The organism is Allobosea sp. P4_E12 (assembly GCF_056401655.1).
Genome location: NZ_JBFUIY010000014.1, coordinates 57672 through 114462, shown reverse-complemented (window position 1 = coordinate 114462; position 56791 = coordinate 57672). Strand labels below are relative to the sequence as shown.

Sequence of the window (56791 nt, the reverse complement as noted above, 5' to 3'; positions counted from 1 at the left end):
CGCAAAGCCATATTGGTCATCATCAGGGCGGCACGCTTGCCGTGCTTGCGAAGGGCGGCTGCGGCCTCCTTCACGGCGGTCATATCGACCGATTTCAGCTTGGGCACCGCGACCGGCGCAAGCTTGGCCGGCGCGACGCTGCCCCAGGCGCAATCCGCCGGAAGGATCACGGTGGTTACGCCCGGCAGCGACATGGCGGCGGCATAGGATTCGCCGATCGCCGGGCCGACATCCTCGGGCGTCGTGATCCGACGGACGAAATGGGACATCGGCTGGGCCAGGCTTTCGATATCGCTGGTCAGTGGCGCGTCATGGACGAGATGATAGGTCGCGTGATCGCCGACCACATTGATCATCGGAGTCCAGGCCCGCCTTGCATTGTGCATGTTGGCAAGGGCGTTCGCCATGCCGGGGCCGCAATGAAGCAGCGTCGCCGCCGGCTTGTCGGCCATGCGGGCGTAGCCGTCGGCCGCACCGGTCACCACACCCTCGAACAAGCCGAGTACGCAGCGCATCTCCGGCTTGCGGTCGAGCGCCGCGACGAAATGCATTTCGGAGGTGCCGGGATTGGCAAAGCAGACATCCACGTCATTGACGAGGAGGGTATCGCAAAGGCGGTCGGCGCCGTTCATTCTGGAAGGACCTCTTGGGAGATGCGCGGCGCGCAGGACCCTGCGAAGGGAACGGAACCCTCGTCCGGTGTCAAACAAGAGAAATTTATCACCTTCGTTCAGGAAACTGATCGCCGCCTTGACGGTTTTGCATATGCATTTAACCTGCCTTGGAATGAAGGTTGCATCCCGCTTCGGATGAGGCGATGGGCTTTAAGTCTCACGGGCGCGAACGACATCAACCAGGGGAAGGGTTTCGACATGACAGGTTTGAAGCGTATCGGAGCCGCGGCCGGACTTGGCTTCGCGGCGCTGCTGGCTGCCACGGGCGCACAGGCGCAGACCAAGGTTTCGATCGGCATTTCCGGCTGGACCGGTTTCGCGCCCCTGGTGCTGGCCAAGGAGGCCGGCATCTTCGCCAAGAATGGCCTCGATGTGTCAATCAAGAAGATCCCGCAGAAGGACCGTCACCTTGCCATCGCCTCCGGCGATATCCAGTGCGCCGCCACGACTGTCGAGACCTGGATCGTCTGGGACGCCGCCGGGATCAAGACCAAGCAGCTCTTCCAGCTCGACAAGAGCTATGGCGCCGACGGCATGGCGGTGCGTAGCGCGACCGGCTCGATCAAGGATCTGAAGGGCAAGACGGTTGCTGCCTCTGCGCCCGGCACGTCGCCCTATTTCGCGCTCGCCTGGTTCCTCAAGGAGAACGGCATGTCGGTCAAGGACGTGACCGTGGTCAACATGGAGCCCGGCCCGGCGGCCCAGGCCTTCATCGCCGGCCAGAATGATGCGGCCATGACCTATGAGCCCTATCTCTCTGCCGTGCGCGACAAGCCGGATGCCGGCAAGATCATCGCGACCACGCTCGATTATCCGATGGTGATGGACACCTTCGGCTGCACGCCGGCCTTCATCGCGGGCAACGAGGCTGCCGTGAAGGGGCTGACCAAGAGCTATTTCGAGGCGCTCGAACTGATCAAGGCCGATCAGGCCAAGGCCTATGGCATCATGGGCGCCGACGTGAAGCAGTCCGGTGAGCAGTTCGGCAAATCCGCCGGCTTCCTGCGCTGGTCGGATGCCGAGGGCAACAAGAAGTTCTTCTCCGGGGAATGGCAGGCCTTCACCACCAAGGCGGCCGACCTGCTGCTCGAGATCGGCCTGATCAAGTCGAAGCCCGATATCACCACGCTGGTCGATACGCGCTTCGTTTCGGGCGGTGCGATGTGACGATCCTGCCGGACGTGCTTGCGCCACGTCTGGGAATCGTCTTCTGCGGCACTCAGGCCGGGCGCGCCTCAGCCTTGCGGCGCGCCTATTACGCCGGACCGGGGAACAAGTTCTGGCGGGTGCTTCACACCATCGGCCTTCTTCCCCGGCAATTCAGGCCTGAGGATTTTCCTCACTTGCTCGACTATGGGTTTGGTCTCACCGACGTCGCGAAAGCGACCTCCGGGCCGGATGCCGCGCTCGTTCGTGCTCATTTCGATGTTGAAGGATTCTTGATGAAGATGCGTGCGACGGCTCCGGCCTTCATCGCCTTCAACGGCAAGCGGGCGGCCGAGGCCGTGCTGGGTCAATCCAGTGCTGCCATCGGCTATGGCCGCCAGCTGGTTGATGTCGCGGGTTGCGCGACTTTCGTGCTGCCATCGACCTCCGGCGCGGCCTCGGGCTTCTGGTCGGTCGAACCCTGGCAGGAACTGGCCTCGGCCTGGCGTTCGCGGGCGATTTGACGATGAAGCCGCTTCAGCCCGTTTCCGTCCCGTCCCGCGTCGCGCTGGGGCTCGGCTTCTTCGTACTCTTCGTTGCGCTCTGGTCGGTCGCGACCTTCGGCGGCTATGTCCAGCGCCTCTTCCTGGCCGATCCGCTGACCATGGTCGGCGAGGGCTACAAGCTGCTCGTCGAATACGGCTTCGCGTTCGATATCGGCATGACGATCTGGCGTGTCCTCGGCGGCTTCATCCTCGCGGTCATCGTCGCGCTGCCGCTCGGCATCCTGATGGGCGCCTACAAGCCGATCGAGGCCTTCTTCGAGCCCTTCGTCTCCTTCGCGCGCTACCTGCCGGCCTCGGCCTTCATCCCGCTGCTGATCCTCTGGGCCGGCATCGGCGAGACGCAGAAGCTGCTCGTCATCTTCATCGGCTCGGTCTTCCAGATCATCCTGATGATCGCCGTCGCGGTGGGCTCGATCCGGCGCGATCTCGTCGATGCCGCCTATACGCTGGGCGCCAGCGACCGTTCCGTGGTGATGCGCGTGCTGCTGCCCAATGCTGCGCCCGAGATCGCCGAGATCCTGCGCATGGTGCTGGGCTGGGCCTGGACCTATGTCATCGTCGCCGAGCTGATCGGTTCCTCCTCCGGCATCGGCCACATGATCACCGACAGCCAGGCGCTGCTGAACACCGGGCAGATCATCTTCGGCATCATCGTCATCGGCCTGATCGGGCTGATCTCGGATTTCCTGTTCAAGGCGGTCAATCAGCGCCTGTTCCCCTGGGCCGCGAAATGAGCAATCTCATCATCGACAATGTCGGAAAATCCTTCCCCGCGCGTCACGGTGGGCAGGCGACACGGGCGCTGATGCCGACGTCCCTCAGCGTCTCCGACAACGACTTCATCACCATTCTCGGCCCCTCCGGCTGCGGCAAGTCGACCTTGCTGCGCATGATCGGCGGGCTGGAGACGCCGACGGAAGGGCGCATCCTGCTCGATGGCGAGACGGTGACAGGGCCCGGTGCGGATCGCGGTTTCGTCTTTCAGAGCTATACCCTCTTTCCCTGGCTGACCGTGGCGCAGAACATCGCCTTCGGCCTGCGCGAGAAGGGCGTGCCGGAGGCGGAGCGGCTGCGGATCGCCGTCGACTGGGCCGGACGCATCGGTCTCAAGGGCTTCGAGAACCATTTCCCCAAGCAGCTGTCGGGCGGCATGCAGCAGCGCACCGCGATCGCGCGTGCCCTCGCCAATGATCCAAAGATCCTGTTGCTGGACGAGCCCTTCGGCGCGCTCGACAACCAGACACGCGCCCTGATGCAGGAAATGCTGCTCGGCATCTGGGAGCGTGAGCAGAAGACCGTGCTCTTCGTCACCCATGACGTCGAGGAGGCGATCTTCATGGCCTCGCGCGTCGTGGTGATCAGCGCCCGGCCGGGACGCGTCAAGGCGGACATCCCGGTCGACCTCCCGCATCCGCGGCCCTACACGATCAAGACGAGCCCGGAATTCGTCGCGCTCAAGGAGCGGCTGGTCGAGGAGATCCGGGCAGAGGTGATGGCGAGCGCGGCTTAGCCCGCGATCTTGTGCAGCGGAGCTCCGGCGATCGGTCGCCCTGTCTTGGTCAGGAGCGTGCAGATCCTGCAACTCTGAGTTTCCGGGGATCTCCTTCAGGTAGAATTTCGGGCTGCTTGAAGGTCACGCCGTTCGGCGTCGGGATCGGCGTCTGTGTCACCACATATTGCGGCTGGCCCTTGAAGTTCGGATCTCCGGGTGGAGGCGTCAGGAGCTGGAGCCGCAGCAGCATCCTCATGGGTGGCGTTATGGCAATGGGTCACATAGGCCCCGCCGAACTCCCCGAACCGCACCTGGAATTTCACCTTGCCCGAGGGCCGCAGGCGCCAGACATCCTTGCGTACAAGGCGCTCCGTTGCGGGAATGGCAGCTCCGCCGCGGTCGATGGTGACGCCTTCCTCGAAATGAAGGTGAATCGGGTGGTCCCAGCCGCCCCCGCCATTGACGAGGGTCCAGTGCTCCACCTCGCCCGGCTTGGGGACCAGGAGGGAGATGCGGTTGGCGTTGAGCGAGTGCGCTGCTTGGCCGTTGACTTTGATGGTCCAGGGAAAGGAATCGGCATTGCCGCAATCGGGGATGCATTGCCCGTCAGCAGTATTGCGAGAATCTCCACCCCCTGACCTGCCGAATTCAAGGGTCCGCTCACGCACTGGCGCGACGATCGGGATTTGACTGGTCAGGGTCTTGGCGCCGGACCGCCACTCGGGATCGGTGAAATTGACGCTGCGATCCTTGTCGAGCGGATTGCTGGCATTGTAGATCTTGCCGGGATTGTCGACGCTTTGCAGCGAATTCACGACCCGGAACTCAAGGAAGGGGCCGACACAAGGATCGTCACCGCCAGCCTTGAGTGCCCTGTCGATCGAGACGGCGCCGTCTGGCCGGCGCCCGTCGGTCTGCTGCAACAGGTTCACCAGATAGATGCTGTCGCCTGGCGCAAAGGCGGAAAAATCGACAACGATGTCGTAGCGCTCCGCAACGCCCTGCTCGTCCAGCTCGGTCAGGGCGATCGGACTGACAACCAGATTTCCGTCATTGGCGATGAAGTAGAACGGAACTTTGGTGGCTTGCGAGAAGCGAGCACTCTTGTTGACCCCGAGTGCCAGTTTGATGAAGCGCGCGACGGAGACGTTCAGGAGGCGGAAGCGGTAACGTCGCGGCAGCACCTCGAAATACGGATAATAGGTGCCGTTGACCAACAGGATGTCACCCAGGAAGCCATCGGTGTCGAAGATGTCGAACCGGGGCTGCCCATTGGCGTCGAAGGCCGGGTTCGAGATCGCGAGGTTGATGTCGAAATCGACATTGCCCCATTTGAGCTGCGAGCCGCTCGGCAGCCGCAGGTTGATGCCGTCATCGAGATCTTCGCGGCCTCGATCAGGGCCGCTGTAGATGTTGAAGACAGCGAACATGCCCTTGTAGACGTTCTGCGCCGTGAAGAAGAAGCGATGGTCGTGGAACCAGAGGCTGCCCTGGATCTCCCGGAAATCGCCCGGGACCTGAACCAGGCCGTTGCCATCGTCGGGTCCCGAGGCCTTGCGCGCAAAGTCGCGGTCGCTGGTCGGCCAGACGCTCGGCAAATCGCGCCGCGCCATGGCCATTGCCCAGTGATAGTCATAGAAAGTCCCGGGGAAATTGAACGCGTTGCAGGCACCGTCGCTCTCGGCGCCGTTATGCGAATTGTGAAGGTGAACCGAGCTTTCGTTGCGCCCGAATCCGCCATTGATGGCCCGGTCGACCGGCAGGTCGTTGTAGATTCGCGTGAGGATCGGTTCGCCGTAGCGGGCCTTGATCAGAACGGGCCTCGCCAACCCCGTGCGCAGGCCGGCGGCATTCCCCGTCTGCCCAGGCTGCCGGGGGCCGAAGGACCAGACGGAGTTCGCGTTCTGGTCCGGCAGCCCTTGGCCGAATTTGCTGCCCGGTCGGACCTGTCCGACCGACAGCAGATAGCCCACCTTCGGGTAAAGCTCCTCCCAGCGCTGATGCGCGAAGAACTCGCCGGGCGGCCGCCCCTCGAACGGCCCGACACCGGTCACCGGATTGCGGAAGACCGCACCGCCGGAATTGGTGAAGTCGGTGTGATAGGAAAAGCTCCTGGCGGCCAGTTCCGTACCGCCCCCACCCGTCTGCCAGGCCGCATCGCCATTCGGCAGGCGCAGCAGCGGGACCGGCCTCTGAAGCTCGGCCCGCGGCATCGGCGTCTGGAACTTGACTGCGCCGAAAGTCGGGCTGCGCGGCACGCTGTCGGCATAGGCGCTACCGACGAACCGGCCGAGCCCGTTCCTCGCGATCAGAAGCCCGCCGGTCGCGAAATATCCCCAGCGCAGCAGATCGCGTTTGGTGATCTGCCCCAAGGCGAGGGCTCTGACGATCTCGAGCCGGTTTTCCAGAGCGCGCTCAGCTTCCTTCAACAGGACGCCGGTGGTCTCGCGCGGAAGATACATGTCCGCCTCCCCGCATCTGGCCAATGGGTGCGAGCCGCCTCAACAATTATACCCATGAGGCCGGACTGCGGGGAGAGACCATGGTCGGACAAATCGACAAACCAAAGTCCGCGACCTTGGTCGCACTCAGCCGTACCATCGGCCGCTGGCGTTCTGAAAGACCGAGCTGCTGGTACGGGGCGTAACGGCAGGGGCAGGGCCATCGCTGGAACGGAAGGCGCCTGCCTGCGAAGGCTCATTGACATGCCGGTCGCTACGATGGTTTCTTCTCCAAAATTGGCCTGACCACATGGCCAAATTGACCTCGGTACTGCCGAGGCAGGGGATGGACCGGGGAGTGACACGTGCCGCTCGAAGCCGTCGAGTCGCCGCGCCTTTATCGTCAGATCGCCGATCAGCTGCGTCATCTCATTGACCGGCAGGAGTTTCCCGTTGGCGCACGCCTGCCACCTGAGCGGGAACTCGCGGAAAAGCTCGGCGTCTCTCGTCCTTCAGTGCGCGAGGCCTTGATCGCGCTCGAGGTCGAGGGGCGGGTGCGTATCCGCATGGGCTCCGGCGTCTACGTGATCGATCCGCCACGTCCGGTTCCCAGCGCCATCCTTGTCTCCGATGATGCGCCCGAGGGGCCTTTCGAGGTCCTGAAGGCCCGCGAGCTGGTGGAGAGCGCGATCTGCGCCGAGGCGGGAGGGCAGGCAACGGGCGAGGATCTCGCGCGCCTCGAGGAAATCCTGTGCGGAATGGAGGCTCCCGGATTGCCGAGCGACGAACTCGTCGCGCTCGACCGCGCCTTCCATGTCGCGATCGCCGGAATCCTGGGGAACTCCGTTCTGGCGCGCTTTGTTGGCACCTTGTTCGATCAGCGCATCAATCCGTATTTCCAGCAACTCGCGAGCTACTTCGAGAACGAGACATCCTGGCGCACCGCCGTCGCCGAGCACCGGGTTATCCGTGATGCGCTGGCCGCTGGATCGGGAGAGGCCGCCAGCACCGCGATGCGCCGGCACCTGCGCTGCTCGCAGGAGCGTTTTTCGCAGAGTTTCGGTGAAGGGGTTTCAAGCGGGCAGGAGAGCGTCAACTCCTGCCCGGCCAGCAAGAATTGACGCCAAGCAACGATCTTCGAGTCCATGGGAGGACACCTGATGAAGAGCTATCTGACACTGGCTGCAGCCTTTGCCGCCGGCCTCGTTCTTGCCGGGGCGCCGGCCCAGGCCCAGACCAAGCTGAAATGGGCGCATGTCTACGAGACATCCGAGCCGTTCCACACCGAGTCGGTCTGGGCTGCGGACGAGATCAAGAAGCGCACCAACGGCAAATACGAGATCACGGTCTACCCGGCCTCGCAACTCGGCAAGGAAACCGACATCAACCAGGGCCTGACGCTGGGCACCGTCGACATGATCATCTCGGGCTCGAGCTTCGCGGCCCGCGCCTATCCGCCGATCGGCGTGACCTATTATCCCTTCATCTTCCGCGGCCCGGACCACCTCCTCGCCTACGTGAAGAGCGACGTCTTCAAGGAGATGGCGAAGGGCTATCAGGAGAAGAGCGGGCACCAGATCCTGGCCGTCACCTATTACGGCACGCGCCACACCACCGCGAACAAGCCGATCAAGACCTGCGCGGACATGAAGGGGCTGAAGATCCGCGTGCCGGACGTGCCGGCCTATCTCGCCATGCCACGCGCCTGCGGCGCCAATACGACGCCGATCGCCTTCGCCGAGGTCTATCTCGCGCTCCAGAACGGTACGGTCGAGGCGCAGGAGAATCCGCTCAACACGATCGAGGCGAAGAAGTTCTACGAGGTGCAGAAGCACATCGTCCTGACCGGACATATCGTCGACCACCTCAACACGGTCGTCTCCAAGCAGCTCTGGGACAAGCTCTCGCCAGAAGACCGCAAGATCTTCACCGACGTCGCGCAGGAGGCTGCCGAGCGTGCGACCAAGAAGATCCAGTCCGACGAGGTCAAGCTCGTGCAGGTCTTCAAGGACAAGGGCCTGTCGGTCACCGAGATCGACAAGGCCGACTTCCTCGCTGCCGTACAGAAGAATGTCAGCTTCGAGCAGTTCGGCTACCGCAAGGCCGACTGGGAACGCATCCAGGCGATCAAGTGATCTGATCCGTCGCATCGGGCCGGTCTTTGACCGGCCCTTTTTTGTCCTCACGCCGAGCCGAGGCCGTCGATGTCGAGCGAGACCCCGCAGGAGATCCACATCCCCGTCACCAGCGAGGAAATCGCGCATGTCTTCGACGAGGCGCCACCGCCTGCCGATCTGAGCGGCTATGGCGTCGAGGACTGGGTGACGCTCGCCGCCTTCTGGCTGATGGTCGGTTGCGTCGTGCTGCAGTTCTTCACGCGCTATGTCCTGAACGATTCCTACGCCTGGACGGAAGAGATCGCGATCTACGCGCTGATCGTCGTCGTCTTCCTCGGCGCCTCGATGTGCGTGCGGGCCTCGCGCCACATCCAGGTCGATTTCATCTACCGCTACCTGTCGCCCGGCATGGGGCGGATCCTGTCGACGGGCGTCGATCTCTTGCGGATCGTCTTCTTCGGCTACGCCACCTGGCTCATGTACAAATATGCGTCGCTCATCCCCGATGAGATGATGACGACGATCCAGTTTCCGAAGTCGATCGTCTTCAATGCCGTCGTCATTGCCTTCGCTCTGATGACGCTGCGCTCGATCCAGGTCGCCTGGCAGAATGCACGACGCGGCTATTCCGTGCTGGAACGGCCTTCGGCCTTCGACGGCTCGGAGGCCTGAGGCATGCTCATCCTGCTCGGAACCTTCCTCGGCCTGATGATCCTCGGCGTGCCGGTGGCCATCTCCATGGCCGTCGCCTCTCTCGCCTTCATCGTCATTTCCGGCACTGTGCCCGATGTCATCATGGCGCAGCGGATGATCGCCGGCGTCGAGAGTTTCCCGCTGCTGGCGGTGCCGTTCTTCATCCTTGCCGGCAATCTGATGAACATCGCCGGCGTCACCGGTCGCATCTATGCCTTCGCGGTCGCGCTTGTCGGTTGGATGCGCGGCGGCCTAGCCCAGGTCAACATCATCGGCTCGGTGATCTTCTCGGGCATGTCGGGCACGGCGATCGCGGATGCCGCGGGCATCGGCACGATCGAGATCAAGGCCATGAAGGACCATGGCTATCCCATGGATGTTGCCGTCGGCGTGACGGCGGCCTCGGCGACGCTCGGGCCGATCATTCCGCCTTCACTGCCCTTCGTCATCTACGGCATGATGTCGAACACCTCGATCGGTGCACTTTTCCTTGGCGGTGTCATTCCCGGCGTGGTGATGACGCTGTTCATGATGGGCACGGTCGCCGTCTTCGCCCGCATGCGCGGCTGGGGCTCCGACGCCAAATTCTCGCTGCGCCAGATCGGCTCGGCCGGGATCGAGGTTCTGGTCGTGCTTGGCTTCCCGGTCCTGGCTTATCTGCTCGTCTGGGCAGGCCTGTCGGAGAATGTCGCGATCGGGCTCGCGCTCGTCGCCCTGCTGGCGCTCGACTACTATTTCGACTTCTCGGCGGTGATGGCACTGATGACGCCGGTCATCCTGATCGGCGGCATGACGCTGGGCTGGTTCACGCCGACGGAGGCCGCCGCTGCGGCGGTGATCTGGTCGCTCTTCCTCGGCCTTGTCCGCTATCGCTCGATGACGCTGCGCACACTGACCAAGGCGACCTTCGACACGATCGAGACGACCGCTTCCGTCCTCTTCATCGTCACAGCCGCCTCGATCTTCGCCTGGCTGCTGACGGTCTCGAGCACGGCGCAGATCCTGTCCGACCTGATCCTCGGGCTGACCCAGAACAAATGGGTCTTCCTGATCCTGGTCAATCTGCTGCTGCTCTTCATCGGCTGCTTCCTCGACACCATTGCGGCGATCACCATCGTGGTGCCGATCCTGCTGCCGATCGCCCTCAAGCTCGGCGTCGACCCGATCCATTTCGGGTTGATCATGACGCTGAACCTGATGATCGGCCTGCTGCATCCGCCGCTCGGCATGGTGCTCTTCGTGCTTTCGCGGGTGGCGAAACTCTCGGTCGAGCAGACCACCATGGCGATCCTGCCCTGGCTGGTGCCGCTCTTCCTGGCGCTCTTCGCCATCACCTTCATTCCCGAGTTGACGCTGTGGCTGCCGCGAACGATGGGGATGTTGCGGTAATATTCGGCGGCGGAGCCGAGCCTCCGCCGCCATGCACTGAAGTCAGGCCCCTGTTGCACTCCCAGGTTGAAGGTGTTGCACTGAAGGGGCTCCATTGCCATTTTTTGGCGAAGGGGAGTTCGCTGACGGAGTGACGTCCTTGCGCGCGCTCATTGAATCGATGTTGTCTCGGCTGGTGGGGAAATCCCGGCTCGATGTTGTCTTCGCCGACGGATCCCAGCGCTCCGTCGGCGCCGGGAGAAGTCCTGGGCCGACGATGCGTATTCTCGACCGGCCGACCGAGTTGAAACTGGCGCTGAATCCAGAGCTTGCTCTTGGCGAGGCGGTGATGGACGGGCGTGTCGTCGTCGAGCGTGGCAGTCTCTACGACCTTCTCGACATTCTGATCGCCGGCGCATCGCGACAGGAACTGACCGCGTGGACGCGACCTCTCACGCAATTCCGCACGGCGATCAGGCGCATCACCCAGAACAACAATCTGGCTTGGGCGAGACGCAACGTCGCCCATCACTATGACCTCAGGACCGAGTTCTTCCGGCTCTTCCTCGACGAAGACCTGCAGTATTCCTGCGCCTACTTTCCGAGCCCGGACATTTCGCTCGTGGACGCACAGGCGGCCAAGAAGCACCACATCATCGCCAAGCTGGCGATCGAGCCGGGCCAGCGCGTCCTCGATATCGGGTCGGGCTGGGGCGGTCTGGGCTTGAGCATCGCGCGCGAGACCGGTGCCTCGGTGAAGGGCATCACCCTCTCGCGGGAGCAGCTTTCCGTCGCGCAGGAGCGGGCTGCCGCCGAGGGGCTGCCGGTCGATTTCCAGTTCCAGGATTACCGCATGCTAGCGGAACCCTTCGACCGCATCGTCTCGGTCGGTATGTTCGAGCATGTCGGCGTGGGCTATTACCGTGCCTATTTTCGCAAGATTACGGAGCTGCTCACGGATAACGGTGCTGCGCTCATTCACACGATCGGTCGCACCACGCCCCCAGGTGCGACGAACCCTTTCATCGCCAAATACATCTTCCCCGGCGGCTACATTCCCGCCATGTCGGAAATCACGGCGGCAATCGAACGCGAGGGCCTGATCATCACTGATGTCGAGGTGCTGCGCCTTCACTATGCCGAGACGCTGAAGGCCTGGCGCGAGCGATTCCTCGCTCGGCGCAAGGAGGCGGTGGACATGTATGACGAGCGCTTCGCGCGGATGTGGGAGTTCTATCTGGCGGCTTCGGAAGCGAGTTTCCGCCACGATGGCCTTGTCGTCTTCCAGCTCCAGCTCGCTAAGCGGCTCGACACCTTGCCGATGACGCGCAGTTACATGGAGGCATGATCGGAGCGTCGGCCGCGCGTCAGATCTGCGGAGCGGCCGACAGCACGATCGCGAAGATCTCGCCGGAGTCGTGAGGATTCGTCAGGACGACGCCTTCGACCGATTCCAGCAGGGCACTGTCCCCGGTGGCTAGGATTTCCCGGTGCGGGGGCCGCGCTATCGTCCAGCCATCGGAGCGAGCGACCAGGACCACGAGTTCTCCCGTCTGGTCGAGCTGGAACGGGCCAGTGCCACTGAAGCGCGTTACCTTGTGCAGCCAGCGACCGCGGCGGGTCATCACGTTGAGGTCGTCGATCGGCCCGTCCACCAATTGCCCCTCGACCGGCCTGTCGGCCGCGAACGGATAGGGCTCGGTGGACCGCTCGAGGCGTTTGCTTTCGCCCTCGCCGAAGGCGAGGACGATTCCCCGGCCCGTCAGCACCGACAAGGTCCTGTCGATGCCGGGAAAAACGGAGAAGGGGCCGTCCGACCCGACATGGGCCATGGAGATCCGCCAGTCGAAGCCGTCCAACGAGGCGCCGGGCGGATGCGCTGCGATCTCCGTCGTGGTGCCGCCGCCGTTCTTCCACGGCATGGTGCGGCACGCGCTGGCGCGGATGATGCGCATGATCAGCCGAGAATGCCCGGCAGCTTCAGGCCCTTTGCCTTGGCGCAGTCGATCGCGATCTCGTAGCCGGCATCGGCATGACGCATCACGCCGGTCGCCGGGTCATTCCAAAGGACGCGCTCCAGCCGCTTTGCCGCCTCCGGGGTGCCGTCGGCGACGATGACGACGCCCGAATGCTGCGAATAGCCCATGCCGACGCCGCCACCATGGTGAAGCGAGACCCAGGTCGCGCCGCCGGCAGTGTTGAGCAGCGCGTTCAGCAGTGGCCAATCGGAGACGGCGTCCGAACCGTCCTTCATCGCTTCCGTCTCGCGGTTCGGCGAAGCGACCGAACCCGAATCGAGGTGGTCGCGGCCGATCACCACCGGCGCCTTGAGCTCGCCCTTGGCCACCATCTCGTTGAAGGCCAGGCCGAGCCGGTGCCGGTCGCCGAGGCCGACCCAGCAGATCCGTGCCGGCAGGCCCTGGAACTTGATGCGCTCGCGCGCCATGTCGAGCCAGTTATGCAGATGGTGATCGTCCGGCATCAGCTCCTTCACGCGCTGGTCCGTGCGATAGATGTCCTCCGGATCGCCTGAGAGCGCAGCCCAGCGGAACGGGCCCACGCCGCGGCAGAACAGCGGGCGAATATAGGCCGGAACGAAGCCGGGGAAATCGAAGGCGTTGTCGACACCCATATCCTTCGCCATCTGGCGGATATTATTGCCGTAATCGAGCGTCGGCACGCCCATCTGCTGGAAATCCAGCATGGCGCGGACATGCACGGCCATCGATTTCTTGGCGGCCTCGATCGTACCGGCAGGATCGCGCTCCTTGCGCTCTTCCCACTGCTCGAGCGTCCAGCCGGCCGGCAGATAGCCGTTCAGAGGGTCATGGGCCGAGGTCTGGTCGGTGACGACATCCGGGCGGATGCCGCGCCTGACCATGTCGGGGAAGACTTCCGCCGCATTGCCGAGCACACCGACCGAGACGGCCTTGCCGGCCGCATGGGCGCGCTTGATGATCTCCAGCGCCTCGTCGACACTGTCGGCCTTCTCGTCGAGATAGCCGGTGCGCAGCCGGAACTCGATGCTGGAGGGCTTGCACTCGATGGCGATCATCGAGGCCCCGGCCATCGTCGCGGCGAGCGGCTGGGCCCCACCCATGCCGCCGAGACCGCCGGTCAGGATCCACTTGCCCTTGAGGCTGCCGCCATAATGCTGGCGGCCGACCTCGACGAAGGTTTCGTAAGTGCCCTGAACGATGCCCTGCGTGCCGATATAGATCCAGGACCCCGCGGTCATCTGGCCGTACATCATCAGCCCCGCCTTATCGAGCTCGTGAAAATGCTCCCAGTTCGCGTAGGCCGGCACGAGGTTCGAATTGGCGATCAGCACGCGCGGTGCATCCGCATGGGTGCGGAACACGCCGACGGGCTTGCCGGACTGCACCAGCAGCGTTTCGTCGGCCTCGAGCGAGCGCAGCGCGCCGACGATCCGGTCGAAATCTTCCCAGGTCCGGGCAGCGCGGCCGATGCCGCCATAGACCACGAGCTCGCCCGGCTTCTCGGCGACGTCGGGGTCGAGATTGTTCATCAGCATGCGCAGCGGCGCTTCGGTCAGCCAGCTCTTGGCGGAGAGCTCGCTGCCCCTGGGGCTGCGGATGACGCGGCTATTGTCGATGCGGGTCATGAATGGCTCCGTTCAAACCGTGATCGGGACATGCGGAATGCGTTGTTTCCGCCCGATCAGGGTCAGGGTTTCAGCTTTCTGGCCGCTTCGAGCGCGGCTTCGATGATGGCGGAGAGGGCGGTTTGCAGTTGGGCGGCCCTAGGCRTGTCGAAGCGCCAGGGCGGCGTCTCCTCGGTGAGATAGCCGCTCAGCGAGATTTCCATCTGGATCGCGTGCACATCCCGCGCCGGCTGGCCGTAATGCCGGGTGATCCAGCCGCCCTTGAAGCGGCCATTGCTGACATGGCTGAAGCCCGAGCCGGCAAGCGCTGCATCGGCCGCGTGCTGGACCGAAGGTGCGCAGCTCGCACCGGAATTGGTGCCGAGATTGAGCAGCGGCAGCGTGCCCGGGAACAGGCGTGGAATGACCGACTTGATGGAGTGGCAGTCCCAGAGCAGACAGAAACCATGCGCGGCCTTGGCCCGTTCGATCTCGGCTGCGAGTGCGTCGTGATAGGGCTGGAAATAGGCGGCGCGACGGCGCGCGATCTCGGCCTCGTCGGGCGCCTTTGCCCAGATCGGCTCGCCGTCGAAGGTCGTGGTCGGCACGAGTTCCGTCGTCGCCTGTCCGGGGTAGAGCGATACGCCGGACGGATCGCGGTTGAGGTCGATGACATAGCGCGACAGCCCGGCCTCGACGATCGTCGGTGCGAAGCGCTCGGCAAACGCATAGAGCTGGCGCATATGCCAGTCGGTGTCGGGCACGGAACGACCCGTCTCGTTCAGCGCCACCTTCACCTCCTCCGGCAAGCCAGTGCCGGGATGCGGCATCGACAGGACCAGCGGACCGGCGCCTTGCGTGACGTTGACGATCTCGGAAGGGTTCATGCTCATCACGCCGAGAACTCCGCGAAGCTGTCGAGCCCGGCGGCATCGCTGATCGCGCCGCTGAGCACCAGCTCTGTCGCCGCCGCAAGGTCGGGGGCAAGGTAGCGGTCCGCGTCGAGCGGCGCGATACGCTGCCGGACCAGGGCCAGAACCGGCTCCAGCCGCGGGCTCGTCTTCATCGGGCGATGATGCTCGATCGCTTCCGCCGCGGCCATCAGCTCGACGCCGATGATGCTGGCCGTGTTCCGGGCCATGTCGAGCAGGCGATAGGCGCCATGCGTCGCCATCGAGACATGGTCTTCCTGATTGGCAGAGGTCGGGATCGTGTCGACCGAGGCGGGATAGGCCTTCTGCTTGTTCTCCGATGCCAGCGCGGCTGCCGTGACCTGCGCAATCATGAAGCCGGAGTTCAGCCCGGCATCGCGGGCCAGGAAGGGAGGCAGGCCGCTCATCACGGGGTCAACCAGCAGCGCCATGCGCCGCTCGGACAGGTTGCCGATCTCGCACAGCCCCATGGCGAGGATGTCGGCGGCGAAGGCGACGGGCTCCGCGTGGAAGTTGCCGCCCGAGACGATTTCGCCCGGCCCCAGCACCAGCGGGTTGTCGGTGACCGCGTTGGCCTCGATCGCAAGCGTTGCGGCGGCATTGGCGAGGAGGTCGCGCACGGCCCCCATCACCTGCGGCTGGCAGCGCAGGGAGTAAGGATCCTGGACCTTGGTATCGCCGAAGCGATGGCTGTCGCGGATTTCGCTCTTCGCGATCAGCGCGAGCAATGTTTGCGCGACCCGGATCTGGCCGGGCTGGCCGCGCAGCGCCTGGATGCGAGGGTCGAACGGCGTGTCGGAGCCCTTCAGCGCATCCACGGAGAGTGCGCCAGTGACCAGCGCCGCATCGAAGACGCGGGCGATGTCGCTGAGCGCCGTCAGCGCGATCGCGGTCGAGACCTGCGTGCCGTTGATCAGCGCAAGACCCTCCTTGGCCCCAAGTTCGAGCGGCTTCTGGCCGATCCGGGCCAGGGCATCCCCTGCGGGAAGCGTCTCGCCCTTCAGCCTGATCTCGCCGACGCCCATCAGCGCCGCGGTGAGATGGGCAAGCGGCGCAAGATCGCCGGACGCGCCGACCGAGCCCTTGGCGGGAACGACCGGAAGCGCCTCGGAGGCGAGCGCGCCGACCAGCGCCTCGACCACGACGGGGCGTACGCCGGAGGCCCCGCGCGCCAGGCTCGCGGCCTTCATGGCGAGGATCAGGCGCACGATCCGGTCCGGCAGGGCAGGGCCAGTGCCGACGGCATGGGAGAGGATCAGGTTGCGCTGCAGGGTTGCCAGGTCGGCATCGGCGATGCGCACGCTGGCGAGCTTGCCGAAGCCGGTATTGACGCCATAGGTCACGGTTCCGGCGGCGACGATATCGTCGACGATCGCTTGGGCGGAGGCGATCGCTGCCCCGCTTGCGCCATCCAGCTTGGCTGCGGTGCCGTCAATCACGGCGCGCCATTGCTTCAGGGCGGCCTCGCCCGGCTTCAGGGAGAATGTTGCGGTCATTGGCCGTTCCAGATGCGGGAGTGAAGCGGGTTGAAGCCGATGCGGTAGGCGAGTTCGGCGGGGCGCTCGATCTCCCAGATGGCGAGGTCGCAGCGCTTGCCGGCCTCGAGCGTGCCGATCTCGTCCTGCAGGCCGAGCGCCTTGGCGGCATGGCGCGTCAGCCCGGCCAGCGCCTCTTCGGGTGTCAGCCGGAAGAGCGTGCAGGCCATGTTGAGGACCAGCAGCGGCGAGGTCAGCGGCGAGGATCCGGGATTGGCGTCGGTCGCGAGCGCAATTGCAACGCCATGCTTGCGGAGCAGGTCGATCGGCGGCTTCTGCGTCTCGCGCAGGAAGTAGAAGGCGCCCGGCAGGATGACGGCGACCGTTCCGGACCGGGCCATGGCGATCACGCCCGCCTCGTCGAGATATTCGAGATGGTCGGCCGAGAGTGCGCCATGTTCGGCCGCGAGTGCGGCGCCGCCGAGATTGGAAAGCTGTTCGGCATGGATCTTGACCGGCAGCCCCTTGGCCCTGGCTGCGGTAAATACCCTGGCCGTTTCCTCGGGCGAGAAGGCAATGCCCTCGCAGAACACGTCGACTGCGTCGGCAAGATCCTGCGCGGTCACGGCGTCGAGCATCGGCCCGGTGATCTGGTCGACATAGTCGCCGGAGCGGCCGGTGAACTCCGGCGGAACGGCATGGGCGGCAAGGAAAGTGGTGCGGACGGTGACAGGCCGTTCGCGACCGAGCTGCCGTGCGACCGCAAGCTGCTTCAGCTCGGCCTGCTGTTCGAGCCCGTAGCCCGACTTGATTTCGACGGTCGTGACGCCTTCAGCGATCAAGGCGCCCAGGCGCCGGTCGGCGCTGGCGAAGAGCTCGGCCTCGCTGGCAGCGCGCGTGGCCTTGACGGTGGAGAGGATGCCGCCGCCGGCGCGTGCGATTTCCTCATAGCTCGCGCCCTGCAGCCTGAGCTCGAACTCATGTGCCCGATCTCCGCCATAGACGAGATGGGTATGGCAATCGATCAGGCCCGGTGTGATCCAGCGTCCGCCGCAGTCGACGGTTTCGCGCGCGTCCAGGGTTGGTGCCTCGCTGCGCGGGCCGGCAAAGACGATGCGGCCGTCGCGGGCCGCTACGACCCCGTCTTCGACTGCGCCATAGGGCTGGCCGGCGCCGGGCGCCATGGTCGCGAGGCGGGCATTCACCCAGATCCTGTCGCAGTGGGAAGGTTCCGCGGCCATCCGCATCCTCTCGACTTCGTTTGCGATCCGACTATGCTAGACAATTGCATATGCAATTAGCAAGTGTCATTTGCATATGCAAATCGAGCGAGGAGCCAGCGTGACACAATACCCGACCCTGCATCTCGCCCAGGCACTCTTGCCGGAGGGCTTTGCCGACAACGTGACGCTCACGATCGCGGAGGGGACAATCACCTCCATGAGCGTGGGAGAGGTTGCTCCGGCCGGTGCCCTGCACCTGGCCGGGCTGACGCTGCCTGGCATGCCGAACCTCCACAGCCATCTGTTCCAGCGCGGCATGGCGGGCCTGTCTGAGCGGCGGGGCGCCACGGCGGATTCGTTCTGGACCTGGCGCGAGGTGATGTATCGCTTCCTCGACCGGCTTGATCCCGACGACGTCCAGGCGATCGCGGCGCAGGCAATGGTCGAAATGCTGGAGGGCGGCTTCACCGCGCTCGCCGAGTTCCACTATCTGCACCATGACAAGGACGGCCAGCCGCATGCCGATATCGCGGCGATGGCGCTGGCGGTTGCGGCAGCAGCCGAGGAAACCGGCATCGGCCTGACCCTGCTGCCGGTGCTCTATCGTTTCGGCAATTTCGGCGGCGCGGCCCCGAGCCATGGCCAGCGTCGCTTCATCAATAATCGCGACAGTTTTGCCCGGCTCATGGAGGCGAGCGCTGTCGCGATCGGCGCTCTGCCGGATTCGCGGCTCGGCGTCGCGCCGCATTCGCTGCGCGCCGTCTCGCCTGAGGATCTGCAGTGGCTGCTTGGCCTGGCGCCTGATGGACCGATCCACATCCATGTCGCCGAACAGATGCGCGAGATCGAGGACAGCCTGAAGATCACTGGGCGTCGCCCGGTCGAGTTCCTGACGGACAGCATTGCGTTGGACAGGCGCTGGTGCCTGATCCACGCCACCCATCTGACGGATGCGGAGCGCGACACCATCGCGCGCAGCGGCGCTGTCGCGGGACTGTGCCCGATCACCGAGTCTAGCCTGGGCGATGGCATCTTCGATGGCGTGCGCTACGTGGCCGCTGGCGGGACCTTCGGTGTCGGCAGCGATTCCAACATCCAGATCGATGCCGGCGCCGAGCTGCGCCAACTCGAATACTCCCAGCGCCTGCGCGATCGCGGGCGTGCCTTGCTGGCGGATGCCGACGCCTCCACGGGACATGCACTCTGGGCAAAGGCCTGTGTCGGCGGCGCGCAGGCCTGCGGCCGTGCCATTGGAAGCCTTGCGGTTGGCCAGCGCGCCGATCTCGTCTCGCTCGATCCCGATCATCCTGCCTTGGTCGGAAAGCGTGGCGAGGCGGTGCTCGACAGCGCGATTTTCGCTGCCAACGCCTTACCCTTGCGCGATGTCCTGGTTGGCGGGCGGCAGGTTGTCAGCGAAGGTCGCCATGTCGCACGCGCCGCTGTCGCGAGCCGATTCGCCGCGACGATGCGTCGGCTGCTTGCCTGAGTCCTTGAAGGGTCGTCATGTCGGATAACGGGATCGAGGCTGTAAAGCTGGATGGCACGGGCCCGGTCTATGACCAGATCCGCCGTGCCATCCGGGATCTCGTCCTGAATGGGGCCTGGCCTCCGGGAACGGCGGTGCCGCCGGAGCACGCTCTGATGGAGCGGCTCGGCGCGTCGCGCATGACGGTACATCGCGCCTTGGTGCAGCTGGCGCGCGAAGGGTTGATCACGCGGCGCCGGCGGTCCGGCACCATCGTGGCGAACCCGCCGGCAAGCCATGCCATGCTCGACATCCTGTCGATACCCGACGAGGTAAGGCAGCTCGGGCAGGACTATTCCTTCGAGATTCTGTCGCGGCGGGACGCACGGCCTTCGCCTGAAGTCGCTGCGCGCTTCGAACTGAAGCGCTCGGAACAGGTGGCCCATCTCGTGACCCTGCATCGCAGCGGCGGGCAGCCGCATGTGCTGGAGGAGCGGGTGATTCATCTCGCGACCGTGCCCGCAGCCGCGGCCGAACGATTCGAGACGACGCCTCCCGGCGACTGGTTGCTGCAACACAGTCTCTGGTCGCAGGCCGAGCACGCGATCAGCGCGGTGGCGGCGGGCGAACGGGAGTCGGGGTTGCTGGAGATCGAGCAGGGCGAGCCATGCCTGCTCGTCGAGCGCCGCACCTGGAATCAGAACCAGCCGGTGACGGCCGTTCGCCTGCTCTATCCTGGCGGGCGCCACCGCTTCATTGGTCGCTTCGGCCCATACGGTGCGGTCTGAGCGGCGCATGAAAAAGGCCCGCGAATGCGGGCCTTTCCATCTTCAGCTGCTGAACGGTTCAGCAGGCATAGCGAACGCGGCGACCCCATTCGTCGCGACCGTAGCAGACACGGTCAGGTGTAGTGGCCGAGCCGATGATGGCGCCGCCAGCACCGCCGATTGCAGCGCCCGCGAGCGCGCCACCAGCGCGGCCGGTGGCGAGGCCACCAATCAGTGCACCCGTGCCAGCGCCGATCAGGGCGCCCGTTCCGGTATTCTGCTCGCGCTGCGTGCAGGCACCGAGCGAGGCCGCGACCGCGACGAGGATGAGAAGCTTCTTCATTGTCTTGACTCCCAGGATGCAATCGACAGGCCTAATGCACAGTCCGAACCGCTCCATTCGATATGGAAACGCACCCGAAAGGATCGAGACACGATCCGTAACGGGCGACGCAACCAACATCGCGCGACATAGCAACCATGACAAAGGATTAATGTTCCATTTATGGCTTCGCCATGTGGAGCGGAGATACCCAGGGTTGTCTTCCACAGGGAGTGGAGTGGTTCGGCTTTTGCCCGGAACCTTCCGGATTCCCCGGCGTTGATCCGGCAGACTGCGGTGCGAGCCACCGCGTAGCCGTTCAATGGAGGCTCCAATGACCGCAACTGCCACCACGGGGAACCCGCTCATTGCCGGTGCACGTGTCGCCGGAACCAGCGTCTACAATGCGTCGGGCGATCATCTCGGCGAGATCTATGACGTGATGCTCGACAAGCAGACCGGCAAGGTCGCCTACGCCATCATGTCCTTCGGCGGCTTTCTCGGCTTGGGTGAAAAATACCATCCCATCCCCTGGAGTGTGCTCGACTACGACACCAATCGCGGTGGCTATGTCGTGCCTCTTACCAAGGAGAAGCTCGAGGCGGCGCCGATGTATGACAGCGAAGGCGAGCCCGACTGGGACGACAGAAATTACGGCAAGCGCGTGCATGATTACTACGGCACGATGCCCTACTGGATGATGTAGGCACCGCCGGCTGCAGGTCGCGGCGGTTGCTATCCCCCCAGCCGAACCGTCGTGACGGCGGGATGCGGGCCGAAAGGCCCGCATCTTCCGTTTGGAGGCCCGACTCCTTCCCTTTTTCGGGAACCAATTCGCTGATCGCGCGTCATCCTGACAGCGCCTTTCCGTCATCGCCGGCACGTGTGGGACTGCCCGCCGGCCTGTTGAGACGGCCCAGTTCCTGCCAGGAGCCCCTCATGCAGATCCGTTACGGCTATCGCATCGAACTCGTCTCTCAGCAGGAATTGCCGCTGTTGACGATGCTCGATGTGCATCCTTCCCGTCAGCACGATGTCATCCGCCAAGACGATATGACCGCGGTCTCCCTGGTCGATCCACGTCGCCATGTTCCAGTCGAGCGCTATCGCGACCCGTTCGGCAATATCTGCCGCCGGCTTGTCGCCCCAGCGGGCGGGATCCGGCTGAGTTCAGCGGGACTTCTCCATGATTCCGGCGAGCCCGATCCTTTCAATCCGGCGGCGCGGCAAGCGCAACCGTCCGAGCTGCCCGACGAGGTGCTGATCTATCTGCTCGGCAGCCGGTACTGCGAAACCGACAAGCTCGGGGATCGCGCCTGGCAGCTCTTCGGCCAGATCCCTCCGGGCTGGCAGCGTGTCCAGGCCGTCGTCGATTTCGTCCATAATCACCTGACCTTCGGCTATGCCTATGCGCGCAACACGCGCACTGCGGCGGAGGCCTTCGAGGAACGGATCGGCGTCTGCCGCGACTTCGCCCACCTTGCCGTGACCCTCTGCCGCTGCCTCAATATCCCGGCCCGCTATTGCAACGGCTATCTCGGCGATATCGGCGTGCCGAAGGACCCGGCCCCAATGGATTTCAACGCCTGGTTCGAGGTCTTTCTCAGTGGTCGCTGGTACACCTTCGATGCGCGTCACAATGCCCGCCGCATCGGCCGGATCGTGATCGCCCGGGGGCGTGACGCGACCGACGTCGCGATGCTCAATTCCTTCGGAGCCCATTCGCTTCAGCATTTCGAAGTCACGACCGAAGAGGTCGAAGACGCGGCAACTGCCATGATTGTGACGAAAGACCGTGTTGAGTGGCGCGCGGAGCGGGCCGCTGCATTGTGAAATGCCTTGGCCTGGGCTCCGGCATGGATGGGATGATATCAGGGCGTCATGCGCCATATCGTGATCGTCAATGCGCGGGCGGGAACCGTGCTGGCCGCAGGGCCCGAGGCCTTCGCGGCCAGGATCGAGGCCGCGTTCCATGCTCATGATTGCAAGGCGGAGGTCCGGCTCGTGCCGCCGCGCGAGTTGCATCATGCGCTTTCGACGGCGATCGCCGATGCTGCGGCAACCCCCGTCATTGCCGGTGGCGACGGCACGATCAACGGCGTGCTGCCGGTCCTGCTGCAGGCCGGACGGCCAGTAGGGGTTCTCCCGCTCGGGACGGTGAATATCCTTGGGCGGGATCTCGGCCTCATCGGGACGCTGGAGGGCCAGATCGAGGCGCTCTGCACGGGCGTGCCGGTGACGATGGACATCGGCCGCGTCAACGACCGGCTGTTCCACTCGATCTCGGGAATGGGCTTCTTCAGCCTGATGGCGCGCGAGCGTGAATATGCGCGCAGGCGCTTCCCCTTCAGCCGCGCGGTCGCCTTTGCGGTCGCTGCGACGCGCTCCATCCTGTTCACCCGGGCGATCACCGTGGACATCCGGATCGGCCAGGAGCGCCGCCAGGTCGAGGCCGATGCCGTTCTTGTCACCATCAATAGTTTCGATGGGCCCGAATGGCGTCGCAGCAAGCTCGATGGCGGCGTCTTCGAGGTTCATATCCTCAATGCGGGCGGCCTTCTCTCTCGCACCAAGGCAGCGCTGTCGGTCGCATCCGGGCACTGGCGCTCGTCCCAGAACCTGACCTCCTATACCGGTGACGAAGTCACGCTGACGCGTCGCGACAAGAAGCGCGGTCACATCACCTTTGACGGCGAGGTCGAGCGCAAGGCCGGCGAGCTCCGCTATCGCCTCCTGCCAAAGGCGGTGCGCATCATCGCTTGCCGGGTGCCCCCGGGTCGGGCGCACGGCTAGAGACACGTTCCTCCGGTCGATTGCCATCATTCAGGATTTCGATGCCGCTTCATCCCCGCATTCTTGTCCCTCTGGCGGCCGCCTTCGCCTTTCTCAGCCTGGCGCTGTTCATCATGTCCGGCCGCACCTTCGCCTTCGATACCGGCCTCATCCTGCTGTTCCGGCAAGCTGGGGATCCGGCCACGCCGATCGGGCCGCAATGGTTGCCCGAGATGATGCGGGACATCAGCGGGCTCGGCAGTTTCGTCGGGCTTGGTTTCATGACCCTCGCCGCGACGCTCGCTCTCTGGCTTGCCGGCTATCGACGCCTTGCCGTCGCACTCGTCGTCAATGTCGTGCTGGCAACGCTGGTCAGCACGCTTCTGAAGATCGGGATCGGCCGGGCGCGCCCCGATGTCGTCGAGCCGAGTGCAATCGTCTTCACTGCGAGCTTTCCGAGCGGTCATGCCTTTCTATCGGCGGTTGTTCTGCTCGGCATCGCCGGTTTGATCGGACTGGCGTCCCGGCATCGGGATATCACACGGCTCAGCATCGGGCTGGCCTGGGTCCTGATGCTGCTGATTGGCGTGAGCCGGATCTATCTGGGCGTCCATTGGCCAAGCGACGTGCTGGCCGGCTGGTGCCTCGGCATCGCGTGGTCGAGTCTTTCGCTCGCCCTTGCCGGACAGGGCATGGCAAGGGCGGAGCCCGCCAGTGCTCGCACCCCTTCCGCCGGCTGATCCGCCGGTTCAGCGCATATCGATCGTGGTGTTGACGCCGAGATCCGGCGCCCGCCCGAGGATCTTGGCCGTGGCAAGCTTGAAGGCGATCACGACGGCACTCGATGGACCGTCCCAGATCTCGGCCGAGACCGGCGTCAGGGCCAGCAAGGTCACATCCGGATCGTCGGGGCCGTTCGGGAACCAGGCTCCAACCAACGGGCTCCAGATTCTCCTGAGCAGGTGGTTGTCATCAAGCCGTTCGGCTCGGCATTCGATCGTCGCATAGAAATTGTGGTTCTCGTCGCTCAGGGCGATCGAGGCGGTTTGCGAGGCATCGAGCTCTTCGACCGGCCCGGTATGGCTGTGCGTGACGAACAGGATGCGGTGTTCTTCACGATCGACATGCCCCGACATGGGCCGGGTCCTGATCCGACCGCGGACGATGGTCGACACCATGCAGATCGTGTGATCGGTGAGGGCGGTCCAAATTCGTTGCTGGAGCGGTGTCTCGACCATTGTCGCCTCTCCTTCCATGCACGCCGCCGTCCTCGTCATTGGGGGAACGCGCCTTTGAGGCGTCCGTTCCTCAGTGCCGGGGCTCCGGGAACTCTTCACGCCTTTCAGCCGCAAGGCAATGCCGATCACGGAATGATGAGGTGGAACCGCAGGCGCTCGCGAAACGTTGACCGGCTGCCGCCCCGTCGCTGTGTCTGGACCACAGGATCGCTGATGTTCACCTCCCGCAATACGCTTCTGCTGCTCGTCGCCATTCTGGTCGCTGGCCTCGCCGTGACCGGCTATGCCCTCTACGAGGAGAAGAAGCAGCCGGATGGTGTCCAGATCTCGGTCGGAAAGAACGGGCTGTCGATCAAGGAGAAGTGAGCCCTCCCCCGCCGCGATCGGGCTGCCCGGCCCTCTCGCCCCGGCCCCCTCGCACCGGCCTCGGCGCGTCGATCGTCTCGACAGAAACTCTCTGCATACTGTATGCGGATTGACGCGCCGGTGAGCCATGACCGGGACGAATGGCGTTCGCCTGACAAAGGCGTTAACACCGGCTCCGAGAATTCTTCCGACTGGTCGAGAGGCTGCGATGACTGAGATTTTCAAGAACCTGATCGCCGGTGAACGGGTGGGCGGCTCGAACGCCTCGCGCAACATCAACCCCTCCAACACCAATGACGTTGTCGGCGAATATGCCCAGGGTTCGGTCGAGGACCTGAACAACGCCGTCGCGGCTGCCAAGGCTGCGTTTCCGGCCTGGAGCCGCACGACCCCGCAGGAGCGCTACGAGATCCTGAAGAAGGCGTCCGACGAGATCCTCGCTCGCAAGGAGGAGCTTGGCCGCCTGCTTTCGCGGGAAGAGGGCAAGACGCTGCCGGAAGGCATTGGCGAGGCGACCCGTGCCGGCCAGATCTTCGCTTTCTTCGCCGGCGAATGCCTGCGCCTTGCCGGTGAGGCGATCCCTTCCATTCGCCCGGGCGTCGGCGTCGAGGTCACGCGCGAGCCGGTCGGCATCATCGGCATGATCACGCCCTGGAACTTCCCGATCGCAATCCCGGGCTGGAAGATCGCCCCTGCGCTCGCCTATGGAAACTGCGTCGTGATCAAGCCGGCCGATCTCGTTCCGGGCTCGGCCTGGGCGCTGGTCGACATCATCCAGCGCGCCGGCCTGCCCAAGGGCGTGCTGAACCTCGTCATGGGGCGCGGTTCGGTGGTCGGGCAGGCGCTGCTCGAGCACAAGGATGTGCATGCGATCAGCTTCACCGGCTCGGTCTCGACCGGCCGCAAGGTTGCGGCGGCCTGCATCGCCTCCAACCCGATGAAGAAGGTTCAGCTCGAGATGGGCGGCAAGAACCCGCTCGTGGTGCTGGACGATGCCGATCTCACGCTCGCGGTCGAGACCGCGGTCAACGGCGCCTTCTTCTCGACCGGCCAGCGTTGCACGGCTTCCTCGCGCTTGATCGTCACCGAAGGCATCCATGATCGCTTCGTCGAGGCTGCGATCGAGCGCATGAAGGGCCTCGTCGTCGACGATGCCCTGAAGGCCGGCACCCATATCGGCCCGGTCGTCGATCAGAGCCAGCTCGACCAGGACCTGAAATACGTCGCCATCGCCAAGGACGAGGGTGCCAAGCTCGCCTGGGGCGGCGAAGTGCTTAAGCGCGAGAGCCCCGGCTTCTACATGCAGCCGGCTCTGTTCACCGAGGCGAGCAATGCCATGCGCATCTCCCGTGAAGAGGTTTTTGGTCCGGTTGCGAGCGTGATCCGCGCCAAGAACTATGATGAGGCGCTGGCAATCGCCAATGACACCGAGTTCGGCCTTGCCGCCGGCATCTGCACGACCTCGCTGAAGCACGCGACGCATTTCAAGCGCAACAGTGAGGCCGGCATGGTGATGGTCAACCTGCCGACCGCCGGCGTCGACTATCACGTGCCGTTCGGCGGACGTAAGGGCTCGAGCTACGGCCCGCGCGAGCAGGGCGCCTATGCCCGGGAATTCTACACCACGGTGAAGACGGCCTACACGCTCGCCTGATCGCCCTTGATGTCCGACAGAAGGGCCGCGCCGGCAAGGCGCGGCCCTTCTTCGTTTCAGAAACCACCAAGCACGATCTTGCCCTTGGCGCGATGGCTCTCGATCAGGGTATGCGCCCGCTTCAGATTGGCGGCGTTGATCGTCCCGAAACTCTCGCTCAGCGTGGTCCGGACCTTGCCGGCATCGACAAGCCGCGAGACTTCCGCCAGCAGATCGCCCTGTGCCTGCATGTCCGCCGTCTGGTACAGTGAGCGCGCGAACATCATCTCCCAGTGCAGCGACAGGCTCTTGCTCTTGAGCGGCATGGCATCGAGTGCCTTTGGATCGTCGATCAGTGCGATCCGCCCCTGCGGTGCGATCAGTTCGAGGATCGCCGGCATATGCGTGTCGGTATGGGTCGTCGAGAAGACCAGCCCCGGCGCGCCGATCCCCAGTGCCGTGACCTGCGCGGCGAGCGGTTGTGTATGGTCGACGACGTGATGGGCCCCGAGTTCCAGCGCCCAGGCCTGCGTCTCCGCGCGCGAGGCGGTGGCGATCACCGTCAGATCGGTCAGCTGACGCGCGAGCTGGATCGCAATCGAGCCGACACCGCCGGCTCCGCCGATGATCAGGATCGCCTTGGCCGCGCCGGGCACCGGATCCTTGACCTTGAGCCGGTCGAACAGGGTCTCCCAGGCGGTGATCGCGGTCAGCGGCAGCGCAGCGGCCTCGGCGAAGCCGAGTGTGGTGGGCTTGGGCCCGACGATGCGCTCATCGACGAGATGGAACTCGGCATTGCTGCCGGGGCGATCGATCGCCCCGGCATAGAACACCGCATCGCCCGGTTTGAAGCCCGTCACCTCGGGCCCCACCGCCTTGACGATGCCGGCAGCGTCCCAGCCGAGGACCTTGGTATCGCCAGGCTTCGGCTCACTGCGCATACGCACCTTGGTGTCGACCGGGTTCACCGAGACGGCTTTCACCGCAACGAGAAGGTCTCGTCCGGTTGCCACAGGTTCGGGCAGATCGAGATCGAGCAAGGCCTCGGCCGATGAAATGGCGAGGGATTTACGATAGCCGATGGCGCGCATGGCGGGCTCCTTGATTGCGGGAGCTCTGAGATGAGAGATACACTCGTTCATCGCAAGAACGCACAATTTTCGCATATAGTATCGAAAAGGATACCGTCATGCGCCGGGCGCGCCACAAGACCCTGAACTGCCTGCCGGGCTGTCCGGTCGAGAGTACGCTCGCCCTGATCGACGGCAAGTGGAAGGGCATCATCCTCTATTTCCTGATGGACGGGACGATGCGCTTCAACGCGATCCGCAAGCGCATGCCGCAGGTGACCCAGCGCATGCTCACCAATCAGCTGCGCGAGCTGGAGGCCGATGGCCTGATCATTCGCGTCGTCTATCCCGAAGTGCCGCCTCGGGTGGAATACAGCCTCTCCGCGCGTGGTCGGAGCCTTGAGCCGATCATCCTGGCGCTCAAGGCCTGGGGCGAAGCCAATCTGCGGAATGTGCCGCCGGTCGAAGCAGCCGCCTGAGCTTCAATAGGGCAGGCCGACATAGTTCTCGGCCAGTGCCGCCATGGCGTGGTCCGACGAGACGAGATAATCGAGCTCCGCCCGCTGCATCCGCCGTGCGAAGGCGCCGTTCTCCGGGAAATGGTGCAGCAGCGAGGTCATCCACCAGGAGAATCGTTCGGCTTTCCAGACACGCGCCAGGGCCCTGGCCGAATAGTCGTCGATCCCGGCCGATGAGCGCTCCGTGAAACGCTCGATCAGCGCCTGCGACAGGTAATGCACGTCGCTGGCCGCGAGATTGAGCCCCTTGGCGCCGGTCGGCGGCACGATATGGGCGGCATCGCCGGCCAGGAAGAGGCGCCCGAACCGCATCGGCTCGGCGACGAAGGAGCGCAGCGGCGCGATCGATTTCTCGAACGACGGGCCGGTGACGAGCGCCTCGGCGGTTGCCGGATCAAGGCGCCGGCGCAATTCGTCCCAGAAGCGCTGATCCGACCAGTTCCCGACATCGTCGTCGAGCGAGCACTGCACGTAGTAGCGACTGCGGTGGGGCGAGCGCATCGAGCAGAGCGCGAAGCCGCGCTCATCACCGGCATAGATCAGCTCATGCGAGACGGGTGCTACCTCGGCGAGGATGCCGAGCCAGCCGAAGGGATAGACCCGCTCGAAGCTCTGGAGCGCAGCCTCAGGAATGCTGGCCCGCGAAATGCCGTGATATCCGTCGCAACCGGCAATGAACTCGCAATCGAGGCGATGCGCCTGACTATCCCTGACGAAGGTGACGGAGGGCTTGTCGCGGTCGAAATCATGCAGGGCGACGTTCTCAGCCTCGAAGACGGTCGCGGCACCGGACGCCTCGCGCAGGTCCATCAGGTCGCGCGTGGCTTCGGTCTGGCCATAGATGGTGACGTGCTGGCCGCCGGTCAGTCGGGCGAGGTCGACATGGTGGCGCGCCCCACCGAAGAGCAGGTCGAAGCCATTATGCCTGAGGCCCTCGGCATGCAGCCGGCCCGCGGCGCCGACCTCCTCGAGCAACCGCACCATGCCTTGCTCGAGCACGCCGGCACGAATGCGTGAAAGCACATAGTCGCGGCTCTTGCGCTCGATGATGATGGTGTCGATGCCGGCTTTGTGCAGCAACTGGCCGAGCAGAAGCCCGGCCGGGCCCGAGCCGATGATGGCGACCTGCGTGCGCACGAGCGTTCCCTGCAACCCTCGCACTCAGCCGGCGAGCCGCAATTAAGTTGCCATAGCAACGATCACGGGAAAAGCGCGATCTCCAGTTCCGCGATGCTGCCGAGGCATAGATCGCTGATCGGCTCCAGCGTCGTGCGCGTTCCAGTTCCCGTCAGCACGCCGATACGCAGGCCGGCAGCGGCCGCTCGGCCCATTTCCATGTCATGGGCGTTGTCGCCGATCACGGCAACTTCGCCAGGCGCAAGCCCGCAGGCGGCGCAAAAGGCCTGCACCATACCGGGGCCCGGTTTGGCGCCGTGGCCGGAATCGTAGCCCGCGACGAAGGAGAGATGCGGCGCGATGCCGAAATGCGTGGCTGTGGCCGAGACCGCTGCGGCGCTGTCGCTGGAAGCGATCCCGAGCGCGAGGTCGCGGGCGCGCAGGCGCTCGAACAGCGCGGATAGCTCGCAGACCGGAACCATCCGCACGACCGCAGCCTGAAAGAGAGCATCAAGACGCTCGACCAGAGGGGCAATGCCGAGCGGGCTTCCCGCTTCATGCCAGGCTTGCGCCAGCTCCTCGGTATTCCCGGCCGCAAGCAGGCTGTCGGCCACCGCCCGGCCGGTCTCCGGATCGGCGCCAGCGCGCCGCAGCAGGTCGGCGGCCAGCATCGCGTCGCCGTCGGCCGCCAGCAGTCCGGCCTCGCGGTTGATCGGCGGCCAGCTCGCACCATAGTCGAGCAGAGTGCCGTCCTTGTCGAAGAGCAGTCCACGCAGCGGCAGCATGGTCAGGCGTCTTGTACCGGAATGACATCGACGGCGACGCCGACCTTTTGCGTGCCGGGGCCGACGATCACGCCATCGAGCGGAGAGACGTCGGCATAGTCGCGGCCGATCGCGGTGACGATATGATCGTCGGCGACGACGAGGTCGTTCGTCGGGTCGAGGCCGATCCAGCCCGTCTCCGGACCGCACCAGAGATGCACCCAGGCATGGCTGGCATCGGCCCCTTCGAGGCGCTTCTCGCCTGGCGGCGGAATAGTGCGGATATAGCCGCTGACATAGGCTGTCGGCAGGCCGAGCCCCCGCAGGCCGGCGATCATGATATGCGCGAAATCCTGGCAGACGCCGTGGCGCTGGCGGAAGGCTTCCGCCAGCGGGGTCGAGACTTCGGTTGCCTCGGGATCATAGACGAAATCCGTGCGGATGCGGCGCATCAACTCGCTCGCTGCTTCCAGCACGGGGCGCTGCGGCGCAAAGCTGGAGCGCGCATAGTCGACCACCTCGGCGACCGGCGGCACCAGCCGACTGGGAAAAAGCTGATGCGCCGGGGAATTCGGCGCGAGGCTGTTGGACGCCAGCGCCAGTGCACCGACCTCTTCCCAGCCGCGCGTCAACCCGGGAAAGGGCGCCGCCGGCCGGTTCACCTCGACCCGCGCCCGCATGTCGAGCTTCAGCTCGCGATGCGGCTTGGTGATGGTCAAGGTCGTCATGTGGTTGCCGAAGAAGCAGATCCCGTCATTGCGCTCGCTGGTGCGCGGCGTCACGCTCAGGCTGCTCTTGCGCACGCTCTGGCCAACGCCGTCACGCGGCAGCAGCCGCAGGATGCAGCGTGCAAAGGGCACAGGCCGACTATAGGCATAGGTCGTGACATGACGGACGTCGTAGATCACGCGATGCCTGTCATCCGCGAGCCTTCGGGTTCGCTGTTCTGCAGGAAGTAGCGGTCCGCCACGGAGCCGGCCAACCCCATCAGCAACTGCTCGAACAGCAGGATGCTGGTGCGGTCGAGGCGGCTTGCCTCGGCGGTGCGGCATTCGGCAGCGAGCTTGAGCGCGAGCCGGCGCGGCGCTTCCAGCATGCCGTCTTCGCTCAGCGTCGGCAGCGCGGCGATCTCGACATCGAGGCGATCGATCTGGAAGGCGACCGAGCGCGGATTATAAGGATCGAGCATCACGAGATCGAGCACGGGCGCGAGCGCGGGGCCGAGCAGATAGCGGGAGCGGTACGTGATCTGCGAATCGGTCAGGTCGAGAAGAGCGTCGAGGCAATCGCCCGGCGCGGACGAGTCGGCAAAATGGCGGGCAAAGCGGCAGGTCGCGATGCCACGCTCCAGCCGCCGCCCGATATCGAGGAAGCGCCAGCCCGCACCCCGCACCATGTTCTCCTGGCTCAGGCCCGAGAAGGCGGCGAGCGTCTTCAGGGCGGTGTCCGCCGTTTCATAGGCATCGCCCTCGCTGGGCTTGTCGCCGTTGAGCGTCAGCTGCCGCTGCAGGTCGCCGAAGAGGCGCCAGGCGTCGATCGACAGGCGTTCGCGAATGACCGACGCCGTACGCCGCGCTTCGCGGACGGAGGAAAGGGCGGAGCCATATTGGTCAAGGCTGTGCAGCGCGTCAGAGGCCTGGGAGGCGGTGGAATGCTCCTTGCCCGTCGGGGCGGCGCCCCAGGCGATCAGCAGGTTGGCGAGGCGGCGCAGCGTCTCCGCCCGCTCGGGCGTGGCATCGTCGGCGTCGATCAGTCGGCCGAGCAATGCGCGCACCAGCCGCAAGGTCGCCTCGGTCCGCTCGAGATAGCGTCCGAGCCAGAACAGGTTGTCGGCCGCGCGGCTCGGCATGGTGCCGATGATGCGGCGGATGCTGATGCGGTCGGCGCTTGGCAGCAGCGTCACCTGCTCGACGGGCGTGTCGGACGTGATCCAGACATCGCTGGAGCGCACGCCATTGCCAAGCGTGACGGCGCGTGCGTCGACATCCTCGGAGATGCGGCAGAAGCCACCCGGCATCACCTTCCAGCCGTCGGGCGTCRCAGCCGCGAAGACGCGCAGCGTCATCGGGTGCGGCTGCAGCCGGCCGCCCTGGAAGACCGGCATGGTCGAGAGGCGCACGATCTCCTGCCCGACATAGTCGAGCCCGCGTGCCTCGATCCGCGCCTGCAACGCCGAGCGCGCTTCAGGCGAAAACTCGCCGGGCAGGATCGTGTTGCCATTGAGGCCATCGATCGAGGCGCGGAAGGCCGACGAGATGCTCATCTCATCGAGCCGGTCGATCACCTCGGATCGCGCGCGCTGCTGCCCGCACCACCAGGTCGCGATATGCGGCAGGATCAGTTCGTCGCCGAGGATATGTTCGGCGAGGGCCGGGAGGAAGCCCATGAGGGCTCGCGCTTCGACGACGCCCGAGCCGAGCCCATTGGCGATCTGGACATTGCCTTGCCGCACCGCCTGGACGAGACCGGCGACGCCGAGCGCGGAGGCTGAGTTGAGCTCGAGCGGGTCGGAGAAATCGCCGTCGATCCGCCGCCAGATCACGTCGGCACGCTTCAAGCCCGCGATGGTGCGGACATGGACGCGTCCGTCGCGCATCAGGAGGTCGCCGCCTTCGACCAGCAGGAAGCCGAGATAGCGTGCGAGATAGGCGTGCTCGAAATAGCTTTCGTTGAGCGCGCCCGGTGTCAGCAGGCAGATCCGCGGCTCGACCCGGCGCGAGCTTGCCGCGAGACCGGCCCGGAAACCCTGGAAGAACGAGGCCAATCGCTCGACATTCATGGTCCGGAACAGGTCCGGAAAGGCGCGGCCCAGGGCCAGCCGGTTCTCCAGCGCATAGCCCGCTCCGGACGGGGCCTGCGTACGGTCGCCGAGCACCCACCAGCGGCCATCCGGCCCGCGTCCGAGATCGGCGGCATAGAGCTGGAGCGTGCCGCCATTGGCCGTGCCCTGCAGCGGGCGCAGATAGTCCGGGCTGCCGGTTACGACCGCCGCGGGCAGCAGGCCCTTGGCGATCATCTCGCCGGGTCCATAGATGTCGCCAAGCAGGGAGGAGAGCAGCGTCGCACGCTGCGCCACGCCGGCAGCGATGGTCTGCCATTCCGCGCCGGGGATGATGAGCGGGACATGGTTCAGCGGCCAGGAGCGCTCCCCGGCCAGCGGGTCGCTCGCATCGAGATCGCCATGCACGCGATAGGACACGCCGGTGTCGCGGACATGGCGATCCGCGAGCCCGAAGCGATGGCCGAGTTCATCCTGGGAGAGCCCGCTCCACTCGGCGAGAAACGGTTCCCAATGCGGACGTACACTGCCATCGGGCGCCATGAACTCGTCATAGGCTCCGGGCAAGGGGCGATAATCGGCCAGCAGCGCATTGCGCCGCTCCGCTCGGAGACGTGTCGACGGCGATCGGCCCTGCAAAGCCATGGCCTTGGTTAGAGTCCTGCTGGACGGCGCAGATCGAGGGTCATCGGAAATTCCGGGCTGCGCTCTTCCACCGGAATCACCAGCGCGCCGGGACTATGACCGATGGATTCGAAACGGGCGAGGCGGCGTRCCTCGGCCTCGTAGGAATTCACCGGCGGTGTCTCATAATTGCGCCCACCGGGATGGGCGACATGGTAGACGCAGCCGCCGAGCGACCGGCCGACCCAGCTATCGACGATGTCGAAGGTCAGCGGCGCATGCACGGGAATTGTCGGGTGCAGCCCTGAGGCCGGCTGCCAGGCCTTGAAGCGCAGGCCTGCGATCGCCTCGCTGGAGCCCGCGACCGGGGTCATCGGCAGGCGCCGTCCGTTGCAGGTGATGACGTGGCGACCGGGAACGAGCCCGCTTGCCTTGACCTGCAGCCGCTCCACCGAGGAATCGACATAGCGCACGGTGCCGCCGATCGCTCCCTGCTCGCCCATGACGTGCCAGGGTTCGAGGGCCTGGCGCAGCTCGAGCTCGACACCGCCATGGTTGACCTTGCCGTAGAACGGGAAGCGGAACTCCTGCTGTGCTTCGAACCAGACCGGGTCGAACGGATAGCCGGCATGTGCGAGATCGGCGAGCACCTCGCGGAAATCCTGCCAGATCATCTCCGGCAGCATGAAGCGGTCATGCAGGCTCGTGCCCCAGCGCACCAGCTTGCCCTGCTGCGGCTCGCGCCAGAACCAGGCGATCAGCGCGCGCACCAGAAGCTGTTGCGCCAGTGACATGCGCGCATCCGGCGGCATCTCGAAGGAGCGGAACTCGATCAGGCCCAGCCGGCCTGTCGGCCCGTCCGGCGAATAGAGCTTGTCGATGCAGATCTCGGTGCGGTGGGTGTTTCCGGAAACATCGACCAGCAGGTTGCGGAACAGCCGGTCGACGAGCCAGAGCGGAATCGGCTTCTCACCCGGCTTCGGCACCGCCGCAAGGGCGATTTCGAGCTCGTAGAGCTGGTCGTGCCGGGCTTCGTCGATGCGTGGCGCCTGGCTGGTCGGCCCGATGAACAGGCCGGAGAACAGGAAGGAGAGGGAGGGGTGTCGCTGCCAGTAGAGGATGATGCTCTTCAGCAGATGGGGGCGGCGCAGGAAGGGGCTGTCGGACGGCGTGACACCGCCGAGCACGACATGGTTGCCACCGCCCGTTCCGGTATGGCGGCCGTCCACCATGAATTTCTCGGCGCAGAGCCTGGCCTGACGCGCCTCCTCATAGACGCCACGCGTGATCTCGACCGCATCGCGCCAGCTCTTTGCAGGATGAATATTGACCTCGATCACGCCGGGGTCGGGCGTCACCTTGATGACATTGAGGCGCGGGTCGGAGGGCGGAGCATAACCCTCGATATGGACGGCGATCCCGGTCTGCTCGGCCACGGCCTCGACGCTGGCGATCAGGTCGAGATAGTCCTCCAGGCGCTCGACGGGGGGCAGGAACACGCAGAGCACATTGTCCCTGACTTCGAGACTCAGCGCGGTGCGCACATGCTCGCGCCCGATCTCCTGCTCGACGCGATCCTGGGCCGCGGCGCCTGCGGGGGCCTCGCCCGGGATCGAGAATTGGGCATGCCGGTGCACCGTGGGCGCGGGCTCCGCCGCGCGCGCCGCAGGCGCGCTGCCGGGCGAGGGCAGGGGGCCGCGCGCCTCCATCGGATCCTGCGGGTGGATATGCGGGTATTCCTCCTCCGGCACGGCTGGCAGCGAGCCGAGCGGCAGACGATAGCCGACCGGTGAATCGCCCGGGACCAGGAAGAGCTTGCCGCGTCTCAGCGTCCATTTCTCGGAGCGCCAGCGCCGGTCGCCTGCCTGGCTCTGCCAGCGCTGCACCGGGATGACATAGCCGCGCGGATTGCCGAGGCCGAGCTGGAAGACACGGGCCATGCGGGCGCGTTCCTCCGGATCGGCGAGGCGCGGGTCGAGCGGGTCGACATTGTCTGGAAGCTGCGCCTCCTTGAGCAGCCAGTGGCCGGTATCCTCATAGGCGGGCAGGACATGGTCGGCACCGACGCCCAGTTTCTCCGCAAGGCCCGATGCGAGCGTCTCGGCATCGCGGGTCGAGGTTGCCGCTTCCAGTTCACGGTCGCCGCCGGTTACGGCGCCGGGCTCGCGCGCGATCAATGCGGCATTGCGCCAGATCGGCTCGCCGTCCTCGCGCCAATAGAGCGCGAAGGCCCAGCGCGGCAGGCTTTCGCCCGGATACCATTTGCCCTGGCCGTAATGCAGCATGCCGCCCGGCGCGAAGCGGCTGCGCAGCCGGCGGATCAGTTCGTCTGCGCGCCGGCGCTTGGTCGGGCCGACCGCGGCGGTGTTCCACTCCGCGCCCTCCTGATCATCGGTCGCGACGAAGGTCGGCTCGCCGCCCATCGTCAGGCGCACATCCTGCGCTGCGAGATCGCCATCGACCCTCTCTCCCAACGCATCGAGGCGGTGCCACGACTGGTCGGAAAAGGGCAGGGTGATGCGCGGCACTTCATGCACGCGCTCGACGCTCATCGCGAAGTCGAAGGTCGTCTCGGCATAGCTGGCAACGCCGCTCACCGGCGCGGCCGAGCGAAAATGCGGTGTCGCCGCGAGGGGCAGATGGCCTTCGCCGGTCAGCAGCCCCGATGTCGGATCGAGCCCGATCCAGCCCGCGCCGGGAATATAGACCTCGGCCCAGGCGTGGAGATCGGTAAAATCCTTGTCGGTCCCGCGCGGCCCCTCGAGCGGATCGATATCCGCCTTCATCTGGATCAGGTAACCGGAGACGAAGCGGGCGGCGAGCCCGAGCTGGCGCAGGATCTGGACGAGAAGCCAGCTCGTATCGCGGCACGAACCCGACTTGATCTGGAGCGTGTGCTCGGGCTCCTGCACACCGGGCTCCATGCGGATGCCATAGGCGATCATGCCTTGCAGGCGGGCATTGAGATCAACGACGAAGTTCACGGTGTTGACCGGCTCGCGCGGAACCCTGGCGAGGAGGTCGATCAGCAGCGGCCCGGCCGGTTCGGTGACGAGATAGGGAGCAAGTTCCGCCTGGAGTTCCTCGGGATAGACGAAGGGGAAGACCTCCGCGTTGGTCTCGACGAAGAAGTCGAAGGGATTGATGATCGAAAGCTCGGTGACGAGATCGACTTCGATGCGGAATTCGCTCACCGGTTCGGGAAAGACATAGCGGGCGAGCCAGTTGCCGCTCGGATCCTGCTGCCAGTTCACGAAGTGCTGCGCTGGCGAGACCTTGAGCGCGTAGCTGTTGACCGCTGCGCGGCAATGCGGAGCGGGCCTCAGCCGGATGATCTGCGGGCCGAGCACGACAGGGCGATCGTAGCGGTAATGGGTGACGTGGTTCAGCGCGGCGATGATGGCCAAGGGCGACACCTGCTCGGTCGGGCGTGCCCGCGGCACGGCTCTCCCTGAGGATAGCCCCAGCTTCGATTGCTCGCAAAGCTGTCGCTGCGCAAGAATGCGTCGGTCTATCAATTCGTTGCGCAAGAAGAGTGCAGGCTTGTGAACAGTGCGCTGTGCAATTTCCGAGCCGCTGGACATCGGGCTCGTTCTGGCCACAGATAGCGCCCAAGCGGCGGCGAAACGGCCGCCCTATGAACCAATGGGGATAGTCCATGCGTCACGTTGCGAAATTGATGGTTGCCTCCGCCTTTACGGCGTTGATGGCGACGACAGCCATGGCCCAGACGCCGAAGGATACGGTGGTCATGGCCAAGCAGATCGACGACATCATTACGCTCGATCCGGCCGAAGCCTTCGAATTCTCCGGCGTCGAAGTCGGCGCCAATGTCTATGACAAGCTGATCGGCGTCGATCTCGCCAAGAACAACGACCTCGTCGGCGAGCTTGCCGAGAAATGGACCGTCAGCGAGGACAATCTCACCTACACGTTCAAGCTCCGCCCGGGCGTCAAGTTCCATTCGGGCAACGCGCTGACCGCAGCTGACGTGGTCTATTCCTTCCAGCGCGCTGTCACGCTTAACAAGTCGCCGGGCTTCATCCTCACCCAATTCGGCCTCACCAAGGAGAATGTCCTCGAGAAGGTGAAGGCCACCGATGACAACACCGTCGTCGTCACCGTTTCCAAGCCCTTCGCCCCGACCTTCTTCCTGAACTGCCTGACCTCCGGCGTGGCTTCGATCGTCGATTCCAAGCTGGTCAAGGCGAACGAGAAGGACGGCGATTTCGGCAATGCCTGGCTCAAGCTGAACTCGGCCGGTTCCGGTGCCTACAAGGTCCGCGCCTATCGTCCCAACGAGCAGTATGCGCTCGATGCCAACGAGACCTGGTACAAGGGTGCGCCGAAGAACAAGCGCGTGATCGTACGCCATGTCGCCGAGCCGGCCTCGCAGCGTTTGCTGCTCGAGAAGGGCGACATCGACATGGCCCGCAACCTCTCCAAGGACCAGCTCGCCGCTGTGAAGGAGAAGTCCGACATCCAGATCGTCCAGGGCGACAAGGGCTATATTCTCTATCTCGGCCTGAACCAGAAGAACGCCAACCTGAACAAGCCTGAGGTCCGCGAAGCGCTGAAATGGCTGGTCGACTACCAGTCGATCGAGCGCAACATCGTCGAGGGCACCTACAAGCACCACGAATCCTTCCTGCCGAAGGGCTTCCTGGGAGCCATTGACGAGAAGCCTTACAAGTTCGATCCCGCCAAGGCCAAGGAGTTGCTCGCCAAGGCCGGTCTGCCGAATGGCTTCACCGTCACCATGGACGTTCGCTCGGTCGCTCCGATCACCGATATCGCGCAGGCGATCCAGTCGAGCTGGGGCCAGGCCGGCATCAAGCTCGAGCTGATCCCGGGCGACGGCAAGCAGACGCTGACCAAGTATCGCGCCCGCACCCACGACATCTATATCGGCCAGTGGGGTCCGGATTATCTCGATCCGCATACCAATGCCGAGACCTTCGCCATCAACGAGAACAATGGCGAAGATGCGAAGTCGAAGACGCTGGCCTGGCGCAATGCCTGGGATATCCCGGACATGACGAAGGTCGCCCAGGCCGCCGTGCTCGAGACCGATGCGGCCAAGCGCAAGGCGACCTATGAAGTCCTGCAGCGCGAGCACCAGAAGGTTTCGCCCTTCGTGATCATGTACCAGCAGGTCGAGGTCACGGCCGAGCGCAAGAACGTCAAGGGTTGGGTGATCGGACCGAGCTCCGACACCAACTTCTACTGGCCGATCTCCAAGAACTGAGACACGTCTTCTGACGGAACCCGCCGCGGCTAAATGGCTGCGGCGGGCTTATTTCTATTCTTTTCTGTTGAGCGCCACGGGCGAGGGGATTGCATTCCCGCGCGCCGTGGCTTCCGGAAGCGCCCTTCTTCGGGCTTTTGTACAGTGGTTGGTTGCATGGCGTCATCGCGCGAGACATGGGCGGGCAAATCGGGTCGCTGGGGCAAGATTGCCGGGCGAGAGTTCAGCACGGTCGCCATCACGATGTTCGGGCTTCTGCTCGTCACCTTCCTGATCGCGCGCGTGATGCCGATCGACCCGGTGCTCGCCGTGGTCGGTGATCGCGCTCCCGCCGATGTCTACGACAAGGCGCGGCTGGACCTCGGCCTCGACAAGCCGCTCTGGCAGCAATTCGGTATTTATATCGGCAAGGTCTTCACCGGCGATCTCGGGCGCTCCGTACTGACCTCGAACACCGTGGTCGACGACATCAAGACCGTCTTCCCGGCGACGCTCGAGCTGGCGACGCTGGGCACGCTGATCGGCATCATGCTCGGCGTGCCGCTTGGCATCGTCGCTGCCGTCCACCAGGGCCGCTGGCCCGACCAGATCGCCCGCGTCATCGGCTTGATCGGCTATTCGATCCCGGTCTTCTGGCTTGGCCTCATGGGTCTTCTGCTGTTCTACGCCAAGCTCGGATGGGTCAGCGGACCCGGGCGTATTTCGGTGGCGTATCAGGATTTCGTGACGCCGATCACCGGCGTGATCATGCTCGATGCCGCCATGCAAGGTGAGTGGGATGCGTTCTGGGACGCTTTCTCCCATCTGATCCTGCCGGCCTCCGTCCTGGGCCTGCTGAGCGTCGCCTATATCAGCCGCATGACGCGCAGCTTCATGATCAACGAGCTGCAGCAGCAATATGTCATCGCCGCCCGGGTCAAGGGCGTGTCGGAGTGGCAGGTCATCTGGGGCCATGCCCTGCGCAACGCCGTCGTGCCGCTCGTGACGGTGATCGCACTCTCCTACATGCACCTGCTCGAAGGTTCGGTGCTGACCGAGACCATCTTCGCCTGGCCCGGCCTCGGTCGTTACATCACCAATTCCCTTCTCAATGCCGACATGAACGCCGTGCTCGGCGGCACGCTGGTGGTTGGCGCGGTCTTCATCGGTGTCAATCTGTTCTCCGACATCATTGGCCGCCTGGCCGATCCGCGGGCGCGCTGAGGACATGGCCATGACCGAACAGACTTCGTCCGGCTGGGCCGCCTGGCTCATCACCGATTCCCCCGCGTCGCGCCGTCAGGCACGGCTTGGCCAGTATTACCGGCAATGGCTCGCGTTCCGGCGCAACCCCGCAGCCGTCATCGGGCTGACCATCGTCCTGCTGCTGCTACTTGCTGCAGCCTTCGCGCCGCTGCTCGCGCCCTATGATCCGCTGGCGCAGGCCCTCGACAAGCGCCTGCTGCCGCCGTCGGCAACGAACTGGTTCGGCACGGATTCACTCGGCCGGGATATCTTCAGCCGGGTCGTCTACGGCTCGCGCGTCACGCTTGTCATCGTGCTGCTCGTCGTCATCACCGTGGGGCCGATCGGCCTCCTGATCGGCGCTGCTGCAGGTTATCTCGGCGGCTGGGTCGATCGCGTCCTGATGCGCATCACCGACGTCTTCCTGGCTTTCCCGCGCCTGGTGCTCGCGCTCGCTTTCGTTGCGGCACTCGGCCCCGGACTTGAAAATGCGGTCATCGCGATCGCGTTCACGGCCTGGCCGCCTTATGCGCGCGTCGCCCGCGCCGAGACACTGATCATCCGCAACCAGGACTACATCTCCGCGGTCCGGCTGCAGGGGGCGTCGCAACGGCGGATCGTACTCAGGCATGTCGTGCCGATGTGCCTGCCATCCCTGATCGTGCGGTCCACGCTCGACATGGCCGGCATCATCCTGACCGCTGCCGGGCTCGGCTTCCTCGGCCTTGGCGCGCAGCCGCCGATCCCGGAATGGGGCGCGATGATCTCAGCCGGCCGCGAGCAGATCTTCGACCAGTGGTGGGTCGCGACCTTCCCCGGCCTAGCCATCTGCGTTGTCGCGCTCGGCTTCAATCTGCTGGGCGATGGCCTGCGCGACGTCATGGATGCGAGGTGAGATGATGCGCGCACCAGATAGCCCGATCGAACAGCCGCTGCTCGAACTCGACAATCTGCGGGTCAATTTCCACACCGCGACCGGCATTGTCCGCGCCGTGCGCGGGCTTTCCTTCACGCTCGGCCGCGAACGGCTCGGCATTGTCGGCGAGTCCGGCTCCGGCAAGTCGATGACCGGCCGCGCCATTCTCGACCTCATCCCCCATCCCGGCGAGGTTCAGGCCGACAAGCTCGTCTATCGCGGGCAGAACCTGCTGACGATGGACAAGGGCGCGCGCCGCAAGCTGCGCGGCCGCCATATCTCGATGGTGATGCAGGACCCGAAATTCTCGCTCAATCCGGTGAAGACCGTGGGCGAGCAGATCGCCGAAGCCTATCGCGTCCATCACAAGGCGAGTTCGCGTGAGGCCAGGGAACGCAGCCTCACCATGCTGGAAGCGGTCCAGATCCGCGAGCCGGCACGCGTCTACGATCTCTACCCGCACGAAGTCTCGGGCGGCATGGGGCAGCGCGTGATGATCGCGATGATGCTGATCGCCGAACCCGACATCCTGATCGCCGACGAGCCCACGTCGGCCCTCGACGTCACCGTGCAGTTGCAGGTGCTGAAGATCCTCGACGACCTCGTCACCAGCCGCGGCATGGGGCTGATCTTCATCAGCCACGACCTGCATCTCGTGCAGTCCTTCTGCGACCGCGTCATCGTCATGTACGGCGGCAAGGCGATGGAGACGCTGCCGGCCGCCGAACTTGCCGACGAGAGCGCACGCGCCCATCGCCATCCCTATACGCTCGGCCTGCTCGACTGCCTGCCGGATCTCGATCATCGCAAGGACAAGCTCGCCACCCTGAAACGTGACCCGGCATGGCTGGCATGAACATGAACCCCGCCATCATTGTCGAGAAGCTGAACGTCTCCTTCGGCGATTCCCATGTCGTGAAGGACCTCTCCTTCTCGGTTGCATCCGGCGAGAGCTACGGCATCGTCGGTGAATCCGGCTCGGGCAAGTCGACCGTGCTGCGTGTCCTCGCCGGCCTGAACCGCGAATGGAGTGGTGACGTCACGATCCTGGGCAGCAAGCAGCCCAAGGTTCGCGACAAGGCCTTCTATCGCGCCGTGCAGATGGTCTTCCAGGACCCTTATGGCAGCCTCCACCCGAAGAAGACGGTCGACGATACGCTGGCCGAGCCACTGGCCATTCACGGCATCGACGATGCCGAGGCGCGCATCGAACGCGCCATGAAGGATGTCGGGCTGCCGAATTCGTTCCGTTTCCGCTTCCCGCACCAGCTCTCCGGTGGCCAGCGCCAGCGCGTGGCGATTGCGCGCGCACTGGTGCTCGAACCGAAGATCCTGCTGCTCGACGAGCCGACTTCAGCGCTCGACGTCTCGATCCAGGCAGAGGTGCTGAACCTGCTCCAGGCGCTGCGCAAGGAGCGCAATCTGACCTATATCCTGGTCAGCCACGATCTCGCGGTCGTTGCTCATATGTGCGAGCGGCTGCTGGTCATGCAGTTCGGCCGTGGCGTCGAGGAGATGACGGCCGAGACGCTGGCGGCGCGCTCGCCGCAGACGACCTATGCCCAGCAATTGCTGATCGCGAGCGAAGGCTTCCGCCGCCAGACCGCCTGAGCGGCAGGGCGGTTGCGCGTCCTGCCTGCTTGGGTGGAGCGCCAAAACCGTCTAACTCTCGTCGCAGCGATCGGCTAGCTTGGCCCGTATTCGCTGCTGCGGAGTGTGTATGCCCATGGATGCCGTCGCCGATCATGTCGTAAAGCTCGAAGCTGCGCCGGAGCGCACTCCGGTCCCGCCCTTCGATCTCGTGATCTTCGGTGCCAGCGGCGATCTGGCCCTGCGCAAACTCTTTCCGGCGCTGGCCCAGCGCAATCAGGAAGGCGTTCTGCCGGAGGAAAGCCGCATCCTGGCGATGGTGCGCAAGAGCGAGGATGTCGCCGGACTGCCCGGCGAGATCAGCCGGAAGCTCACCGACGAGGGGCTTTCCGCCGCCAGGATCGAGACATTCCTGCGCAGGCTCTCCGTGGTCCAGGTCGATGCGCTGAAGCCGGAGACCTATGCCGGCCTGCGGCAGGAGCTCGGCGATTCGGAGCGTGTGCGCTCCTTCTATCTCTCGACGCCGCCCGATCTTTTCATCCCGATCTGCGAGAACCTCGCCAGTGCCGGCATCCTGACGCCGACCTCGCGCGTCATTCTCGAAAAGCCCCTGGGGCGGGATCTCGCCTCCGCCCGCGAGATCAACGACGCCGTGGCAAGGATCCTTCCGGAAAGCCGCACCTACCGGATCGATCATTATCTCGGCAAGGAGACGGTCCAGAACCTTCTGGTACTGCGCTTCGCCAACACCCTGTTCGAACGCTCCTGGTCGAGTCGCGACATCGACAATGTCCAGATCACGGTTGCCGAGACGGTCGGCCTCGAGTCGCGCGCCGGCTATTACGACAAGGCCGGACACCTGCGTGACATGGTGCAGAACCACGTGCTGCAGCTGCTCTGCCTGTTTGCGATCGAGCCGCCGAACCTGCTGGAAGCCGATGCCGTCCGCGACGAGAAGGTCAGGGTTCTGAAGGCTCTCAAGCCGATCGTCGGCCCCGATGTGCTGCGGGCGACCGTGCGCGGGCAATATGGCCAGGGCGTCAGCGGTGGCGCTCGCGTCCATGGTTATGCCGAGGAACTCGGCCATGCCAGCAACACCGAAACCTTCGTCGCGATCCGCTGCGAACTCGAAACCTGGCGCTGGGCCGGCGTCCCGATCTATCTGCGCACCGGAAAGCGCATGGCGCAGCGCTATTCCGAGATCGCCGTCACCTTCAAGCCGGTGCCGCACTCGATCTTCGGAAGCGCTGCCGATTGTGGGCGGCTCGATGCCAATCGCCTGATCATCCGCCTGCAGCCCAATGATGGCGTGCAGATGCAGCTGATGATGAAGGTGCCAGGCTCCGGCAAGCTCAAGATCGTCCCGCGCCAGCTCGATCTGCGCTACGACACCGCCTTCGGCGTGCGCTCACCTGACGCCTATGAGCGGCTGCTCACCGATGTGATCCGCGGCGACCAGACCCTGTTCATGCGCCGTGACGAGGTCGAGCAGGCCTGGGCCTGGATCGATCCGATCATTGCCGGCTGGCAGGAGTACTATCCGCAGCCGCATCGCTATGCCGCCGGCTCCTGGGGGCCGTCTCAGGCGATCGGTCTGATCGAGCGCGAAGGGCGATCCTGGGCCGACCCGGAACTGATGGAATGAGCGCGGTGGGGCCGCTCTCCTGGCATCGTTTCGAGACGTTGGCCGGCGCATCGGAAGCGCTGGCCGAAGCTGTCGCAGTGCGCCTGCGTGCCGCCATAGCCGCCCGCGGGGGCGCGTTGCTCGCGGTCCCCGGCGGTACTACGCCGGCACGTTTTCTTGCGGCACTCGGCGCGCACGACCTCGCCTGGGACAGGGTTACCCTGATGCCGACCGACGAGCGCTTCGTCGCGCCGGACGATGCCGCCTCGAACGAGCGCATGATCCGGGACGCCTTCTCCCCTTTGCGTGACGAACGGGCCAGCTTCGTGTCCTTCCACAATGCCGGCGACGATCTCGCCGCGGCAGCGCGTAGCCTCGATGCCGTGCTCTCGCGCCTGCCTGCGATTGACATCCTGGTCAGTGGCATGGGCGCCGATGGGCACATCGCCTCGCTCTTTCCAGGCGACGCTGCAGCTACGCGCAGCGACGACGCAATCCACGCAGTCGCAGCCCGTCCGCCCGGCCTGCCACCTCGCATCTCACTCTCGGCCGCGCGAATCGCGAAGGCAGGTTGGGCAACCCTGCTCATTGCCGGCAAGGAGAAGGAAACGACGCTGGCGACGGCTCAGGCCCTTCCGGCGGCCTATCCGGTCGGCATCCTGCTGCGACGGCCGCAGGGGCTCGACGTTTACTGGGCCAGGGCTTAAGCGAAGGTGCTCAGCGAGGAGATCGAGCCAATGTCAGGCGAACCCGAAATTGCACGCCTCAAGGCCTGTGGCGTTGTCCCGGTCGTCGTGATCGACGAGGCCGAGGTCGCGGTCCCGCTGGCCCGGGCGCTGCTTGCGGGTGGCATCGACGTGATCGAGGTCACGCTGCGCCGCCCTGCTGCACTGGCCGCGCTCGAGAGGATCGCCCACGAGGTGCCGGAAATCCTTTCGGTTGCCGGTACGGTCGTGACGCCCTTGCAGGTCGCAGAGGTCAAGCGGGTGGGCGCGCAGGCTGTGGTCAGCCCAGGCTTCAGCGAGGCGGTGGACGAGGCGATGCGCGCGGCGGGGCTGCCCTGGTTGCCTGGCGTGGCGACGGCGTCCGACTGCATGCGCGCGGTCTCGGCCGGACGGATCACCTGCAAGTTCTTCCCGGCAGAGCAGGCGGGCGGCACGCCGGCGCTGAAGGCGTTGTCCGGACCCTTCCCGCAGCTGAAGTTCTGCCCGACCGGCGGTGTCAGCCTCGCCAATCTCGCCGATTACCTTGCCCTGCCGCAGGTGATCTGCGTCGGAGGATCCTGGCTCGTGCCGGCGGATGCGGTTGCGAAACGCGACTGGGCGCGTGTGACTGAGCTTGCCAGGGAAGCGCGGGAAGCCGTGAAGGCGATCCGCGGCTAAGCGTCATCCCTGATGTTGAAGACGGCTGCCTCCAGCCCGGACTTTCCGGCATGAAGCGCCGCAGAGCAGACCGGGCTGTCGAGGTGGGCGAAGATTGATCCACCCACGACATGCTGGCAGGCGTCCTCGGCCGTCCTTGCGGTGAAGTGCGGATCCACCCTGTCGGCTGCCGCCAGGGGCGATCCATAGGTCGTGATGTAGGTCGCCTGCCCCGGAGCTATATGCACCGGCGTCACAGACAGCGCTTCCGCCGTGATGCTTCCGAGATAAGCCGTGTCATTGGCGAGATCGAGCACCGAACAGATGCGTGGCGTATCATGCGCATCGAACTCCCGGTCGAGGCCGGAAAGCACCCCGATCAGCGCATCTCTTACCGTGTGACCCGCCCGCAACCGCTCGAAAATGGGTCGGGTTTGGGTGCCATTGCTCGCGACGACGTAGCGCTCGGTCCAGAGTAGACTTTCATAGGCGATGTAGGGGCTCTCCGATGCCGCGTCGGCGCTGTTCGCACGCGGCACGATCCGGATCGCGTTGCCAGAGCGCTCTGCAACTCTGTTCGGAAACGATCTGCTCGAAACGCGGTATGCCGAAACCAAGTCTCCGAGAGGCGTTCTGCCGACTGCAATGATGCGGCCGACATAGCGTGAAACGCCCTCCGTCATGCCGGCAGCCTGTCCACCACCAGCTCTGCGATCGCGAGCGAGGACGTCAGCCCGGGGCTCTCGATCCCGAGCAGGTTGACCAGTCCGGGTACGCCATGGATGGCCGGTCCGTCGATGCGGAAATCAGGCATCGGCTCCGTCGGTCCGTGCAGCTTCGGCCGGATACCGGCATAATCCGCGACCAGCGCCCCGTCCTGCAGACCGGGCCAGTAGGTTCGGATCGCCGCGTAGAATCGCTCGGCCCGGGCCGGGTCGACGACCAGATCCTGGTCGTCATCCACCCATTCGACATCCGGGCCGAACTTGACCCGCCCGGCCATGTCGATCGTGGCATGGATGCCGAGCCCGGCTGCTTCAGGGATCGGGTAGACCAGATGCGAGAAGGGCTGCTTCCCCAGCAGTGCGAAGTAGTTGCCCTTGGCGAAAGACTGCTTTGGCACATAGGCGGCAGGAAAGCCGTCGAGCCTGCCGAGAAGGCGGGGCGCGCCGTGGCCGGCCGAATTGACGATGCTGCGGACCGAATAGGTTGCGGGATCGTCGCCGCCGAAATCGACGCTGAACGCCTCGCCCTCGCGGCGCCAGCCGGTGATGGGCGTATTCAGGGCCAGCGAGCCGCCTGCAGCTTCGCACTCTCCAAGCAGAGAGAGCATGAAGGCGTGGCTGTCGACCACGCCGGTCTCTGGCGAGAACAGCGCGATCTCGCAGGCGACCTCGGGCTCGTGCGCCCGCGCTTCGGCGGTGTCGAGATAGCGCAGCGAGTCCACGCCCGAGGCTTTCGCGCGCGCCGCGATCGTTTCCAGTGCCGGGCGCTGGCCCGAAGCTGTCGCGACGATCAGCTTGCCGCAGGCTTTGTGCGGCAGGCCGCGCTCGCCGAGATAGCGATAAAGCTGCTTACGGCCCTCGACGCAGACCTGCGCCTTGAGCGAGCCGGGCGGGTAGTAGATCCCGGCATGGATGACCTCGCTGTTGCGCGCGGAGGTCTGAGTGCCAATGCCGTCGGCGGCCTCGGCGATCACGACCTCGCGTCCGGCGAGCGCAAGCGCGCGCGCCGTTGCGAGGCCGACGACGCCGGCCCCGATGACGAGGCAATCGATATCGGCCATCGTGATCCTGCGATCAGGCTGCGCGCGGCGGCATGGCGATCTCGACGAGGCTCGCCCAATAGGTCACCCCGACCGGGATCGCCGCATCGTTGAACTCATAGGCCGGGTGGTGCAGGCCAGCCGAGTCACCATTGCCCATGAAGATATATGCGCCGGGGCGCTCCTCGAGCATGAAGGAGAAATCCTCCGACCCCATGACCGGCGGGATCTCGGTGTCGATCGCGTCCTTGCCGAAAACGTTCCGCGTGGCGCTGGTCACGAAATCCGTCTGCCCGGCGTGATTGAAGGTCACCGGGTAGCCGCGGTCGTAGTCGACGTCGCATTTGAGATCGAACGCCTTCGCCAGCCCGTCGGCGATCTCGAGGATGCGCTTCTGGGCGAGGTCGCGCATGGCAGGCGTCAGCGTCCGGACCGAGCCCTTGATCTCGACGGTCTGCGGAATGACGTTGAACGCTTCGCCGGCATTGATCGCTGTCGCCGAGACCACGACAGAATCGAGCGGGTCGGCATTGCGCGAGGCGACAGTCTGCAGCGCGGTCACGAGCTGGCAGGCGGCAACCACCGGATCCTTGGTGTCGTGCGGCGCGGCGGCATGGCCACCCTTGCCCTCGATCTTGATCAGGAAGCGATCGGCAGCGGCCATCAGCGGGCCCTTGCGGATGCAGAATTGACCGATCGCCATGCCAGGCTTGTTGTGCAGCCCATAGACCTCCTGCACGCCGAAGCGCTCCATCAGGCCCTCATCGCACATCACCTTGGCCCCGCCGCCGCCTTCTTCTGCCGGCTGGAAGATCACGACCGCGGTGCCGTCGAAATCGCGGGTCTCGGCGAGATATTTCGCGGCGCCGAGCAGCATGGTGGTGTGGCCGTCATGACCGCAGGCATGCATCTTGCCGGGCACGGTCGAGCGGTGCTCGAGATTGGTTTCCTCGTGGATCGGCAAAGCATCCATGTCGGCACGCAGGCCGATTACCTTGCCGGAACCCTGGCGCTTGCCCTTGATCACGCCGACGACGCCGGTCTGGCCAATGCCTGTCACCACCTCGTCGACGCCCCAGGCCCTGAGCTTTTCGGCAACGATGCCCGCCGTGCGATGCACGTCGAAGAGCAGTTCGGGATGGCGGTGAAAATCGCGACGGATCGCGGTGAGCTCGGGCGTCAGCGCCGCGATGAGTTCGGACTTCGGCATCATGTCCTCGGGCAGAGAGGGAAGGTTGGCAGAAATCGGGTTGCCAAGTCATGCAAGCTAGCGCGGTCCGACCGGGTCTGTCCAAGCCGATTGCGGCATGAGGGGGCAGAAGCGGAGGAATGGCGTCGCGACCGCGTATGGTTGCAATCCTCGCATCATTCTGGATCGATGGCTGGTGTCGGCGGCAGATCGTTCTCGCGGTCGAGATGACTGCATGTGTCCGTGTCGCGGGCTTCCAGGAGAGCAGGATCTGTCATGGTGGAGTGGCTTTCAGCCTTCACGTTCTGCTCGCTGCTCAGCGCAGCCGCGGTGTTCGGCCTCCTGCTGCGGAGCCGGTTGCCCGAGGAGCACCTGACCGAAAGGAACATGGAAGCGCTGCGGCTGATCACGAGCCTCCTCGTTACCTTTGCGGCGCTTGTCCTCAGCCTGCAGCTGTCGAGCGTGAAGAGCGCGTTCGACATGGCGTACCGGGACAGGAACGCGGATGCCGGGCAACTGGCCCAGCTCGATCAGTGCCTGCGCAATTTCGGCCCGGGGGCTGAGAAGGCCCGCGAGAATCTCCGGAGCTATACCGCCGCGGTGATCGCGAGCACCTGGCCCGACGAGGAAAGGCCGACCGGCATTGCCTATCCTGATCCCAGCACCATGGGACGCCACGGGGAAAGCCCGACGCTCAGCGTGCTGGTCAATCAGATCGGCCTCGAGATCAATGGCCTCGCCCCTGTCGACGGGTTGCATGCGAACCTGGCTACGGAATGCCGTGCGAATTTCATGAGCCTGCAACAACGTCGTTGGGCGGTGATTGAAGATGCGAGGGACCCGGCGTCGCGGCTGTTCACGAACGTCCTGACGTTCTGGCTGATGCTGGTCTTCGTCAGCTTCGGCCTGCAGGTCCCCCGCAAGCTGCTGGCCGCCATCGTCCTGGCGATCGGTGTGGTTTCGATATCGAGCGTGATGTTCGTGATCGTTGACCTGAACTCGCCCTATGGCGGCCTGTTCGGCATCCCAAGCACATCGATGCGCAATGTGTTCGAGGCCATGAGCCGGTAGGCAGCTCACCTTCATTTCGTGCGAGTGTTGTCGTCGATGCCTTCGCTTGGGGGCGAGGCGACGAATGACGTAGGGCCAGATTGCTGTCCTTTTGCCGGGGATGCCGGCGCCTCTTGCTGCCGGCTGCATCAGTGGCCGCGCTGCAAGGAGGTATCTTCGATGACCCATGCTCGCGGCCGATGTTACGGGTTTTACTCATCGTTCCCTGACACTACCCGCGCCGCTCGGCGCCGAAATCGTGACAACCCTCTGATTCTATTGCGGTCATGCGGTGCGGGCACGACTGGCGTGTTTCTTGATCAGCATCGAGCGCTGCGCGGACTTGCTTCCCGCAGCAGGGAAGAAACGCTTATCGGGAGACAACAAGATGAAAAGACTCGCGGGCCTGACTCTCGGACTTACGCTTCTTGCGATTGGCTATGCCGGCGCGGAGGTCCAGAGCAGCAAATACTATGTGTCGCCGGAGCAACTCGACACGACCCGGTTCATGGCGCCTCCGCCATCAGCGGATACGACCCGGCGGGAGCTCGAGATCATGCTAAGCCTGCAGGAGAAGCGAACAGCCGAACAAGCCGAGCGGTCGGTCGCGGACCTTGAGCAGAGCGTCTTTCGCTTCGCCGACGTGATGGGACCCGAATTCACGGCCGAAAAACTGCCGAAAGCGGCGGCATTCTTCACGAAGGTCTACAAGACGGAGAGCGCCTTCAACAAGCAGGGCAAGGAAAAATGGGATCGCCAGCGGCCACCGGTGGTGGACGCTCGTCTCAAGCCGGTCGCCAAATATGCGAACAGCGGCTCTTATCCGAGCGGTCACGCTGCATTCTCGTACCTCACCGCGATCGTGTTGGCCGATATCGTGCCGGAGAAGGGCGAGGCGATCTTCGGGCGTGCCGTCGAATTCGGCGAGAACCGGGTGATCGGCGGAGTGCACTACCCAAGCGACATCCAGGCGGGCCGGGAGATGGCCGCGATGATCGCGGTTCTCGCCTACCGGAACCCCGATTTCCAAAGGGATCTCGAAGGAGCGAAGTCCGAAATCCGCGGCGCCTTGCGACTGGCGCACTGATCCAGCTGTCATGGCAGGTCGGTCCCGTCGCGGGATCGACGCGGTGACGAATTCCCAAGGGGTGGCCGCCTGGACAGGGGGCTGCCCCTTGCGTTGCCATCGGCCTTTTGAGGTGCCGCGTTCAGAACGCCTGCCCGTCGATCTCATCCGGCTTGCCTCCCGTTTGCCATTCCGAAACGACCGCCGCTGCACCTTGGTGTAGCGGTCAGCGCCACGGACTTGCTGGAACGGTCCGGCATCGGAATGCACCGGAGATCTCGCGTGGAAACTTCCCTCTATCTGCCGGTCAAACACTTCCTCGAAGGCCTGGGCTATTCCGTGAAGGGTGAGGTCGGGCGCTGCGACCTTGTTGGTCTCAAAGGCGATGATCCGGCTGTCGTCGTGGTGGGAGAATTGAAGCTGACCTTCAATCTCGAACTCATCCTGCAGGGCGTGGACCGGATGAAGCTCGGTGACGAGATCTGGCTTGCAGCCCGGTTGTCGGCGCGGGGGAAGGGACGCGAGAGCGATTCCCGCTACCGCAATCTGTGCCGGCATCTCGGTTTCGGCCTTCTCGGGGTCGCTTTGTCCGGTCGCGTCGATATCCTCGTTTCCCCGGCCGCGCCGACGCCGCGCAAGGATGCCAAGCGGCGTTCGAAGCTCGTGGAGGAGCACAAGCGGCGTCGGGGAGACCCTGTCGCAGGCGGCGGTTCGCGCGCACCGATCATGACGGCCTACCGGCAGCAGGCGCTCGCTTGCGCTGCAGCCATGACGGCAGGCCCGCAGCGGCCGCGCGATCTCAAACAGTCATGCCCGGACGCACAGAAGATCCTGCACCGCAACGTCTATGGCTGGTTCGAGCGAGCCGATCGCGGCGTCTACGCCCTGACCGACGCCGGCCGCACGGCTCTGGCGAGATGGGTGGCAACGTCGGTTCCGGACCCCCTCGTACCTGGGCAGCACGGAGTCGTGCCTCCGGTGGCGGACACCAACGAGGGCCTCTCCGCCGCGGCCTGCTGATTGGCGCATCGCGCTTCCGCCCGCAGCCGGGGGATGGATCGGTCTAGCAGGCGCTCGCAGCGAGATAGATCTCGGCGATCCGTTCGATTCCGGCCTGGTCGGCGGTGTCGAAGCGGGAGGGGTGGGGGCTGTCGAGATCGATCACGCCGATCACCTCACCGTCGCGGAGCAGCGGCACGACCAGTTCCGAGCGCGAGGCTGCATCGCAGGCGATATGGCCGGGAAACGCATGGACGTCTTCCACCAGCATGGATTGCCGGCGAGCGACCGCCGCTCCGCAGACGCCGCGCCCGACGGGAATGCGGACACAGGCCGGCTTGCCCTGAAACGGCCCGAGCACGAGCTCGCCGTCCCGCATGATGTAGAATCCGGCCCAATTCAGATCCGGCATCATCTGGAACAGCAGTGCCGAGGTATTGGCCGCGTTGGCGATCGGGTCGCTTTCTCCCGCCAGCAGGCCCTCAAGCTGCGAGGTCAGCTCGCGATAGAACCCTGCCTTGTCGCTGCTCGCGATTGCTTGTGCCTGAAACATGGCTGCTCACCTCCGGCGCTCGCCCTTCGTTATGGCGCTCCCTAGCATCGCGCAGGGGCGACAGCGAGAGCGCAATGGTGCGTATCGATCCACTTGGCTACAAGGAACGCAGCGCCGGGGTTTCTCTCCCTGCATGATTCCTCGCCTTGATGAAGTGATGTCCACCATGTCCGAGATTCAACCCATTCGCGAAGCGGTCATCCCGGAGCTGCCGAACTATTATCGGGGCAAGGTCCGCGAGAATTACGATCTGCCGGACGGGCGCCGCATTCTGATCGCCACGGACCGCCTCAGCGCCTTCGATCGCGCTATCGCCTGCATTCCGTTCAAGGGGCAGGTGCTGACCCAGACAGCCCGGTTCTGGTTCGAGAAGACCGCGGATATCTGCCCGAACCATGTGCTGGAATATCCGGACCCCAACGTCGTCGTCGGCCAGAAGCTCGATATCCTTCCCGTCGAGATCGTGGTGCGCGGCTATCTCGCGGGCACGACCAGCACATCGGTGCTGACCATGTACAAGCAGGGCAGGCGGGATCTCTACGGCATCCGTTTCCCGGATGGCCTGCGCGACAACGAAGCGCTTCCTCATGCCGTCATCACGCCGACCAGCAAGGCCTTCGACGGCGGCCATGACGAGCCGCTTTCCCCGGACGAGATCGTCGGCAGCAAGCTCCTGACCCAGGAACAGTGGGATACGGTGTCCGGCTATGCGCTGGCCCTGTTCGCCCGGGGGCAGGACATCGCGCGCGGACGTGGGCTCATCCTTGCCGATACCAAATACGAGTTCGGTACCGATCGGCAGGGCCGGATCATGCTGGCCGATGAGATCCATACCCCCGATAGCAGCCGCTACTGGTTCGCCGAGAGCTACCCGGCGCGCTTTGCGGCGGGAGAGCGGCCGGAGAGCTTTGACAAGGATTTCGTGCGCAACTGGGTCGCCGCACGCTGCGATCCCTACAACGAGCCGATCCCCGAGATCCCGGACGAGCTCATCGCGCAGACCTCGCAGGTCTATATCCGCGCCTTCGAGACCATTACGGGCCAGGCGTTTGAGGCCCCTGCCGGCCAGGAGCCGCCGGTGGATAGGATCCGCCGGAACCTGGCGCGCTATTTCTGAGGTCAGTTTGGGGCGCGCATGTCTCCAAGCATCGTCGGGATGAGCTCCGATACGGTCGGATGGATCGGAACAGCGCGCAGCAGCCTGTCATAGGGCGCGCCCGCATTCATTATGTCGAGGATCCCATGGATCGCCTCGTCGCCGCTCGTCCCGAGGATCGCAGCGCCGAGGATGCGGCGCGTCTCGGCATCGGCAATGACGCTCATGAAACCAAGCGTCTCGCCCTTCTCGATGGCGCGGCCGACGCGCGTCATCGGCCGGCGGCCAACCAGCAACGGCCGGCCGCTGGCGTGCGCCTGGGCAAGCGTCATGCCGACCCGCCCGAGCGGCGGATCGATGAAGAGCCCATAGGCCGGGATGCGGTCACTGACCTTGCGCGTCTCTCCATCGAGTAGATTGGCGGCGACGATCTCGAAATCATTATAGGCCGTGTGCGTGAAGGCGCCGCGGCCATTGCAGTCGCCGATTGCCCAGATGCCGGGGACATTGGTCGCCAGGCTGTCGTCGACCTCGATATAGCCTCGTGCATCCGTTGCGACCCCGGCCTTGTCGAGACCGAGATCGTCGGTGTTCGGGCGGCGCCCGACGGCAAGCAGGACATGTGACCCGATGATCTCGGGTGCGCCGGAAGTGCAATCCACGCCGACCGCGATGCCCTCCGGGTGGGGAGCGAATCGAATGCACTCCGCGCCGGTCCGGATCTCGATCCCTTCGGCGACAAGGATATCGCGGATCGCCTCCGAAACCTCTTCGTCCTCGCGGGACACGAGATGTGGACCCTTCTCGACAACAGTGACGGCTGCACCGAAGCGGCGGTGCATCTGAGCGAATTCGAGGCCGATATAGCTGCCGCCGATGACGACGAGATGCTTCGGCACCGTGTCGAGACCAAGGATCGAGGTGTTGGTCAGGTAGGAGATGTCGCCGATCCCGGGCATGTCCGGCACGACGGCGCGCCCGCCGACATTCAGGAAAATGCGGGGTGCGCTGATTACATCGTCGCCCACCCGCATCCGGTCGGCGCCCTCGAAGCGCGCATGCCCGGTGAGGACGGTGCAGCCCTTCATCCCGCGCAGCCAGGTCTCGATATTGCGGCGCGAATTGGCGGAGACGAGGGCGGCTCGCTCCTTGACCTTCGACATGTCGATGCGCGGCGGCGTATCCAGGATGACGCCGTACTCGGCGCCACGGCGCGCGAGATGCGCAGCATAGGCACTGGCGACCAGCGTCTTGGTCGGCATGCAGCCGGTGTTGACGCAGGTGCCGCCAAAGAGATGGCGTTCGACGATCGCAACCGACAGGCCGGCACCGGTCATCCGGCCTGCCAGTGAAGGTCCGGCCTGGCCGGCCCCGATGATGATGGCGTCGAAAGTCCGGTTCATCGCGCGGCCACCACGATCAGCCAGGCGGCGAGTAGCGCCACCACGTCCTCGATCAGCGCGGCAGGCCTGTCGCGACCGAAAGCTCCTGCGAGGCCCGCCCGGGCTGCGGCCCCGCCAAGCGTACCGGCGACGGCGCCAACCGCGCCCGCGATCGCGCCAAGCGCGAGCGATCCGGCCGCGGCGCCGATGGCCGCGCCGGACAGGGCGCCTGTCACGATGCGGCCGCCGAACTGCGTCGGGACCTTGCGGCTCGCCGTCGACGGCAACTTGTCGGTGATCAGTTCGCCGATGGCCAGCGCGGTCAGGATCCAGGGCGTCCAGGCATAGCCCAGGAAGGCCAGGGGGCTGGCACCGAGGTTGATCCAGCCGAGATGGGCGGCCCAACTGACGGCGGCCGGTGCCATCATGGTGCGCAGCCCGGCCACGACCCCGATGAGCACTGCGAGCAAGACGGCCATGGTCTTCCCTCGAACGGCAGGGTATCGCCGCCCAAGACAACGCTAGCTCATCGCGCAGGTCAACTCATCGTTGACCGGTCGGCTCCCTGGCGTAAGGTCAAGCATCAAACCCGGCGGCAACGAGGTTGCCTTACACCCCGTACTCCTTGCGCCACGCCGCGAAATCGTCGAGCGAGACGTTGGAGCCGCAGAGGATCAGGCCGACGCGCTCCCCGGGCTTGAACATCTCCTTGCGCGCCACGGCTGCGGCAACCACGCAGCCTGCCGCCGGCTCGATCAGCACCCTCCCGTTCTGCAGCACCCAGGCCATTTCGCGCACGGCCTCGGCATCGGGCACGGTGACGATCTCCTCCAGATACTGGCGCGCTGCCGCCATGGTGCGTTCGGTCGCGAAGGGGGCGCCGAGCGCGCGGGCGATCGAGGTCGGCCGGATCGGTACCGGCTTGCCGGCCTCCAGCGCCTGGGTCATCGTCGTTGCCCCCTCCGTCTCGACGCCATGAATGCGCACCGCCGGGTCGAGTCCCTTGAGAGCCGTGCCGACTCCGGCCACGAAGCCGCCGCCGCCGATCGAGATAAAGACATGGTCGAGGCGCCCGCTGGCATCATTCGCCAGTTCGAGGCCGAGCGAGCCATGGCCGGCGATGATCGCCGGATCGTCATAGGAGTGGACATTGGTCATGCCCTTCGCCGCGTACTCGTCGGCCTTGGCAAAGGCCTCGATCGCGTCCTCGCAAAGTTCGACCTCGCCGCCGGCCTGCCGGGTGAGCTCGACATTGAAGGGCGCGACATTCTTCGCCATCAGCACGAGCGCGCGGGCGCCCATCGATTTGGCGACCATCGAAACCGCGATCGCGTGGTTGCCGCCGGAAACGGTGACGATGCCGCGCTTCAGCTCGTCCTCGCTGAGCGCCATCAGCTTGTTGAAGCAGCCGCGCACCTTGAACGAACCGCCGAGCTGCAGGCTCTCCACCTTCACCACGGTCTCGACGCCGAGCCGCGCCGAGAGGCCGGCGCTATGGAAGCTCGGAGTGCGCCGCACCTTGCCGGAGATGCGGGTGGCGGCAGCCTGGATATCGGCGAGCGTGACGTCGAAATTCATGGGACTGGACTTCTCTCATGGCCCGGCGGCGCCGGCGTCTCGGCGCGCACATCAACGCGTCCGGCGCAGGCCGGTCAAGCCACAGCTGACGATTGACCTGGCTGTCAGGCTGCCTAGCGTGTCGGCATGAAACCTGCCTTCCCGTCTGCCTTTGGAGATCCGACCCCGTGAAATACACCCCCAAGGAAATGCTGGCGAAGCTGGTTTCGTTCAATACGGAATCGCAGCGCAGCAATCTCGAGCTCATCCATTTCTGCCGTGATTACCTCGCCAGCCTCGGTGTCGAGAGCACGATCGTTCCGAGCCCCGACGGCCAGAAGGCCAATCTCTATGCGACGGTCGGACCGGCGGTTGCCGGCGGCGTCGTGCTCTCCGGGCACACCGACGTCGTTCCCGTCGCGGGGCAGGACTGGAGCTCCGATCCCTGGACGCTGACCGAGCGCGACGGCAAGCTCTACGGTCGTGGAGCCTGCGATATGAAGGGCTTCGACGCGACCGCGCTGGCGCTGGTGCCGGAGATGATCGAGGCCGGGTTGAAGCGCCCGGTCCATATCGCGCTCTCCTATGACGAGGAGGTCGGCTGTCTCGGCGCGCGGATCATGATTGAGGCCATGGTCACTGCTGGCCTCACGCCGTCGGCGGTGATCGTCGGCGAGCCCTCGATGATGCAGGTCGTCACCGGCCACAAGGGCGGTACGCGGATGAAGACGACGGTGCGCGGCCATGCGGTGCATTCGAGCCGCGTCGACATCGGCGTGCCGGCCGTCATGATCGCCGGCAAGCTGATCGCTTGGCACGACGAGGTCATGGCGGAAAACAAGACCCGGACCCCGAATGATAACGGTTTCGAACCGCCCTACACGACGCTGCATGTCGGCGTGGTCCAGGGCGGCACGGCCGTCAACATCACGGCCGAACATTGCAGTTTCACCCATGAGGTGCGCGTCATTCCTGGCGAGCGCGACCAGAATTACGTCGAGCGCTA

53 protein-coding genes (2 of these 53 only partly in view) are annotated in these 56791 nt (G+C 65.1%); 31 read left to right on the top strand and 22 right to left on the bottom strand.

The features are described from left to right. Positions 1-632 carry the 5' end (the start) of an acetolactate synthase large subunit gene (locus tag AC1DW9_RS19110; RefSeq protein ID WP_441506082.1) on the bottom strand. The gene continues 925 nt to the left of window position 1, outside the view, so 632 of the gene's 1557 nt are visible here — the first part of the coding sequence; it begins with the start codon at positions 630-632; its stop codon lies beyond the left edge, outside the window. 240 nt (positions 633-872) lie between these two features. On the opposite strand from AC1DW9_RS19110, the gene AC1DW9_RS19105 reads away from it, so the two are divergent. Genes AC1DW9_RS19105 through AC1DW9_RS19090 form a run of 4 tightly spaced genes read left to right on the top strand, consistent with a single transcriptional unit; the run spans position 873 to position 3896 of the window. Further along, positions 873-1841, top strand: coding sequence for an ABC transporter substrate-binding protein (locus tag AC1DW9_RS19105; protein WP_441490064.1), 969 nt, complete (start codon positions 873-875; stop codon positions 1839-1841). Further along, a complete protein-coding gene (locus AC1DW9_RS19100) occupies positions 1838-2344 on the top strand; it encodes a mismatch-specific DNA-glycosylase (RefSeq protein WP_441506083.1) in 507 nt (168 codons plus the stop codon). Before AC1DW9_RS19105 ends, AC1DW9_RS19100 begins: the two co-directional genes overlap by 4 nt. Before the next feature lie 2 nt (positions 2345-2346). Continuing rightward, a complete protein-coding gene (locus AC1DW9_RS19095; protein WP_069877596.1) occupies positions 2347-3120 on the top strand; it encodes an ABC transporter permease in 774 nt (257 codons plus the stop codon). Next, the gene (locus AC1DW9_RS19090; protein ID WP_476775461.1) at positions 3117-3896 is read left to right on the top strand and encodes an ABC transporter ATP-binding protein; all 780 of its coding nucleotides are present in this window, start codon (positions 3117-3119) and stop codon (positions 3894-3896) included. The genes AC1DW9_RS19095 and AC1DW9_RS19090 overlap by 4 nt, the downstream gene beginning before the upstream one ends. Before the next feature lie 95 nt (positions 3897-3991). Here the strand turns inward: AC1DW9_RS19090 and AC1DW9_RS19085 are convergent, their stop codons facing one another. After that, a complete protein-coding gene (locus AC1DW9_RS19085) occupies positions 3992-6340 on the bottom strand; it encodes a multicopper oxidase family protein (protein WP_441506085.1) in 2349 nt (782 codons plus the stop codon). 344 nt (positions 6341-6684) lie between these two features. Here AC1DW9_RS19085 and AC1DW9_RS19080 point away from each other — a divergent pair, with 344 nt between their 5' ends. The 5 genes from AC1DW9_RS19080 to AC1DW9_RS19060 all read left to right on the top strand — a co-directional run bounded on the left by AC1DW9_RS19080 (position 6685) and on the right by AC1DW9_RS19060 (position 11845). Further along, entirely contained in the window at positions 6685-7440 is a 756-nt protein-coding gene (locus AC1DW9_RS19080) for a FadR/GntR family transcriptional regulator (RefSeq protein WP_441506086.1), read from the top strand. A 39-nt stretch (positions 7441-7479) separates the two neighbouring features. Then, a complete protein-coding gene (locus AC1DW9_RS19075; protein ID WP_441490059.1) occupies positions 7480-8454 on the top strand; it encodes a sialic acid TRAP transporter substrate-binding protein SiaP in 975 nt (324 codons plus the stop codon). A 69-nt stretch (positions 8455-8523) separates the two neighbouring features. Continuing rightward, on the top strand, positions 8524-9108 hold the full coding sequence (locus AC1DW9_RS19070; protein WP_441490058.1) for a TRAP transporter small permease: 585 nt from the start codon (positions 8524-8526) through the stop codon (positions 9106-9108). 3 nt (positions 9109-9111) lie between these two features. Beyond that, positions 9112-10518 (top strand): TRAP transporter large permease, encoded by a 1407-nt coding sequence (locus AC1DW9_RS19065; RefSeq protein ID WP_441490057.1) that lies wholly within the window; start codon positions 9112-9114, stop codon positions 10516-10518. Between the two features lie 256 nt (positions 10519-10774). Then, positions 10775-11845 carry a class I SAM-dependent methyltransferase gene (locus tag AC1DW9_RS19060; RefSeq protein ID WP_441506087.1) on the top strand — a complete coding sequence of 357 codons (1071 nt, stop codon included), beginning with the start codon at positions 10775-10777 and terminating at the stop codon, positions 11843-11845. A 19-nt stretch (positions 11846-11864) separates the two neighbouring features. Here the strand turns inward: AC1DW9_RS19060 and AC1DW9_RS19055 are convergent, their stop codons facing one another. The 5 genes from AC1DW9_RS19055 to hutI form a co-directional block, all read right to left on the bottom strand. Then, complete coding sequence (locus AC1DW9_RS19055; protein ID WP_441490055.1) at positions 11865-12452, bottom strand: HutD/Ves family protein; 588 nt, start codon at positions 12450-12452, stop codon at positions 11865-11867. 2 nt (positions 12453-12454) lie between these two features. Next, entirely contained in the window at positions 12455-14122 is a 1668-nt protein-coding gene (gene hutU, locus AC1DW9_RS19050) for a urocanate hydratase (protein ID WP_441490054.1), read from the bottom strand. A gap of 62 nt (positions 14123-14184) precedes the next feature. Next, complete coding sequence (hutG, locus tag AC1DW9_RS19045) at positions 14185-14994, bottom strand: N-formylglutamate deformylase (RefSeq protein WP_476855157.1); 810 nt, start codon at positions 14992-14994, stop codon at positions 14185-14187. Further along, complete coding sequence (hutH, locus tag AC1DW9_RS19040) at positions 14994-16529, bottom strand: histidine ammonia-lyase (RefSeq protein WP_441506088.1); 1536 nt, start codon at positions 16527-16529, stop codon at positions 14994-14996. Before hutH ends, hutG begins: the two co-directional genes overlap by 1 nt. Beyond that, positions 16526-17749 carry an imidazolonepropionase gene (gene hutI, locus AC1DW9_RS19035; RefSeq protein ID WP_441490051.1) on the bottom strand — a complete coding sequence of 408 codons (1224 nt, stop codon included), beginning with the start codon at positions 17747-17749 and terminating at the stop codon, positions 16526-16528. The genes hutH and hutI overlap by 4 nt, the downstream gene beginning before the upstream one ends. Before the next feature lie 100 nt (positions 17750-17849). Here hutI and AC1DW9_RS19030 point away from each other — a divergent pair, with 100 nt between their 5' ends. Both AC1DW9_RS19030 and AC1DW9_RS19025 read left to right on the top strand, forming a co-directional pair. Continuing rightward, complete coding sequence (locus AC1DW9_RS19030) at positions 17850-19217, top strand: formimidoylglutamate deiminase (protein WP_476775462.1); 1368 nt, start codon at positions 17850-17852, stop codon at positions 19215-19217. Positions 19218-19234: 17 nt separating this feature from the next. Beyond that, positions 19235-19984 (top strand): UTRA domain-containing protein, encoded by a 750-nt coding sequence (locus AC1DW9_RS19025; RefSeq protein ID WP_441490049.1) that lies wholly within the window; start codon positions 19235-19237, stop codon positions 19982-19984. A 58-nt stretch (positions 19985-20042) separates the two neighbouring features. On the opposite strand, the gene AC1DW9_RS19020 is transcribed toward AC1DW9_RS19025, so the two are convergent. Continuing rightward, on the bottom strand, positions 20043-20306 hold the full coding sequence (locus tag AC1DW9_RS19020; protein ID WP_069877583.1) for a glycine zipper domain-containing protein: 264 nt from the start codon (positions 20304-20306) through the stop codon (positions 20043-20045). Between the two features lie 313 nt (positions 20307-20619). Between AC1DW9_RS19020 and AC1DW9_RS19015 the strand changes: the two genes are divergently transcribed. From AC1DW9_RS19015 to AC1DW9_RS19000, 4 genes are all read left to right on the top strand, one after another. After that, positions 20620-20991 carry a PRC-barrel domain-containing protein gene (locus AC1DW9_RS19015; RefSeq protein WP_441479701.1) on the top strand — a complete coding sequence of 124 codons (372 nt, stop codon included), beginning with the start codon at positions 20620-20622 and terminating at the stop codon, positions 20989-20991. A gap of 233 nt (positions 20992-21224) precedes the next feature. Further along, complete coding sequence (locus AC1DW9_RS19010; RefSeq protein ID WP_441490048.1) at positions 21225-22118, top strand: transglutaminase-like domain-containing protein; 894 nt, start codon at positions 21225-21227, stop codon at positions 22116-22118. 48 nt (positions 22119-22166) lie between these two features. Further along, the gene (locus AC1DW9_RS19005; RefSeq protein ID WP_441506091.1) at positions 22167-23078 is read left to right on the top strand and encodes a diacylglycerol/lipid kinase family protein; all 912 of its coding nucleotides are present in this window, start codon (positions 22167-22169) and stop codon (positions 23076-23078) included. A gap of 41 nt (positions 23079-23119) precedes the next feature. Further along, positions 23120-23797 (top strand): phosphatase PAP2 family protein, encoded by a 678-nt coding sequence (locus tag AC1DW9_RS19000; RefSeq protein ID WP_441506092.1) that lies wholly within the window; start codon positions 23120-23122, stop codon positions 23795-23797. A gap of 9 nt (positions 23798-23806) precedes the next feature. Here the strand turns inward: AC1DW9_RS19000 and AC1DW9_RS18995 are convergent, their stop codons facing one another. After that, entirely contained in the window at positions 23807-24295 is a 489-nt protein-coding gene (locus tag AC1DW9_RS18995) for a pyridoxamine 5'-phosphate oxidase family protein (protein WP_441490045.1), read from the bottom strand. A 213-nt stretch (positions 24296-24508) separates the two neighbouring features. Here AC1DW9_RS18995 and AC1DW9_RS18990 point away from each other — a divergent pair, with 213 nt between their 5' ends. Beyond that, entirely contained in the window at positions 24509-24661 is a 153-nt protein-coding gene (locus AC1DW9_RS18990) for a hypothetical protein (protein ID WP_441490044.1), read from the top strand. Between the two features lie 208 nt (positions 24662-24869). Beyond that, positions 24870-26315 carry an aldehyde dehydrogenase family protein gene (locus AC1DW9_RS18985; RefSeq protein ID WP_441506093.1) on the top strand — a complete coding sequence of 482 codons (1446 nt, stop codon included), beginning with the start codon at positions 24870-24872 and terminating at the stop codon, positions 26313-26315. A gap of 56 nt (positions 26316-26371) precedes the next feature. On the opposite strand, the gene AC1DW9_RS18980 is transcribed toward AC1DW9_RS18985, so the two are convergent. Further along, positions 26372-27385, bottom strand: coding sequence for a zinc-binding alcohol dehydrogenase family protein (locus tag AC1DW9_RS18980; protein ID WP_476775463.1), 1014 nt, complete (start codon positions 27383-27385; stop codon positions 26372-26374). 98 nt (positions 27386-27483) lie between these two features. On the opposite strand from AC1DW9_RS18980, the gene AC1DW9_RS18975 reads away from it, so the two are divergent. After that, complete coding sequence (locus tag AC1DW9_RS18975; protein WP_441493518.1) at positions 27484-27843, top strand: winged helix-turn-helix transcriptional regulator; 360 nt, start codon at positions 27484-27486, stop codon at positions 27841-27843. A gap of 3 nt (positions 27844-27846) precedes the next feature. On the opposite strand, the gene pobA is transcribed toward AC1DW9_RS18975, so the two are convergent. From pobA to AC1DW9_RS18950, 5 genes are all read right to left on the bottom strand, one after another. After that, positions 27847-29019 carry a 4-hydroxybenzoate 3-monooxygenase gene (pobA, locus tag AC1DW9_RS18970; protein WP_441493519.1) on the bottom strand — a complete coding sequence of 391 codons (1173 nt, stop codon included), beginning with the start codon at positions 29017-29019 and terminating at the stop codon, positions 27847-27849. A gap of 62 nt (positions 29020-29081) precedes the next feature. Beyond that, on the bottom strand, positions 29082-29783 hold the full coding sequence (locus AC1DW9_RS18965) for an HAD family hydrolase (RefSeq protein WP_441493520.1): 702 nt from the start codon (positions 29781-29783) through the stop codon (positions 29082-29084). A gap of 2 nt (positions 29784-29785) precedes the next feature. Beyond that, the gene (locus AC1DW9_RS18960; protein ID WP_441506094.1) at positions 29786-30670 is read right to left on the bottom strand and encodes a transglutaminase family protein; all 885 of its coding nucleotides are present in this window, start codon (positions 30668-30670) and stop codon (positions 29786-29788) included. After that, positions 30667-33186, bottom strand: coding sequence for a circularly permuted type 2 ATP-grasp protein (locus AC1DW9_RS18955; RefSeq protein WP_476855156.1), 2520 nt, complete (start codon positions 33184-33186; stop codon positions 30667-30669). Before AC1DW9_RS18955 ends, AC1DW9_RS18960 begins: the two co-directional genes overlap by 4 nt. Positions 33187-33194: 8 nt before the next feature. After that, positions 33195-36572, bottom strand: coding sequence for a transglutaminase family protein (locus tag AC1DW9_RS18950; RefSeq protein ID WP_476855159.1), 3378 nt, complete (start codon positions 36570-36572; stop codon positions 33195-33197). 251 nt (positions 36573-36823) lie between these two features. On the opposite strand from AC1DW9_RS18950, the gene AC1DW9_RS18945 reads away from it, so the two are divergent. The 8 genes from AC1DW9_RS18945 (at position 36824) to eda (ending at position 45149) form a co-directional block, all read left to right on the top strand. Further along, positions 36824-38413 (top strand): ABC transporter substrate-binding protein, encoded by a 1590-nt coding sequence (locus AC1DW9_RS18945; RefSeq protein ID WP_441506096.1) that lies wholly within the window; start codon positions 36824-36826, stop codon positions 38411-38413. Between the two features lie 156 nt (positions 38414-38569). Further along, positions 38570-39616, top strand: a complete 1047-nt coding sequence (locus AC1DW9_RS18940; RefSeq protein ID WP_441493524.1) for an ABC transporter permease — start codon at positions 38570-38572, stop codon at positions 39614-39616. Between the two features lie 10 nt (positions 39617-39626). Then, entirely contained in the window at positions 39627-40532 is a 906-nt protein-coding gene (gene nikC / locus AC1DW9_RS18935) for a nickel transporter permease (RefSeq protein ID WP_476775464.1), read from the top strand. Position 40533: 1 nt separating this feature from the next. Further along, positions 40534-41409 carry an ABC transporter ATP-binding protein gene (locus tag AC1DW9_RS18930; protein WP_441493526.1) on the top strand — a complete coding sequence of 292 codons (876 nt, stop codon included), beginning with the start codon at positions 40534-40536 and terminating at the stop codon, positions 41407-41409. Positions 41410-41411: 2 nt separating this feature from the next. Beyond that, complete coding sequence (locus AC1DW9_RS18925) at positions 41412-42164, top strand: ABC transporter ATP-binding protein (protein WP_441493555.1); 753 nt, start codon at positions 41412-41414, stop codon at positions 42162-42164. A gap of 115 nt (positions 42165-42279) precedes the next feature. Beyond that, positions 42280-43788, top strand: coding sequence for a glucose-6-phosphate dehydrogenase (zwf, locus tag AC1DW9_RS18920; RefSeq protein WP_476775465.1), 1509 nt, complete (start codon positions 42280-42282; stop codon positions 43786-43788). After that, on the top strand, positions 43785-44474 hold the full coding sequence (gene pgl / locus AC1DW9_RS18915) for a 6-phosphogluconolactonase (protein ID WP_441493528.1): 690 nt from the start codon (positions 43785-43787) through the stop codon (positions 44472-44474). Before zwf ends, pgl begins: the two co-directional genes overlap by 4 nt. Before the next feature lie 30 nt (positions 44475-44504). Continuing rightward, positions 44505-45149, top strand: a complete 645-nt coding sequence (gene eda, locus AC1DW9_RS18910) for a bifunctional 4-hydroxy-2-oxoglutarate aldolase/2-dehydro-3-deoxy-phosphogluconate aldolase (RefSeq protein ID WP_441493529.1) — start codon at positions 44505-44507, stop codon at positions 45147-45149. Here eda and AC1DW9_RS18905 read toward each other — a convergent pair. Genes AC1DW9_RS18905 through AC1DW9_RS18895 form a run of 3 tightly spaced genes read right to left on the bottom strand, consistent with a single transcriptional unit; the run spans position 45146 to position 48103 of the window. Further along, on the bottom strand, positions 45146-45811 hold the full coding sequence (locus tag AC1DW9_RS18905; protein WP_441506097.1) for an IMP cyclohydrolase: 666 nt from the start codon (positions 45809-45811) through the stop codon (positions 45146-45148). The two genes, eda and AC1DW9_RS18905, sit on opposite strands and share 4 nt — an antisense overlap. Beyond that, positions 45808-46914, bottom strand: coding sequence for an NAD(P)/FAD-dependent oxidoreductase (locus AC1DW9_RS18900; protein WP_441493531.1), 1107 nt, complete (start codon positions 46912-46914; stop codon positions 45808-45810). Before AC1DW9_RS18900 ends, AC1DW9_RS18905 begins: the two co-directional genes overlap by 4 nt. 13 nt (positions 46915-46927) lie before the next feature. Then, positions 46928-48103 (bottom strand): M20 aminoacylase family protein, encoded by a 1176-nt coding sequence (locus AC1DW9_RS18895; protein ID WP_441493532.1) that lies wholly within the window; start codon positions 48101-48103, stop codon positions 46928-46930. 255 nt (positions 48104-48358) lie between these two features. Between AC1DW9_RS18895 and AC1DW9_RS18890 the strand changes: the two genes are divergently transcribed. The 3 genes from AC1DW9_RS18890 to AC1DW9_RS18880 all read left to right on the top strand — a co-directional run bounded on the left by AC1DW9_RS18890 (position 48359) and on the right by AC1DW9_RS18880 (position 51218). Next, positions 48359-49153 (top strand): bestrophin-like domain, encoded by a 795-nt coding sequence (locus tag AC1DW9_RS18890; RefSeq protein WP_441493533.1) that lies wholly within the window; start codon positions 48359-48361, stop codon positions 49151-49153. A gap of 295 nt (positions 49154-49448) precedes the next feature. Next, the gene (locus AC1DW9_RS18885) at positions 49449-50219 is read left to right on the top strand and encodes an acid phosphatase (protein ID WP_441493534.1); all 771 of its coding nucleotides are present in this window, start codon (positions 49449-49451) and stop codon (positions 50217-50219) included. 261 nt (positions 50220-50480) lie between these two features. After that, positions 50481-51218: a DUF2161 domain-containing phosphodiesterase gene (locus tag AC1DW9_RS18880; RefSeq protein WP_476768383.1), complete on the top strand. Its 738-nt coding sequence runs from the start codon at positions 50481-50483 to the stop codon at positions 51216-51218. 43 nt (positions 51219-51261) lie between these two features. Here the strand turns inward: AC1DW9_RS18880 and AC1DW9_RS18875 are convergent, their stop codons facing one another. After that, complete coding sequence (locus AC1DW9_RS18875) at positions 51262-51750, bottom strand: GAF domain-containing protein (RefSeq protein ID WP_441506099.1); 489 nt, start codon at positions 51748-51750, stop codon at positions 51262-51264. 166 nt (positions 51751-51916) lie between these two features. On the opposite strand from AC1DW9_RS18875, the gene AC1DW9_RS18870 reads away from it, so the two are divergent. Further along, positions 51917-52867, top strand: a complete 951-nt coding sequence (locus AC1DW9_RS18870) for a phosphoribosylaminoimidazolesuccinocarboxamide synthase (RefSeq protein WP_476775466.1) — start codon at positions 51917-51919, stop codon at positions 52865-52867. Between the two features lie 2 nt (positions 52868-52869). Here the strand turns inward: AC1DW9_RS18870 and AC1DW9_RS18865 are convergent, their stop codons facing one another. From AC1DW9_RS18865 to AC1DW9_RS18855, 3 genes are all read right to left on the bottom strand, one after another. Further along, entirely contained in the window at positions 52870-54249 is a 1380-nt protein-coding gene (locus AC1DW9_RS18865) for an FAD-containing oxidoreductase (RefSeq protein WP_476775467.1), read from the bottom strand. Continuing rightward, positions 54246-54707, bottom strand: coding sequence for a DUF4126 domain-containing protein (locus tag AC1DW9_RS18860; RefSeq protein ID WP_441506102.1), 462 nt, complete (start codon positions 54705-54707; stop codon positions 54246-54248). The genes AC1DW9_RS18865 and AC1DW9_RS18860 overlap by 4 nt, the downstream gene beginning before the upstream one ends. A 130-nt stretch (positions 54708-54837) precedes the next feature. Beyond that, on the bottom strand, positions 54838-55806 hold the full coding sequence (locus AC1DW9_RS18855; RefSeq protein WP_441506103.1) for a threonine ammonia-lyase: 969 nt from the start codon (positions 55804-55806) through the stop codon (positions 54838-54840). A 167-nt stretch (positions 55807-55973) separates the two neighbouring features. Between AC1DW9_RS18855 and argE the strand changes: the two genes are divergently transcribed. Further along, positions 55974-56791 carry the 5' portion of an acetylornithine deacetylase gene (argE, locus tag AC1DW9_RS18850; protein WP_441506104.1) on the top strand. It continues 334 nt past the right edge of the window, so 818 of the gene's 1152 nt are visible here — the first part of the coding sequence; its start codon is at positions 55974-55976; the stop codon falls past the right edge of the window.

Coding starts and splice junctions, on each gene's coding strand:
- AC1DW9_RS19105 (WP_441490064.1), top strand. CDS start 873: ATGACAGGTTTGAAGCGTATCGGAGCCGCGGCCGGACTTGGCTTCGCG.
- AC1DW9_RS19095 (WP_069877596.1), top strand. CDS start 2,347: ATGAAGCCGCTTCAGCCCGTTTCCGTCCCGTCCCGCGTCGCGCTGGGG.
- AC1DW9_RS19090 (WP_476775461.1), top strand. CDS start 3,117: ATGAGCAATCTCATCATCGACAATGTCGGAAAATCCTTCCCCGCGCGT.
- AC1DW9_RS19085 (WP_441506085.1), bottom strand. CDS start 6,340: ATGTATCTTCCGCGCGAGACCACCGGCGTCCTGTTGAAGGAAGCTGAG.
- AC1DW9_RS19075 (WP_441490059.1), top strand. CDS start 7,480: ATGAAGAGCTATCTGACACTGGCTGCAGCCTTTGCCGCCGGCCTCGTT.
- AC1DW9_RS19070 (WP_441490058.1), top strand. CDS start 8,524: ATGTCGAGCGAGACCCCGCAGGAGATCCACATCCCCGTCACCAGCGAG.
- AC1DW9_RS19065 (WP_441490057.1), top strand. CDS start 9,112: ATGCTCATCCTGCTCGGAACCTTCCTCGGCCTGATGATCCTCGGCGTG.
- AC1DW9_RS19060 (WP_441506087.1), top strand. CDS start 10,775: ATGCGTATTCTCGACCGGCCGACCGAGTTGAAACTGGCGCTGAATCCA.
- AC1DW9_RS19055 (WP_441490055.1), bottom strand. CDS start 12,452: ATGCGCATCATCCGCGCCAGCGCGTGCCGCACCATGCCGTGGAAGAAC.
- hutU (WP_441490054.1), bottom strand. CDS start 14,122: ATGACCCGCATCGACAATAGCCGCGTCATCCGCAGCCCCAGGGGCAGC.
- hutH (WP_441506088.1), bottom strand. CDS start 16,529: ATGACCGCAACATTCTCCCTGAAGCCGGGCGAGGCCGCCCTGAAGCAA.
- hutI (WP_441490051.1), bottom strand. CDS start 17,749: ATGGCCGCGGAACCTTCCCACTGCGACAGGATCTGGGTGAATGCCCGC.
- AC1DW9_RS19025 (WP_441490049.1), top strand. CDS start 19,235: ATGTCGGATAACGGGATCGAGGCTGTAAAGCTGGATGGCACGGGCCCG.
- AC1DW9_RS19020 (WP_069877583.1), bottom strand. CDS start 20,306: ATGAAGAAGCTTCTCATCCTCGTCGCGGTCGCGGCCTCGCTCGGTGCC.
- AC1DW9_RS19015 (WP_441479701.1), top strand. CDS start 20,620: ATGACCGCAACTGCCACCACGGGGAACCCGCTCATTGCCGGTGCACGT.
- AC1DW9_RS19010 (WP_441490048.1), top strand. CDS start 21,225: ATGCAGATCCGTTACGGCTATCGCATCGAACTCGTCTCTCAGCAGGAA.
- AC1DW9_RS19005 (WP_441506091.1), top strand. CDS start 22,167: ATGCGCCATATCGTGATCGTCAATGCGCGGGCGGGAACCGTGCTGGCC.
- AC1DW9_RS19000 (WP_441506092.1), top strand. CDS start 23,120: ATGCCGCTTCATCCCCGCATTCTTGTCCCTCTGGCGGCCGCCTTCGCC.
- AC1DW9_RS18995 (WP_441490045.1), bottom strand. CDS start 24,295: ATGGTCGAGACACCGCTCCAGCAACGAATTTGGACCGCCCTCACCGAT.
- AC1DW9_RS18990 (WP_441490044.1), top strand. CDS start 24,509: ATGTTCACCTCCCGCAATACGCTTCTGCTGCTCGTCGCCATTCTGGTC.
- AC1DW9_RS18985 (WP_441506093.1), top strand. CDS start 24,870: ATGACTGAGATTTTCAAGAACCTGATCGCCGGTGAACGGGTGGGCGGC.
- AC1DW9_RS18980 (WP_476775463.1), bottom strand. CDS start 27,385: ATGCGCGCCATCGGCTATCGTAAATCCCTCGCCATTTCATCGGCCGAG.
- AC1DW9_RS18975 (WP_441493518.1), top strand. CDS start 27,484: ATGCGCCGGGCGCGCCACAAGACCCTGAACTGCCTGCCGGGCTGTCCG.
- AC1DW9_RS18965 (WP_441493520.1), bottom strand. CDS start 29,783: ATGCTGCCGCTGCGTGGACTGCTCTTCGACAAGGACGGCACTCTGCTC.
- AC1DW9_RS18945 (WP_441506096.1), top strand. CDS start 36,824: ATGCGTCACGTTGCGAAATTGATGGTTGCCTCCGCCTTTACGGCGTTG.
- AC1DW9_RS18940 (WP_441493524.1), top strand. CDS start 38,570: ATGGCGTCATCGCGCGAGACATGGGCGGGCAAATCGGGTCGCTGGGGC.
- nikC (WP_476775464.1), top strand. CDS start 39,627: ATGACCGAACAGACTTCGTCCGGCTGGGCCGCCTGGCTCATCACCGAT.
- AC1DW9_RS18930 (WP_441493526.1), top strand. CDS start 40,534: ATGATGCGCGCACCAGATAGCCCGATCGAACAGCCGCTGCTCGAACTC.
- AC1DW9_RS18925 (WP_441493555.1), top strand. CDS start 41,412: ATGAACCCCGCCATCATTGTCGAGAAGCTGAACGTCTCCTTCGGCGAT.
- zwf (WP_476775465.1), top strand. CDS start 42,280: ATGGATGCCGTCGCCGATCATGTCGTAAAGCTCGAAGCTGCGCCGGAG.
- pgl (WP_441493528.1), top strand. CDS start 43,785: ATGAGCGCGGTGGGGCCGCTCTCCTGGCATCGTTTCGAGACGTTGGCC.
- eda (WP_441493529.1), top strand. CDS start 44,505: ATGTCAGGCGAACCCGAAATTGCACGCCTCAAGGCCTGTGGCGTTGTC.
- AC1DW9_RS18905 (WP_441506097.1), bottom strand. CDS start 45,811: ATGACGGAGGGCGTTTCACGCTATGTCGGCCGCATCATTGCAGTCGGC.
- AC1DW9_RS18900 (WP_441493531.1), bottom strand. CDS start 46,914: ATGGCCGATATCGATTGCCTCGTCATCGGGGCCGGCGTCGTCGGCCTC.
- AC1DW9_RS18895 (WP_441493532.1), bottom strand. CDS start 48,103: ATGCCGAAGTCCGAACTCATCGCGGCGCTGACGCCCGAGCTCACCGCG.
- AC1DW9_RS18890 (WP_441493533.1), top strand. CDS start 48,359: ATGGTGGAGTGGCTTTCAGCCTTCACGTTCTGCTCGCTGCTCAGCGCA.
- AC1DW9_RS18875 (WP_441506099.1), bottom strand. CDS start 51,750: ATGTTTCAGGCACAAGCAATCGCGAGCAGCGACAAGGCAGGGTTCTAT.
- AC1DW9_RS18870 (WP_476775466.1), top strand. CDS start 51,917: ATGTCCGAGATTCAACCCATTCGCGAAGCGGTCATCCCGGAGCTGCCG.
- AC1DW9_RS18865 (WP_476775467.1), bottom strand. CDS start 54,249: ATGAACCGGACTTTCGACGCCATCATCATCGGGGCCGGCCAGGCCGGA.
- AC1DW9_RS18860 (WP_441506102.1), bottom strand. CDS start 54,707: ATGGCCGTCTTGCTCGCAGTGCTCATCGGGGTCGTGGCCGGGCTGCGC.
- AC1DW9_RS18855 (WP_441506103.1), bottom strand. CDS start 55,806: ATGAATTTCGACGTCACGCTCGCCGATATCCAGGCTGCCGCCACCCGC.